The organism is Maribacter sp. HS, assembly GCF_048059195.1.
Classification (GTDB): domain Bacteria; phylum Bacteroidota; class Bacteroidia; order Flavobacteriales; family Flavobacteriaceae; genus Maribacter; species Maribacter dokdonensis.
Window position 1 is genome coordinate 1 of the sequence record NZ_JAYLVV010000009.1, and the last position, 57,671, is coordinate 57,671.

At 36.3% G+C, this 57,671-nt stretch carries 34 protein-coding genes and 2 tRNA genes (1 of these 36 running past the window's edge); 22 read left to right on the plus strand and 14 right to left on the minus strand.

From position 1 onward, the window contains the following. Positions 1–174 precede the first annotated feature (174 nt). Positions 175–420: a T9SS type A sorting domain-containing protein gene (locus VBZ51_RS16425; RefSeq protein ID WP_416577612.1), complete on the plus strand. Its 246-nt coding sequence runs from the start codon at positions 175–177 to the stop codon at positions 418–420. Between the two features lie 77 nt (positions 421–497). Here the strand turns inward: VBZ51_RS16425 and VBZ51_RS16430 are convergent, their stop codons facing one another. From VBZ51_RS16430 to thrA, 8 genes are all read right to left on the minus strand, one after another. Further along, a complete protein-coding gene (locus VBZ51_RS16430) occupies positions 498–1,208 on the minus strand; it encodes a YebC/PmpR family DNA-binding transcriptional regulator (protein WP_058105368.1) in 711 nt (236 codons plus the stop codon). Between the two features lie 82 nt (positions 1,209–1,290). Next, entirely contained in the window at positions 1,291–1,581 is a 291-nt protein-coding gene (locus VBZ51_RS16435; RefSeq protein WP_058105510.1) for a 4a-hydroxytetrahydrobiopterin dehydratase, read from the minus strand. A gap of 17 nt (positions 1,582–1,598) precedes the next feature. Next, positions 1,599–2,426, minus strand: coding sequence for a sugar nucleotide-binding protein (locus VBZ51_RS16440; RefSeq protein WP_348429255.1), 828 nt, complete (start codon positions 2,424–2,426; stop codon positions 1,599–1,601). Further along, positions 2,423–3,337 (minus strand): glutaminase, encoded by a 915-nt coding sequence (locus VBZ51_RS16445; protein WP_416577613.1) that lies wholly within the window; start codon positions 3,335–3,337, stop codon positions 2,423–2,425. The genes VBZ51_RS16440 and VBZ51_RS16445 overlap by 4 nt, the downstream gene beginning before the upstream one ends. Next, a complete protein-coding gene (gcvT, locus tag VBZ51_RS16450) occupies positions 3,334–4,422 on the minus strand; it encodes a glycine cleavage system aminomethyltransferase GcvT (protein WP_416577614.1) in 1,089 nt (362 codons plus the stop codon). The genes VBZ51_RS16445 and gcvT overlap by 4 nt, the downstream gene beginning before the upstream one ends. A 96-nt stretch (positions 4,423–4,518) precedes the next feature. Further along, a complete protein-coding gene (gene thrC, locus VBZ51_RS16455) occupies positions 4,519–5,814 on the minus strand; it encodes a threonine synthase (RefSeq protein WP_416577615.1) in 1,296 nt (431 codons plus the stop codon). Positions 5,815–5,854: 40 nt separating this feature from the next. Further along, on the minus strand, positions 5,855–6,781 hold the full coding sequence (locus VBZ51_RS16460) for a homoserine kinase (protein WP_058105373.1): 927 nt from the start codon (positions 6,779–6,781) through the stop codon (positions 5,855–5,857). Positions 6,782–6,804: 23 nt separating this feature from the next. Next, entirely contained in the window at positions 6,805–9,246 is a 2,442-nt protein-coding gene (thrA, locus tag VBZ51_RS16465; protein WP_416577616.1) for a bifunctional aspartate kinase/homoserine dehydrogenase I, read from the minus strand. 268 nt (positions 9,247–9,514) lie between these two features. On the opposite strand from thrA, the gene VBZ51_RS16470 reads away from it, so the two are divergent. Further along, positions 9,515–11,065 (plus strand): NAD(P)H-hydrate dehydratase, encoded by a 1,551-nt coding sequence (locus VBZ51_RS16470; RefSeq protein ID WP_416577617.1) that lies wholly within the window; start codon positions 9,515–9,517, stop codon positions 11,063–11,065. Between the two features lie 3 nt (positions 11,066–11,068). Here VBZ51_RS16470 and VBZ51_RS16475 read toward each other — a convergent pair whose 3' ends face one another. Together VBZ51_RS16475 and VBZ51_RS16480 are read right to left on the minus strand one after the other, a co-directional pair. Then, complete coding sequence (locus VBZ51_RS16475) at positions 11,069–11,467, minus strand: hypothetical protein (RefSeq protein ID WP_058105376.1); 399 nt, start codon at positions 11,465–11,467, stop codon at positions 11,069–11,071. A gap of 205 nt (positions 11,468–11,672) precedes the next feature. Further along, positions 11,673–14,225: an ATP-dependent Clp protease ATP-binding subunit gene (locus tag VBZ51_RS16480; RefSeq protein ID WP_071339939.1), complete on the minus strand. Its 2,553-nt coding sequence runs from the start codon at positions 14,223–14,225 to the stop codon at positions 11,673–11,675. Between the two features lie 259 nt (positions 14,226–14,484). Here VBZ51_RS16480 and gyrA point away from each other — a divergent pair, with 259 nt between their 5' ends. Further along, the gene (gene gyrA / locus VBZ51_RS16485; RefSeq protein WP_074669647.1) at positions 14,485–17,043 is read left to right on the plus strand and encodes a DNA gyrase subunit A; all 2,559 of its coding nucleotides are present in this window, start codon (positions 14,485–14,487) and stop codon (positions 17,041–17,043) included. Positions 17,044–17,080: 37 nt separating this feature from the next. Then, entirely contained in the window at positions 17,081–18,343 is a 1,263-nt protein-coding gene (locus VBZ51_RS16490) for a tetratricopeptide repeat protein (protein ID WP_058105379.1), read from the plus strand. 47 nt (positions 18,344–18,390) lie between these two features. On the opposite strand, the gene VBZ51_RS16495 is transcribed toward VBZ51_RS16490, so the two are convergent. After that, a complete protein-coding gene (locus VBZ51_RS16495; RefSeq protein WP_416577618.1) occupies positions 18,391–19,143 on the minus strand; it encodes an NlpC/P60 family protein in 753 nt (250 codons plus the stop codon). A 16-nt stretch (positions 19,144–19,159) separates the two neighbouring features. Further along, positions 19,160–20,335, minus strand: coding sequence for an acetyl-CoA C-acyltransferase (locus tag VBZ51_RS16500; protein WP_416577619.1), 1,176 nt, complete (start codon positions 20,333–20,335; stop codon positions 19,160–19,162). A gap of 120 nt (positions 20,336–20,455) precedes the next feature. Here VBZ51_RS16500 and VBZ51_RS16505 point away from each other — a divergent pair, with 120 nt between their 5' ends. The 4 genes from VBZ51_RS16505 (at position 20,456) to VBZ51_RS16520 (ending at position 27,281) form a co-directional block, all read left to right on the plus strand. Next, positions 20,456–22,492, plus strand: a complete 2,037-nt coding sequence (locus tag VBZ51_RS16505; RefSeq protein WP_416577620.1) for an HD family phosphohydrolase — start codon at positions 20,456–20,458, stop codon at positions 22,490–22,492. A 111-nt stretch (positions 22,493–22,603) separates the two neighbouring features. Next, positions 22,604–22,692, plus strand: a tRNA-Ser gene (locus VBZ51_RS16510). Positions 22,693–22,731: 39 nt separating this feature from the next. Beyond that, positions 22,732–22,806: transfer RNA gene (locus VBZ51_RS16515), tRNA-Pro, on the plus strand. A gap of 281 nt (positions 22,807–23,087) precedes the next feature. Continuing rightward, positions 23,088–27,281 carry a hybrid sensor histidine kinase/response regulator transcription factor gene (locus VBZ51_RS16520; protein ID WP_416577621.1) on the plus strand — a complete coding sequence of 1,398 codons (4,194 nt, stop codon included), beginning with the start codon at positions 23,088–23,090 and terminating at the stop codon, positions 27,279–27,281. A 295-nt stretch (positions 27,282–27,576) separates the two neighbouring features. Here the strand turns inward: VBZ51_RS16520 and VBZ51_RS16525 are convergent, their stop codons facing one another. Further along, the gene (locus VBZ51_RS16525; RefSeq protein ID WP_416577622.1) at positions 27,577–29,364 is read right to left on the minus strand and encodes a RagB/SusD family nutrient uptake outer membrane protein; all 1,788 of its coding nucleotides are present in this window, start codon (positions 29,362–29,364) and stop codon (positions 27,577–27,579) included. Positions 29,365–29,407: 43 nt separating this feature from the next. Continuing rightward, positions 29,408–32,650: a SusC/RagA family TonB-linked outer membrane protein gene (locus VBZ51_RS16530; protein ID WP_416577623.1), complete on the minus strand. Its 3,243-nt coding sequence runs from the start codon at positions 32,648–32,650 to the stop codon at positions 29,408–29,410. A 715-nt stretch (positions 32,651–33,365) separates the two neighbouring features. On the opposite strand from VBZ51_RS16530, the gene VBZ51_RS16535 reads away from it, so the two are divergent. From VBZ51_RS16535 to VBZ51_RS16600, 14 genes are all read left to right on the plus strand, one after another. Further along, positions 33,366–34,565, plus strand: a complete 1,200-nt coding sequence (locus tag VBZ51_RS16535) for a glycoside hydrolase family 88 protein (RefSeq protein WP_058105386.1) — start codon at positions 33,366–33,368, stop codon at positions 34,563–34,565. A gap of 107 nt (positions 34,566–34,672) precedes the next feature. Then, a complete protein-coding gene (locus tag VBZ51_RS16540) occupies positions 34,673–35,998 on the plus strand; it encodes a sugar porter family MFS transporter (protein WP_416577624.1) in 1,326 nt (441 codons plus the stop codon). Between the two features lie 11 nt (positions 35,999–36,009). Further along, entirely contained in the window at positions 36,010–36,843 is an 834-nt protein-coding gene (locus VBZ51_RS16545) for an alpha/beta hydrolase (protein WP_416577625.1), read from the plus strand. A gap of 65 nt (positions 36,844–36,908) precedes the next feature. Continuing rightward, complete coding sequence (locus VBZ51_RS16550; protein WP_416577626.1) at positions 36,909–38,849, plus strand: glycoside hydrolase family 97 catalytic domain-containing protein; 1,941 nt, start codon at positions 36,909–36,911, stop codon at positions 38,847–38,849. 7 nt (positions 38,850–38,856) lie between these two features. Continuing rightward, entirely contained in the window at positions 38,857–41,685 is a 2,829-nt protein-coding gene (locus tag VBZ51_RS16555) for a heparinase II/III domain-containing protein (RefSeq protein ID WP_416577627.1), read from the plus strand. Further along, positions 41,675–42,577, plus strand: coding sequence for an alpha/beta hydrolase (locus VBZ51_RS16560; RefSeq protein WP_416577628.1), 903 nt, complete (start codon positions 41,675–41,677; stop codon positions 42,575–42,577). The genes VBZ51_RS16555 and VBZ51_RS16560 overlap by 11 nt, the downstream gene beginning before the upstream one ends. A gap of 10 nt (positions 42,578–42,587) precedes the next feature. Continuing rightward, positions 42,588–44,957 (plus strand): PDZ domain-containing protein, encoded by a 2,370-nt coding sequence (locus VBZ51_RS16565; protein ID WP_416577629.1) that lies wholly within the window; start codon positions 42,588–42,590, stop codon positions 44,955–44,957. Between the two features lie 27 nt (positions 44,958–44,984). Further along, positions 44,985–46,337 (plus strand): alpha-L-fucosidase, encoded by a 1,353-nt coding sequence (locus tag VBZ51_RS16570; RefSeq protein WP_416577630.1) that lies wholly within the window; start codon positions 44,985–44,987, stop codon positions 46,335–46,337. Between the two features lie 219 nt (positions 46,338–46,556). Beyond that, the gene (locus VBZ51_RS16575; RefSeq protein WP_416577631.1) at positions 46,557–48,509 is read left to right on the plus strand and encodes a hypothetical protein; all 1,953 of its coding nucleotides are present in this window, start codon (positions 46,557–46,559) and stop codon (positions 48,507–48,509) included. Further along, the gene (locus VBZ51_RS16580; RefSeq protein WP_416577632.1) at positions 48,509–49,606 is read left to right on the plus strand and encodes a glycoside hydrolase family protein; all 1,098 of its coding nucleotides are present in this window, start codon (positions 48,509–48,511) and stop codon (positions 49,604–49,606) included. Before VBZ51_RS16575 ends, VBZ51_RS16580 begins: the two co-directional genes overlap by 1 nt. A gap of 7 nt (positions 49,607–49,613) precedes the next feature. Then, entirely contained in the window at positions 49,614–51,011 is a 1,398-nt protein-coding gene (locus VBZ51_RS16585) for a hypothetical protein (protein WP_416577633.1), read from the plus strand. Between the two features lie 6 nt (positions 51,012–51,017). Next, positions 51,018–53,786, plus strand: a complete 2,769-nt coding sequence (locus VBZ51_RS16590) for a hypothetical protein (protein ID WP_416577634.1) — start codon at positions 51,018–51,020, stop codon at positions 53,784–53,786. A 39-nt stretch (positions 53,787–53,825) separates the two neighbouring features. Next, positions 53,826–56,348 (plus strand): glycosyl hydrolase family 95 catalytic domain-containing protein, encoded by a 2,523-nt coding sequence (locus tag VBZ51_RS16595; RefSeq protein WP_416577635.1) that lies wholly within the window; start codon positions 53,826–53,828, stop codon positions 56,346–56,348. Positions 56,349–56,675: 327 nt separating this feature from the next. Next, positions 56,676–57,671 carry the 5' portion of a sulfatase-like hydrolase/transferase gene (locus VBZ51_RS16600; protein ID WP_416577636.1) on the plus strand. It continues 492 nt past the right edge of the window, so 996 of the gene's 1,488 nt are visible here — the first part of the coding sequence; the start codon lies at positions 56,676–56,678; its stop codon lies off the right edge, out of view.

The window sequence follows — 57,671 nt, forward strand, 5'->3', positions numbered from 1 at the left end:
CGGGTGCAGGTGTACAGTGACGGCGGCACGGATCTCGTGAGTATCCATTTGCGCGGCCGTGGTGGCGTTTCCGGTTATGTGGACGACAGTTCCACCGCCACGAAGGCGACGCTGGTACAATACCTTCCGGTATCGTCCATATCCTCCAAAACGAGTGAGAGCCCTGGCAACGGTATGGTCGTTTATCCGAACCCTGCCGTTGATGAAACATCGGTAAGTTTCGATCTCCCGACCACTGTAGGTATCATTCAAATATTCGATGTAACGGGTAGGTTGGTTCAGACCATCAAAGGTGGACCGATCGACGATAGGGGTTTACCTATAAGTGTAAGGGATATGCCGGAGGGGGTGTATTTTGTAAAAACAACGGATACCGCAGGTGTTGAGTTCCAACAGAAAATGTTGATCCAACGGCAATAGGTTTTATCGACTAACCTAAAAACAAAAAAAGGAGACCTGACAAGGTCTCCTTTTTTATTTATTAAAAATGATAAATATTATTCTTCCATTGAATGATATACATTTTGTACATCATCATCTTCTTCTAGTTTTTCTAAGAGCTTTTCTACGTCTGCAGCTTCTTCCTCGTTTAACTTTTTAGTGACTTGGGGAATTCTTTCAAATCCAGATGATAAAATTTCTATATCACGGTTTTCCAATTCTTTTTGTAAAGCTCCAAAGCTCTCGAAAGGTCCGTAGATTAGAATTCCATCGTCATCAACAAAGACTTCTTCTGCTCCAAAATCGATCAATTCCAGTTCCAATTCTTCTGGGTCAATACCTTCTGCAGGTATTCTAAAATTACAAGTATGGTCAAACATAAATTCAACAGAGCCAGAAGTACCTAAATTACCATTACATTTATTAAAATAACTTCTAACATTGGCAACCGTTCTTGTATTATTATCTGTTGCTGTTTCTACTAAAACAGCTATGCCGTGAGGTGCATACCCTTCAAAAAGAACTTCCTTATAATCACCAAGACTTTTGTCACTAGCTCTTTTTATAGCGCGTTCAACATTGTCTTTAGGCATGTTGACAGATTTCGCGTTTTGTATAACGGCTCTTAGTCTGGAATTGGAGTCTGGATCTGGTCCACCTTCCTTTACGGCCATTACAATGTCTTTACCTATACGAGTAAAGGCTTTTGACATTGCCGACCATCTTTTCATTTTACGTGCTTTTCTAAATTCAAAAGCTCTTCCCATGGTAAATTATTTTAAACAAATGTACAAAAACGGGTAATGTTCAGAAATCATTGAAATGAATTTCTTTAGTGCACCGTTTTAATTAAAATTCACTTTCTATAATATCTTCTATAGTTCTAGCTAAAACAAAGTCTTTTTCCGTAACACCATTGGCATCATGGGTGTTTAAGCGAATATTCAATGTGTTATAAACATTGCTCCAATCTGGGTGATGGCCTTGAGCCTCACATTCAAAAGCAATACGTGTCATCACTGAAAACGCTTCTTTAAAATTTTTAAATTCAAAGGTGGTTTCTATGGCTCCATCCACATACTCCCATCCGTCAAGTTGACCTAAATAGTCCGCTATTTGTTGATCTGTAAATTTTTCCATTTCTTTCATAATTGTTTCTAATTTAAAACATGATGGTCAATAATATCTTGAAAAGTAAATTGTAAATTTTTGGGTAACTTATTTGTTTTTGGAAGTACGGCTAAATATCTATCCTCATTGGTAGTATAGACTCTTTTAATTATAGGGTTAAAATTGCCTACGCGTTCTAGTATTTCTTTTATAAAATCTTCATGATGGGTAAGGTCATTACTGCCTAAGTGATAAATACCCGTTTTATTTCTATTAATAAGGTAGTGAATTTGTTGAGTAAGCTTGTCATCATTTGTCACATTTAATATCAAATTGGGAAAAACTTCTACCGATTCATTTTCTATAATAGATTTTTTCATTGCCTTGATTCTTGGCGATGCGTTACCAAAAACCATAGGGACCCGTAGAATTGCCATTTTTTCTTTTGGCAATCTAAGAAGCATATTTTCGATCTTTATTTTTAGTCTGCCATACACACTCTCAGATAATGTTTTGTCCATTTCATAAGAAGGGTATTTACTGTAGGCGTCAAAAACGTTCGCAGATGAAATAAAATATAGCTTACATTTTTCTTCAGCGACATATTTGACCATATGGTCATGGGCAATAACTAAGGCCGCAAAATTTCCTCTCAAGGCGGAAATTATAATTTGAGGCTTTATCTCTTCTAAAACTTCAACAATATCATCTTCTTCCACATTGTAATGCACAAATTGTTTGTTAGATGAATATGAATTTGCCGCATGACAATAAGTGCCATAAGTGTCAAAGTAATTACAAAGTTCTTTGTATATAGCATTACCTATGAAGCCACTTGCGCCAATAATCAGTATTTTCTTTGTATCTATTTTCAAAAAATGGAAAGTTCTGTTTCTGTGGTCAATTTTTCCAGCGCAAGCATACCTAATTTTGAATTCCCTTTAGGGTTGAGTCCCGGAGACCAAGTTGCTACGCAAAATTTGTTTGGTAGTAAAGCTACGATGCCGCCACCAACACCACTTTTACCTGGTAGCCCAACTTCAAATGCAAATTCACCGGCTTCATCATAAAAACCACATGTAAGCATGATAGCATTAATTCTTTTTACCTGAGATAAGGTTAAAAATGTTTTGTTTCTTTTGCATTTGCCATGATTCATGAATACATAAAAAACATGAGTTAGTTGTTCGCAATTCATGGCAAGTGAGCATTGATGAAAATAGAAGTCTAAAACAGCATCAACATCATTATTTAAATTTTTATATGACTTCAAAAGATTGGCAGCCGCAAAATTCCGGAATCCTGTTTTCTTTTCGGAAAGTGCCACGGTTTCATCATAATCTATGGTGTCGTCATTTGCAATTTGGCGTACGAAGGATAAAAAATCATCTTTAGGGTTCTTCAATTGAGAAACTAAAATATCTGCAATAACGATTGCCCCAGGATTTATTAATGGATTTCTGGGGATACCATTTTCCAATTCCAATAGGGACAAATGGTTGAACGGATCGCCAGAAGGTTCAACATCTACCCGTTTCCAAACATCTTCCCCAATAAGGCCTAAAGCCATTGAGAGTGTTAAAACTTTAGAAATACTCTGTATGGAAAAAAGTTCATTTGAATCTCCTGCAGAAAAATTATTTTGATGATTGTCAATTAGATGTATGCCAAAATTGTTAACATCAACTTTTGCCAATTCCGGTATGTAATCTGCAATTTTTCCTCTTTCCTTTTCTTTGGATGCGGTTTCATTAATTGCATTTAGAACACTTTGGTAATATATCATTTACTTTTGTAAAATGGTAATTTAACTATCGTGGCAGGTATTGCATTTTTTCTGATCTGTATGTTAATTTTACTGCCAACTTCGGAGAAAATAGGCGGTACATAGCCTAATCCAATTCCAGTTCCCATTGAAGGTGACATAGTGCCAGAGGTGACTTCACCTATGGTTTTACCGCTACCGTCAACAATGTCATAGCCTTGTCTAGGTATGCCACGTTCATCTAATTCAAATGCGACTAATTTACGTTCAGGACCCTGTTGTTTCTCTTTTTGCAAAGCTTCAGAATTAACAAAGTCTTTCGTGAATTTGGTTATCCAGCCCAAACCAGCCTCAAAAGGAGAGGTAGTGTCGTTAATATCATTTCCATATAGACAATATCCCATTTCTAATCTTAAGGTATCTCTTGCGGCCAAGCCAATTGGTTTTATTCCAAAATTGGCTCCAGCTTCAAAAACCTTGTCCCAAATTTGTTTTACTTCTTCATTTTTACAGTAAATTTCAAATCCGCCAGAACCTGTATAGCCCGTTGCAGATATGATTACATTTTCTATTCCAGCAAAATCGGATACTTCAAAATGATAAAATTTAATATCGGATAAATTCACGGATGTTAGGGACTGCATTGCCTCTACGGCTTTTGGACCCTGTATGGCCAAAAGCGAATAACCTTCAGATATGTCTCTCATATCTGCCTTAAATTCTTTATTATAAGAAGAAATATGATTCCAATCTTTTTCAATATTGGATGCATTTACGACTAAAAGATATTGTTCTTCTTTTATGCGATATACAATAAGGTCGTCAACAATACCGCCATTTTCATTTGGTAAGCAGCTATATTGAGCTCGCCCTATGGTTAACTTAGATGCATCATTAGAAGTTACTTTTTGTATTAAATCTAAGGCGGTAGGACCAGAGATTAAAAATTCGCCCATATGTGATACATCGAAAACCCCAACACCGTTACGAACAGTTTCATGTTCAGCATTTACACCTTCGTAGGAAACAGGCATGTTGTAACCGGCAAATGGAACCATTTTGGCACCAAGAGATTCATGTGTTGAAGTAAGCGCAGTATTTTTCATCTTCTATATATATTGACGATGCAAATTTATCGAAAATAAATAGAAGCCAATGTGGCTAACCAGGGAATTGAGAAAATATTATAACCTTGAAGTTATCTAAGAACTTAAAAGAAAATTTTTAAGTTCATCATAACTAGCAATTTTAATGGATGCCTTGGTTTTATTCATTACTTTTTTAATTTGTGCTGGAATCTCCAGCTTTTCATCAAGGGTTTCCTCAACAATATCTAAAAACTTGACCGGGTGAGCGGTTTCTAAGAAAATGCCATAAGTATTAGGATGTAGCTCTTGATATTTCTTTAGTCCTAAATAACCTACGGCACCATGTGGGTCGGCAACATAACCATTTATTTCATTAATCTCTTTTAAGGCTTTCTTTGTTTCATTATCTGTAAAAGAGTAGGCAGAAAGATTGTCCTTTAGCAAATCAAAATTATTCTGAAACAAGTGTCTAATTCTAATAAAGTTACTTGGGTCTCCAACGTCCATAGCATTAGAGATAGTAGCTGTAGACGGCTTTGGTGAATATTCTTTGGTTTGCATAAATTGGGGCACGGTATCATTTACATTTGTAGCTGCGATAAAGTGTTTTACCGGCATGCCTAAACGTTGTGCCATTAGCCCTGCACAGATATTCCCGAAATTGCCGGAAGGGACTGAGAATATGATTTCCTTATCTTGTGATTTAGCTTGTTTGTAAGCAAAAAGAAAATAGAATAACTGCGGTAACCAACGTGCAACATTAATGGAGTTAGCAGAAGTTAATTTCATGTTATCAAGCAATTCCTTATCCAAAAATGCATTTTTTACCATAGCCTGGCAGTCATCGAACATACCGTCTACCTCTAGTGCCGTAATATTTTGTCCTAAAGTAGTCAGTTGTCTTTCTTGAATGTCACTTACTTTGCCGCTTGGGTACAGTATAACAACTTTTACACCATCTACGCCTAGAAAACCATTAGCAACTGCGCCACCGGTATCGCCCGATGTAGCTACAAGTACGGTTACTTCATTTTTTGATGCTCTAGAAAAATATCCTAGGCACTGTGCCATAAAACGAGCGCCAACATCTTTAAAAGCCATGGTTGGACCATGAAAAAGTTCTAATGTACCAATGTTGGAAGTAATGTCAATAACCGGAAAATCGAAGTCTAGCACCTCTTTTAGTATATCTTTCAATACATTATCTGGTATAACCTCTGTTACAAATTGACGAATAGCCGTAAAAGCGATTTCCTCATTGGTAAGATTTTCAATATGCTCAAAAAACGAAGTTGGTAGAGGGGTTATTTCTTCTGGAAAATATAAGCCTTTATCTGGTGCAATACCATTGACAACGGCGGTGTCAAAAGAAACTTTGGGTGCAGTATTGTTTAAACTATAGAATTTCAAGATGAGTATGTTTAATGGTTAGTAGTAAACTACTTTTTATTTATAAAATTTTTACGCCTTCAGTGTTTATTTTAGAGACATGAATTTCGTAGTCTATTCCAATTTTATCATAGACTTTTTTCATGGACTCACCTACTTTTAAAGCGGTATCTTTTCCTTTGCTGAATGCAAAAATAGAAGGTCCTGATCCAGATATACCAGATCCTAATGCTCCGGCTTCCAAAGACACCTTTTTAACTTCGTCAAACCCCGGAATTAAAATAGAACGTATTGGTTCAACAATATGATCTTCTAGGGAACGACCGATTAAATCATAATCTTTTTTGAAAAGTCCGGCTACTAATCCACCTACATTTCCCCATTGCTTAATTCCTGTTTCCATAGAGATAGTTGTTTTCAAAATCTTTCTGGAATCAGAAGTTTTTATTTCTATCTGCGGATGAATTATGGTCAAATATAATTCAGTTGGAGCCGGTATATCAATGATATCTAGCGGACTATAGCTGCGTACTAAAGTGAAACCGCCAAACAGTGCGGGAGCCACATTGTCTGCGTGGGCTACATCACTTGCCAAACGTTCACCTTCCATGGCAAATTTTACCAATTCAGTTTTGCTAAAGGGGTTGCCCAATAAGTGGTTCATGGCCCAAACAGCACCTGCAGAACTAGCAGCGCTACTACCTATACCACTGCCAGGTTTTATTTTTTTATCTATTTCGATTTCAAATCCGCCGTCATAATCAGAGGCTAATAGAAATGCGTTACCAGCAACTCCTGCCACATTGTTCAATGTCTCTTTTGGTAAATCTTGTCCGGTAAGTTTTGTTATTTTAATACCTTTTTGAGGCACTTTTCTAACCACCATTTCATCACCGACCGAGTCTAGGGCGACACCAAGCACATCAAATCCGCATGAAACGTTGGCAACTGTTGCAGGGCAAAATACTTTAATTTCGTTTGTAGCCATAATGAAAGTTATAGTTATGAAATTTAGAAATTACCTATTCGTATAATATCGGCGAATATTCCTGAGGCCGTTACAGCAGCGCCCGCACCCGCACCTTTAATTATCATTGGCTGGTTAGGGTATCTTTCAGTGTAGAAAAGAACAATGTTATCACTACCTTCTAAATTATAGAAATCATGACCTTTAGGTATTTCCTGTAATCCTACACTTGCTTTTCCATCATCGAACTGGGCCACATACTTAAGCTTGCTATCGGATTTTTTTGCACTTGAAAACAAAGACTGAAAATGTGGCTCATACTTAATCAAAGAGGCAAAAAAGTCTTCATTGTTGTCAGTATTTAAACTTTCTTCGGGTAAAAACGGATTGTTTTTTATATCGCTAATTTCTAGCTGATTACCACTTTCGCGCGCTAAAATCAAAATTTTGCGCATGACATCAACACCACTTAAATCAATTTTCGGATCAGGCTCTGTATAGCCCTCTTCTTGAGCTTGTTTCACCACATCATGAAAAGTAGTTTGATCATTGAAATTATTGAAAACAAAGTTTAAACTACCAGAAAGAACAGCTTGTATTTTCAATATTTTATCACCCGAAGCAATCAAATGTTTAAGAGTATCGATTATTGGTAAACCGGCACCAACATTGGTTTCAAATAAAAACGGAGCGTTGTATGTTCTGGCTAAGGATTTTAAATGTGAATAGTTCTCAAATTCAGATGAACATGCAATTTTATTACATGTAACTACAGATATGCTATTGCCCAGATATTCACTGTAGGTTTTTGATACTTCTTCACTGGCTGTGTTATCTACGAAAATACTATTTCGGTAGTTTAGACTATTTACTAAGGCTAAGAATTTGACTTTATCCGCTTTTTCTCCATTCGCAAGTTTGGTAGCCCAATCATTTAGGTCAATTCCTTTTTCATCAAAAAGCATTGTTCTAGAGTTGGACATTCCAATAACCCTAATGTTCAATTTTAAATTCTCTTTTAGGAATTTACGTTGCTCTCTAATTTGCTCTAAAAATTTAGCTCCAACATTACCAACACCCATTACAAATAGATTCAATTGTTTAATGTTTTCTTCAAAAAACTCCTCGTGCAAAGCGTTTAATGCCTTTTTGACATCTTTTTCGTCAATAATGCAAGAAATATTTCTTTCGGAGGCACCTTGGGCAATTACTCTAATATTTACATTGTTTTTACCTAAAGTACTGAACATTTTACCGCTTAGACCTTGGTGACTTTTCATATTATCACCCACTAAGGCCACAATGGCTAAATCACTTTCAGGAATAACCATTTTAATGCGTCCCCTTTCAATTTCGTATTCAAAAGCTTCGTTAACGATACTAATTGCCTTTTCTACATCATTGGCAGATATACCTACACAAATAGAATGTTCAGAAGATGCTTGTGTAATTAAAACAACACTTATATCAGCTTGAGAAAGTACTTCAAAAAAACGTTTAGATATTCCTGGTATACCTACCATACCTGGACCTTCTAAAGATAATAGGGCAATGTTGCCAATATGGCTAATACCGCGTACCGTTTTACCTTTTTCGTTTTTAGATTTGGTTATTAAAGTTCCTTTTTCCTCTGGGCTAAAAGTGTTTTTTATAACTATGGATATTCCTTTAGATAGAACGGGCTGTATTGTTGGAGGATAAAGTACTTTTGCTCCAAAATGCGATAGTTCCATTGCTTCTTCATAGGAAATATGCGGAATGGCCTTCGCTTGTTTTACCATTTTTGGGTTAGCCGTGTACATACCGCTCACATCTGTCCATATTTCCAAAATATCGGCATCTACCGCAGCAGCATAAATAGCAGCGGTATAATCTGAACCACCACGGCCTAACGTAGTAGATATGCCTTCTTCCGATATGGCTATAAATCCTGGGCAAACTGAAACCTGTTTTTTTGAAGAATTAAAAAATTCCTCGCAATTAGCGTTGGTTTTGGTGAAATTCACCACATTTTTACCGTTTAGTTTATGTGTGATTATTAATTCTCTACTATCCTTAAAAACGGCATCAAGCTTTTCATTAATTAGATATTCACTAATGATATATGAAGAAAGAAGTTCACCGTAACTTACTATTTTGTCAGATAATTTAGGTGTTATTTCTCCAATAAAGTAAGCGCCCTCAAGTAGTGTTTCAAGCACATTGAATTCGCTTTTTACTTTGCTAAGCACCTTACTTTGAGTAGTAACGGGAATTAACTCTTTAACCGTAGCTAAATGTCTTTCTTCTAATGTATGTAGTATTTCTTTGTATTTCTGATCTTGTGCAGATGCCAAAGAACCGGCTTGCAATAATAAATCTGTTACACCTCCAAAAGCTGAAACAACCAAAATTATATGGTCGTTATATTTAGAGATTATATTTTTAATTTTAACTATATTTTCAGGCTTGGCTACAGATGAACCACCGAATTTTAGAACTTTCATGATGTGTAATGTTGACTTTGTAATTTAAGATATGGTGTAATTAAACACGGGTACGGAGATATATAGTTTTTAACCCCAAAGGGTGAAACGTGCCGTAGCTGTACCATAAGTAATAGTAGCTGAAGTGAAATCTAATGTTATGTCTGTTATATAGCAGTCCATAAATACTAATGGTTGAAAGTCAAAAGTAGTACATTTGATAACTTAAACAAATCATTCCACAATTTTTTACGGAATAGTTATTTTTTAGATATAAATACAATAAAGAATGAAATTATATAGCGCAAAACAAATTTATAAAGCAGATCAGATTTCTATAAAAAAGGAGGAAATTGGTAGTAATGAATTAATGGAACGTGCTGCTTTGCAACTTTTTAATTGGATGCATTTGCGTATGCAAGGAGCTCCAGTGAAAATTCATTTATTCTGTGGAATAGGTAATAACGGGGGCGATGGTATTGCGCTGGCCAGACATCTTGTGGATCATGGTTATAATTTAGAAGTATATGTTATCAATTATAGTGAAAAGAGGTCAAAAGACTTTTTAATTAACCTAGATCGATTAAAAGATCGAAAAATTTGGCCGCATTTTATGAATTCTGATGATGAACTACCGGCAATAGGTAGGGAAGATATCATTGTGGACGGCATTTTTGGAATAGGTTTAAATAGAACACCTGATGATTGGGTGATAAAAGTTATTCAGCACTTAAATAATTCTCAGGCATTTATTCTTTCAATTGATATTCCTTCAGGATTGTTCACCGATCAAGGACCTGAAAATTTTGATGCTATTATAAAATCAAATTATGTATTGAGTTTTCAAACTCCTAAACTAGTTTTCTTTTTACCGGAAACTGGTGGTTTCATTGAGCAATGGGAGGTATTGGATATAGGTTTGGATCCTGAGTATTTAATGCAGACCGAAACGGAATATGAGTTAATAGGGAAGAATGAAGTATTGACATTGTATAAGCCTAGGGAAAAATTTGGACATAAGGGTACCTATGGCCATTCATTAATTGTTGGAGGAAGTTATGGGAAAATAGGTTCCGTTTGTCTTTCGTCTAAGGCTGCTATTTGTGCCGGTAGCGGGTTGGTCACATCCTATGTTCCCAGAATTGGTTATACTATATTACAGACCGCATTACCCGAAATAATGGTGTTGACAGATCTTGAAGAAAAAGAACTTACTGAAATTAAGTTTGATATTGAGCCAAGCGTTGTAGGGATAGGAATGGGAATGGGTACAAGCGATGTGTCTATTAAGGCATTTGCAAGTTTCTTAGAGCAAAATAAATCTCCCTTGGTAATTGATGCAGATGCACTTAATATACTTTCTAAAAAGAAAGAACTGTTAAAAGAGCTTCCTGAAAAAACTATTTTAACGCCTCATCCAAAAGAGTTGGAGCGATTGATCGGCAGTTGGAAAGATGACTTTGAAAAGTTGAAAAAAGTAAAGGAGTTTTCAAAAAAATATAATTGTATTGTAGTTGTAAAGGGTGCACACACTATTGTGGTTTATAATGACAAGGGATATGTAAATACCACTGGTAATCCTGGTATGGCTACAGCAGGAACAGGTGATGTGTTAACAGGTGTGATTACAGGGTTGTTGGCGCAAGGTTACCCGGCACTGGATGCTTCAATCTTTGGGGTCTATTTACATGGCAGATCTGGAGATATAGCCGTAGAGTCTACTGGTTTTCAGTCCTTAACCGCTTCAGATGTTATAGATAATTTGGCAAATGCATATTTGGATTTGTTTAAATTGCCAGAACAACCCGTTACGGAAGAAGAAAATCAGTCCAATCAATAATTCTTAAGAATTCACCCTTCTTTTAACCCATTTTAATGCGTTATCAAATTCTATGAAGAATTTCATAGGCTTTTTGTAAAACAGTTTTTCGATCTTAAAGTTGTGCATGTCGATTTCTTTTACTGAAACGATTGCAAAAGCTTTAAGATTGTCTAGTTGTTTTAAGTAGTTGTAAATGGTTGGGTCAATGGCAAATGAGTGCCTACGTAGACTAATGAACCCAAAATTCTTATCTCTAAAATGAATTTCAGCTATACCAATAATTTGGTAAGCTCTTTCTAATGTTAATGTAGCGCCCTCGTCAAAGATGGATACCATGTAATTCTCATAAACCTGAATTTTGCCTGTTTCTAATTCGTACTCTCGCACAATTACTTTTTTCTTGGTAGATCCAACTTTCATTCTTTCAGTATTAATATAGTGTGTCTTGAGCGAAAGTAAAGTGAACTACAATCTTTGTGCAAAATTTTAGTTTAAACGCGAAAATATCGTTCGTACTGCGTATAGCTATGAAAGGCTGTATTTCTATTCTTACGACTTAGAAAATATTGTACGAAAAAAGAGCCCTTGTTAGGGCTCTTTTTTTATACTGTAAAAGTGAGAAAATCTACGTTTTAGGAGACTCTTCCTCGGCTTTTTCAATCTTAATGGTCAATTCTTCGCTCTTTTTGTCAAGATCAATATAAATACTGTCACCTTCCTTAAGCTTAGAATTTACTATTTCTTCCGCTAAGGCATCTTCAATGTATTTTTGAATTGCTCTTTTTAACGGTCTTGCACCATACTGCTTATCAAAACCTTTCTCAGCAATATAGTCTTTTGCTTCGTCGGTAAGATTCAAGTGATAACCAATATCCTTGATTCTCTTGAACAATTTAGCTAGTTCTATGTCAATGATCTTATGAATGTCCTCTCTTTCCAGGGCATTGAATACAATAACATCATCAATTCTATTTAAAAACTCTGGGGCAAACGCTTTCTTTAAGGCATTTTCAATAACACCTTTCTGGTGAGCATCTTCCTGAGATTTTTTTGCAGCTGTACCAAAACCTACACCTTGTCCAAAATCTTTTAATTGTCTAGCTCCAATATTGGAGGTCATAATAATGATCGTATTTCTAAAGTCGATCTTACGACCCAAACTATCTGTTAAGAAACCATCATCCAATACCTGTAAAAGCATATTGAAAACATCTGGGTGTGCCTTTTCAACTTCATCCAATAGTATTACCGAATACGGTTTTCTTCTAACTTTTTCTGTTAGTTGACCACCTTCTTCATAACCTACATATCCTGGAGGGGCACCAACCAATCTAGAGATGGCAAACTTCTCCATATACTCACTCATATCAATACGTATAAGTGCGTCTTCAGAATCAAAAAGTTCTTTTGCCAATACTTTGGCAAGTTGGGTTTTACCAACACCGGTCTGACCTAAGAATATAAATGAGCCAATTGGCTTGTTGGGATCTTTAAGTCCCGCTCTATTACGCTGAATAGCTTTGGAAACCTTTGCAACGGCGTCGTTTTGACCAATAACATTAGATTTGATCAATTCCGGTAGACCAGCTAATTTATTACTTTCTGTTTGCGCTATTCTATTAACAGGTATACCGCTCATCATTGAAACAACATCGGCAACATTTTCTTCGCTAACGGTCTCTTTGTTCAGTTTACTGTCATCTTCCCATCGCTCTTGGGCTATGGCAAGTTCTTTTTCCAGACTCTTTTCGTCATCACGTAATTTAGCAGCTTCTTCGTATTTCTGCTTTTTTACCACACTGTTTTTAAGTTCACGAACATCTTCCAATTTCTTTTCTAATTCAAGAATTTGCTTTGGAACATCCATATTAACAATGTGTACTCTAGAGCCAGCCTCATCTAAAGCATCGATAGCCTTGTCCGGTAAAAAACGATCGGTCATGTACCTATTTGTAAGTTTTACGCAAGCTTCAATAGCTTCGTCAGTATAGGTTACATTATGGTGGTCTTCGTATTTACCTTTAATATTATGTAGAATCTCCACTGTTTCTTCAACAGAAGTAGGTTCTACGATAACCTTTTGAAAACGTCTTTCTAGGGCACCATCTTTTTCAATATATTGTCTGTATTCATCTAAAGTAGTTGCGCCAATACATTGAATTTCGCCTCTTGCCAATGCGGGTTTAAACATATTTGAAGCATCTAAACTTCCAGTTGCGCCACCGGCACCAACAATAGTATGAATTTCATCTATGAATAAAATGACATCATCATTCTTTTCAAGTTCGTTCATGACCGCTTTCATGCGTTCTTCAAACTGTCCTCTGTATTTAGTCCCGGCAACCAAAGAAGCAAGGTCAAGCGTTACCACTCTTTTATTGTACAGAATTCTTGAAACTTTTTTATTGATTATTCGAAGGGCAAGACCCTCTGCAATGGCACTTTTACCAACACCTGGTTCACCAATTAACAGTGGATTGTTCTTTTTTCTTCGGCTAAGAATTTGTGAAACCCTTTCAATTTCTTTTTCTCTACCAACAACAGGGTCCAGTTTATTTTCCTCTGCCATTTGTGTAAGGTCCCTACCAAAATTATCCAGAACCGGAGTTTTAGATTTTTTGGCACCTTTTTGATTAGAAGCGGAGCCAAAGGTGCTTTCTTTTCCTTCATTGGACTCTTCAGAATCACTTGGAAAAGATTCGGCCGTTGGGCCATCTACCATATCGTCATCACTTGTAATCATAAATTTAAACTGTTCTTTAACACCGTCGTAATCGACCTTAAGTTTATGTAAAAGTTTTGTTGTAGGATCGTTTTCATTTCTAAGGATACAAAGTAGAAGGTGCGCAGTATTTATAGAAGAACTTTGAAAAAGTTTAGCTTCTAAAAAAGTTGTTTTTAAAGCACGTTCAGCTTGTCTTGTCAAATGCAAGTTCTTTTTATCTTTTTGTACGCCACTAGCGTTAGGGTTAGAAGGACTTAGAATTTCTACCTTTCTACGTAAGTGTTCTAAATCGACTTCTAAAGCATCTAAAATGCTAATGGCCTTCCCGTTTCCATCTCTAAGAAGCCCAAGCATGAGGTGCTCGGTACCGATAAAATCGTGACCAAGTCGCAATGCTTCCTCCTTGCTATAAGCAATAACATCCTTTACTCTTGGGGAAAAATTATCATCCATATACTATATTATCTTCTATAAAATTACTAAATCTCATCCAATCATTGGCAAATACCGTACCTATAATCGTTAAAGTTATTGTAAAAGCCATTAAAACCCGCTTTAATAAGTACGAAATTAGCGGATAAAGTAAAAATTAACATAACTCTGCCAAGTGTTAATAAAAATTAATATTATTAAATCCACATATTCTTGAAACGCCTAGGATTTAAGTATATTGGCATGCTTTTTTACTAATTAAAAAACAGAAGATTTTAAAATGGCTGACGGTGAAAAATTGATTCCCATTAATATTGAAGAGGAAATGAAATCTGCCTACATTGATTACTCAATGTCGGTCATTGTGTCACGTGCCCTGCCAGATGTTAGGGACGGATTAAAACCCGTACACAGAAGAGTTCTTTTCGGAATGCATGAATTAGGAGTTAGAAGTAATAGCTCACATAAGAAATCTGCACGTATTGTAGGGGAAGTTTTAGGTAAGTACCACCCACATGGTGATACTTCTGTATATGATACCATGGTGCGTATGGCTCAAGAATGGAGTTTACGCTACATGCTTGTAGATGGTCAAGGTAACTTTGGATCAATAGATGGTGATAGTCCTGCAGCAATGCGTTATACGGAAGCCCGTATGCGTAAAATTGCAGATGACATGTTGGCTGATATTGATAAAGAAACGGTTGATCATCAATTGAATTTTGATGATTCTTTAAAAGAACCTACGGTTTTGCCAACAAGGGTGCCAAACCTTTTAGTGAACGGTGCGTCTGGTATTGCGGTAGGTATGGCTACCAATATGCCTCCTCATAATTTATCTGAAGTGGTAGATGGTACGGTGGCCTATATTGATAATAATGAAATTGAGATAGACGAGCTTATCACCCATATTAAAGCACCAGATTTTCCAACCGGTGGTATTATATATGGTTATGATGGCGTTAAAGAGGCTTTTCATACAGGTAGAGGTCGTGTAAAAATACGTGCAAAGGCTAGCTTTGAAGAGGTTCAGGGAAGGGAGTGTATTGTGGTTACGGAGATTCCTTATCAGGTGAACAAGGCAGATATGATCAAGAAAACTGCCGATCTTGTTAATGATAAAAAGATAGAGGGTATCTCTAACATTAGAGATGAATCTGACCGTAACGGTATGCGTATCGTTTACATTTTAAAGAGAGATGCTATTCCTAATATAGTATTGAACATGTTGTACAAGTATACGGCATTGCAATCCTCATTTAGTGTAAATAATATTGCATTGGTAAATGGTAGACCGCAGTTGTTGAATGTCAAGGAAATGATACATCATTTTGTTGAGCATAGACATGAAGTAGTGGTTAGACGTACTCAGTTCGAGTTGAAAAAAGCTGAAGATCGTGCCCATATACTAGAAGGTTTAATAATTGCTTCTGATAATATAGATGAGGTAATTGCAATAATTAGAGCTTCCAATAATGCTGATGAGGCAAGGAACAACTTAATTGAACGCTTTAAATTAAGTGAGATTCAAGCCAAGGCCATTGTTGAAATGCGTTTACGTCAGTTGACAGGTCTGGAGCAAGATAAGCTTAGAACCGAGTATGATGAAATTATGCTTCTTATTGCCGATTTAAAAGATATTCTTGATAAAAAGGAGCGAAGAATGCAAATCATCAAAGATGAGCTTCTTGAGGTTAAGGAAAAGTATGGCGATGAAAGAAGGTCTGTAATCAATGTAGCAGGTGGAGATCTTAGTATGGAAGATATGATTCCAGATGAGCAAGTGGTAATTACCATTTCTCACGCAGGTTATATCAAGAGAACTCCTTTGACCGAGTACAAAACGCAAAATAGAGGTGGTGTAGGTCAAAAAGCATCCTCAACCAGAAATGAAGATTTCTTAGAGCATTTGTTCGTTGGTACCAACCACCAATATATGTTGTTCTTTACGCAAAAAGGGAAATGTTTCTGGATGCGTGTGTTTGAAATACCGGAAGGTAGTAGAACGTCTAAAGGTAGGGCAATTCAGAACCTTATCAATATAGAACAGGATGATAGTGTAAAAGCGTTCATTTGTACGCAAGATTTAAAGGATGAAGATTACATAAATGCACATTATGTGATTATGGCTACTAAAAAAGGTGTGGTTAAGAAAACATCTTTAGAGCAATATTCAAGACCACGTCAAAATGGTATCAATGCCATCACCGTTCGAGATGGTGATGAGTTGCTAGAAGCTAAGTTGACTACGGGAACAAGTCAAATATTCCTTGGACTTAAATCTGGTAAGGCAATTAGGTTTGAAGAAAGTAAAACTAGACCAATGGGTAGAAATGCTTCTGGTGTTAGAGGTGTAACTTTGGCAAATGATGAAGACGAAGTAATCGGTATGGTGTCGGTTCATAATTTTGAGGAAGAAATTTTAGTTGTTTCTGAAAAAGGTTATGGAAAAAGATCTAGTATAGAAGATTATAGAGTTACCAATAGAGGAGGTAAAGGGGTTAAGACTATTAGTGTTACTGATAAAACGGGCGGACTTGTAGCTATTAAAAACGTTACCGATTCTGATGATTTAATGATTATCAACAAATCAGGAATAGCAATTCGTATGAGCGTAGAGGATTTACGCGTTATGGGAAGAGCTACGCAAGGTGTTAGGTTGATCAATATTAAAGGTAACGACTCTATTGCTGCAGTTGCTAAGGTTATGAAGGATGAAGATGATCTTGAAGAATCTGAAATCCTTGATATAGAAGTAAATACGGAGGGTGCAACTGAAGTAGATGATACTGAAGAAAAAGATGGCACAGAGATTGATAATCCTGATACCGAAGAATAAACTTAAATAATAAACACTAATAATTAATATATTAAAAATGAAAAATAGGTTATTACTTGTAGCTGCGCTGACATTTACTATGGTCGGTTTTGCTCAAAAGAATGAAATAAAGTCTGCGGAAAAGGCATTAAAATCTGGCGATGCTACAGCAGCCAAAACTGCTATTGAAGCTGCTTCAGGTACTATTGCCGCAGCTGATGAGAAAACTCAGGCGCAATATTACTTTACAAGAGGTAAAATTTATAGCGATTTAGCCAAAAAAGGAGATAATGATGCATTTGAAAAATCTGCGAATTCTTTCAAAAAGGTTATTGAGATAGAAGAAGCTTCTGGTAAACAAAAATATTCTTCAGAAACTAACCAGTATATGGCAGCATTGACTGCAGATTTGGTTAACTCTGCGGTTAGCGATAACAGTAACAATAAGTTTAAAGAAGCGGCTGAGAAGTTGTATATGAGCTATACATTGAGTCCTAAGGATACATCTTACTTGTACTATGCTGCAGGTAGTGCTGTAAACGGTGGTCATTATGAAATGGCGTTAGATTATTATAACAAACTACAAGAAGTAGGTTATGATGGTAGCGGTGTTGTGTATAAGGCTACGAATGCGGCTTCAGGTGAAGTTGAGGAGATGGATAAAGTTCAACGTGACCTTATGGTGAAATCTGGTACTTATACCAATCCTGTAGATGAAAAAACGCCATCTAAAAAAGCTGAAATTGTTAAGAATACAGCATTGATCTACACTCAATTAGGGCAAGATGAAAAAGCTTTAGAAGCATATCAGGCAGCTAGAAAAAATGATCCAGAAGATGTAAATCTTATTTTAAATGAAGCAAACCTTTATTTCAATCAAGGAAATAAAGATAAGTTTAAAGAATTAATGGCTCAGGCAATAGCACTTGCACCAGATAATCCAGATTTACATTACAACGTTGGTGTAATTAGCATGGAGCAAGACAATTATGAAGATGCTCGTGTATCTTACAAAAAAGCGATAGAGCTTGATCCTAAATATACCAATGCATATTTAAATCTTTCTACAACCTATGTAAATGAAGGTAACAACCTTATTGATGAAATGAACTCTTTAGGTAATAGTAGAGCGGATATTGCCAAGTATGATGAATTGAAAGAGAAAAAGGATAGCTTGTTCAAGCAAGGTGCAGATGTTTTGGAAGATGCATTGAAGAACAACCCTGGTAATGAAAATATCATGACACAGCTTAAGAATATTTATGGAGCTATGGGTGATACTGAAAACTTTACTAGAATAAAGAAGTTGTTAGGAGAGTAATTCTAACTTACAGTAAAATGAAAAAGGCCCTAAATAGGGCCTTTTTTTTATACAACTTTTTTAATGACTCTTAATTGATGCGTGTATGTTCTAAGGTCATTATTGAAAATACCGGTATGGTCTAAGCGATCTACTCTTACTTTACCATTTACATGAATTACATAATTATCCTCCATTATGATGCCTACATGGTCAATATCCCCATTAGCGTTATCAAAGAATGCTAAGTCTCCAGCCTCACTTTCTTCTACAAAACTTAATGCGGAACCTTGTTTAGATTGGCTTTCTGCCGTTCTTAGAAGATGGTAGCCGTTTATTCTATATACCATTTGGGCAAAGCCGGCACTGTCAATACCAAAAGGCGTTTTTCCACCTTTAAGTTCGGGTGAGTTTAGGTATAATAATGCGGTTTTTATCAGCTTTTCCTTTGGTTGTTCTGTATTTGTAAATGTTCCATTGAATGTAATGGGTAAAGAAGCAATTTCTGGTATGCATGACCCTATTAGAATTGGTGTTAAAACTTTATTATGGTCTTCAACAAAAGAAATTAAATCTGAGACATATTTCAATTCCTTTCTAGTTTGAATATCATTGAATTCATCTTCAGGTATAAACATAAGTTGGCTATTCATGATCCAACCTTCACATTTGTCAAGGACAGTTTTTATCCTAGACCAGTTTTTTCTGCATTCTAAAACCTTGTAATGTTCCCCGAACAAAAGTTGTGTTACCAGTTCAGATGCCTCATCGGGCATGCTTCGTACAGGTAGAATACTTAAAAAACAAATTCCGTATTGCATGAATATTATTTAAAGCTTAAGCTCTTTCGACAATGATTGCCGATGCGCCTCCACCGCCATTACAAATGGCTGCAGCACCTAGTTTTGCGTTATTTTGCTCCAATACATTTAGCAATGTAATCAATATACGTGCGCCAGAACATCCTAATGGGTGCCCTAGAGAAACGGCACCGCCATTTACATTGACGTTTTTATCGTTCAAGCCTAATATTTTCATATTTGCGAGTCCAACTACGGAGAATGCTTCATTAAATTCAAAGAAATCTATTTCTTCCAATTTTAAATTAGACTTCGCTAGCGCTTTCGGTAATGCTTTTGCCGGTGCTGTAGTAAACCATTCTGGTTCATGCGCTGCATCTGCATAGCTTTTTATTGTTGCTAAAGGTGTAAGATTTAGCTCAATGGCTTTTTCTTTGCTCATTAAGACTAATGCAGCGGCACCGTCATTAATGGTAGAGGCATTAGCAGCGGTAACTGTGCCTTCTTTAGAAAATGCCGGTCTTAAATTGGGTATTTTGTCAATAAATACGTTTGAGTATTCTTCGTCCTTAGTAACCATTTTTGGTTCGCCACGTCTTTGCGGAACAGCTACGGGAATAACCTCATTATCGAATTTACCGTTTTCCCAAGCTTCTGAAGATCTTTTGTATGATTGAATGGCGTAGGCATCTTGATCTTCTCTGCTAAATTCATATTTAGTGGCGCAAGCATCTGCACACACGCCCATTGCATTTTGATCATATGCATCAACCAAGCCATCTTTTTGCATTCCGTCTATTAAAGTAGAAGGACCAAATTTTGTTCCGGTTCTCATATGTACGTAATGCGGTATAAGACTCATATTTTCCATTCCTCCCGCAACTACAATATCGGCATCACCCAAAGCAATTGCTTGAGCCCCTTGCATTACGGCCTTCATGCCCGAAGCACAAACTTTATTTATGGTTGTACAAGGAACGTTATTTGGTATGCCGGCAAATATTGCAGCTTGTCTGGCCGGTGCTTGTCCGGTACCGGCTTGAACTACATTGCCCATTAATACTTCGTCTACTACATCTGGACTAAGATCAATTTTTTTTAAAGCACCTTCAATAGCTATGGCTCCTAATTTTGGAGCTGGTATTGTAGATAATCCGCCCATAAAACTACCTATAGGGGTTCTTACGGCTGAAACAATAACTACCTCTTTCATGTTTTTAAATTTAGATGAAACGAAATTACTAAATTCTAAAGCAACCCAAGTGATATCATCTCAATTACTAGTTATCAGTTTATTATTTTCTATTTTTGAAGAACCTAATACAATTTTCTTTTGGATAATCTTTACAAACAGCAATCGCTCATTTTCAAATATATACTCTATGTAGTAGCGGTTGCATTTATAGTATTCTTCTTGCCCAAAGGAGGTAAATTTAAATATGAGTTTCAAAAAGGAAAACCGTGGCAGTTTGAAAACCTGTATGCCCCTTTTGATTTTTCTATTCAAAAGACCGATGCTGAAATAGCTAAGGAAAAGCAAATTATAGAAAATAATCAATTACCTTACTATAGTTATGATGAGGGTATAGTAGAAAAAGTTAGAGAGTCGTTTGATGATGAATTTGAGTCTCAATGGGGAAATACAGAGCTGACTGGAAACCAAAAAAGCCGATTAAAATATTTTGCCCAAGTCATTTTAGATTCTGTTTATGCAAAGGGAATATTACAGAATAATGGCAAACAGGTACAACGTAATTTCATTTATTTGGTAAAGGGAAATGAGGCAAGTAAAGTACGCGTTTCAGATTTTTTAAAGGTAAGTGAAATCAATAACCTGGTTAGCGCTATACTTGATGATAATAATTTCAGCGCATTTGAAAAGGAAATACAAGCCTTATTTTTTGATATTATTGAGCCTAACGTAAGTTTTGATAATAATCTCACCCAAAAAGCTAGGGCAGAGGCGTTGTCAAAACTTTCTTATACGCGTGGTACCGTTGATCAAGGCCGTTTGATCATAGCTAAAGGAGAAGTGGTAGAGGCAGAAAATTTAAAGATTTTGGAATCTTTAAAGTCAGAGTATGAGTCTGAATTGTGGACTGCCAATAATTATTACTTTATTTTAATAGGTTATACCGTTCTAGTGGCATTGGTATTGATCATGCTATTTTTATTCCTAAAAAAGTATAGAAGAACCGTTTATGAAAACAATGTAAAAGTCACTTTTATATTTTTCAATATTTTATTAATGGTATTTGTAACCACAATGGTTATAAAGTATAATGATCAATTGGTTTTTGTTGTCCCGTTATGTATTCTACCGTTGATCCTAAAAACTTTTTTTGACGCAAGATTAGGGTTATTTGTACATGTCTTGACCATACTTATTCTTGGTTTTGTGGTACCTAATAGTTTTGAATATATATTTCTTCAGATTATTACGGGAATAGTTACTATTCTAACGGTGTCGGAATTATACAAAAGGGCTAACCTTTTTGTTAGCGTAGGGCAGATTACATTAATATATATTATAGGTTATTTGGCTTTTCATACCATTCATGAGGGAGACTTAAGTGATATTGAATGGTATACCTTGGGTCTTTTTCTTCTAAATGGAATGATTACGCTGTTTGTTCAGCCTTTGATCTATATCTACGAGAAAGTTTTTGGATTGGTGTCCGATGTGTCCTTATTAGAGCTTTCCGATACCAATTCTAAACTATTAAAAGAATTAAGCAATAAGGCTCCGGGAACATTTCACCACTCTTTACAGGTAGCCAATTTAGCTGAGGCTGCGGCCAATGAAATTGGTGCTAATGCCATGCTGGTAAGGGTAGGGGCATTGTATCACGATATTGGTAAGATGAACGACCCTACTTATTTTACTGAAAACCAAGTAACCAATGTAAACCCGCACGATGAACTTAGTCCAAAAGACAGTGCTAGAATTATCGTGGACCATGTAATAAAAGGCATTGAAATCGCCAGAAAGAATAATATTCCCGATCGAGTTATAGATTTTATACGTTCTCACCATGGTACTACTTTCGTATTTTACTTCTACAAGAAGCAAAAAGAAATTGATGAAAATGTAAACGAAGAGGATTTTAGATATCCAGGGCCTTTACCTTTTTCAAGGGAGACTGCAATTCTTATGATGGCAGATTCAGTAGAAGCAGCATCAAAAAGTTTAAAGAATCCAACATTTTTAATTATAGATGAGTTTGTCGACAAAATTATTTCTGGTCAAATGAAGGCAAATCAGTTTTTGAATGCTGACATTACGTTCAAAGAAATAGAGACAATCAAGAAAATCTTCAAACAGAAGCTTATAAATATTTATCATTTGCGTGTGGAATATCCTGAGTAACAGCAAGATATTTTTTTATTAAAAAAAAACGTAAAAATTGTTGTGTATAATCAGTTATACTTACTACATTTGCATCCGCTATTTAGAGCAACAGTTCATTGAAGAATTACTGGAGAGGTGCCTGAGTGGCCGAAAGGAGCGGTTTGCTAAATCGTCGTAGGTGGAAACACTTACCCAGGGTTCGAATCCCTGTCTCTCCGCAACAGTATGTTGAGAGACATATTTTTTGATAACCAATTCGGGGTGTAGCGTAGCCCGGTTATCGCGCCGCGTTTGGGACGCGGAGGTCGCAGGTTCGAATCCTGCCACCCCGACAAGAAGCCACTGAGAAATCAGTGGCTTTTTTTTGTTTTTATACGTTCAAAAGGCGGTATTGCCTTTTAAATATAATTACATCTAGAACCTTCAATTGTAATCTATCACAATTAAAAAAATACTATTTTCTCCATAATTTGTTAAACGCCAATAAACTCTTATTTTAATTGATAATTCGGCAATAATTAGCTAAAATTTTGCTATTTTGATTATTAAATATTCTTTACTGCTATAGGATAAGCTATAAAGTTTTAAAGGATCATATTTTAATCGGATTATAATGAAAAGGAAGATACTTTTATTAATTTTTTGTGGCTTACTTAGCTATGTTACCAATGCTCAATTCAACAACTTTAAGTTTGAAAACTTAGATACCGTTGATGGTTTATCGAGCAGTACGTGCTTAACTATTTTTCAAGACTCAGAAGGTTTTATGTGGTTTGGTACTATTGACGGTCTTAATAAGTATAATGGGTATGAGTTTGAAGTGTACAAGTCAATATTAAATGATCAACATTCAATTAGTAATAATAGAATTAATGCCATTGTAGAAGGAGCAGACGGTAATTTATGGATAGGTACTAACAACGGTTTAAATTACTTTAATAAAAAAACCAATAGTTTTCTTAGGGTAGATCTGTACAAGCAACTTTCCTTATCTAACAATCCACGTAAATTTATAAATGCTTTACTTTTTGATGAAGAAAAGAATGCCTTGTGGGTAGCTACCAATAATGGTGTCATAAAAATATTACTGGAAGAGTTTAATGCAGATGTATCTGAATTAAAATTTTACTATTATCTAAATGATGATTCTAACTTAAATTCATTGGATAATAATATTGTTAATGTAATTCTTAAAGATCAAAACAATGAAATTTGGTTAGGAACCAATGGCGAATATTTAAATAGATATAATGCTGAGCAAGATAATTTTGATCGTGTATTAATAGAGAACACTTCTAACTACGAATTAAACCATATACCTAAGAATATATTTGTTGATGCTGACAATGATTTTTGGATAGGAAATAACCTCTCTAACATTATTCATTGGAATAGGTCCAAGAACACCTTTTCCCATATATCATTTACTGATGAAACGGATATTGCTATTCGTGATATGCATTTAGATAAAGATGGTAATATCTGGGCATCAACAGATGGTTATGGCCTGTTCATTTTAAATAAGACCGAAGAAAAAGTAATTCAGAATTTAGTCAATAACTTTTCCGATTCATTTTCACTACCAAACAATAAACCGTCTAAAATTTATGAAGATTTTAATGGTATTTATTGGATAGGTAGCTATGATAAAGGGATAAGTAAATTAGATCCTTCGCAATACGCTTTTGGTCATTATTACTATCAACCGGGAAACCCAAACGGACTAAACGAAAAAATTGTTCAATCTGTTCTCCAAGATTCTAAGGAGCGCCTATGGATAAGCGCCTATAATGGTGGTTTAAATCTATTAAATCAAGAAAACAATACCTTTCAGCATTTTCCACATGACCCCAATAATCGTAACAGTATAAGTTCTAATAGAATTTTGTACACTTTTGAGTCTAAGAATGGGCAAATCTGGGTATGTACTTTAGATGGGGGGGTAAATAGATTTGATCCAGAAAGTTATAATGTTCAACGTTACTTGCACAATGAATCTAACCCCAATACCATAGGTCAAAATTCCGTTTGGTCAGGGGTAGAAGATAATGATAATAGAATATGGCTTGGGTTAAGAACAGAAGGTTTAAGTCTCTTTGATCCTGTAACCAATAAGTTCCATAACTTTAAAAATGTAGCCGGTAAGGAAAATGGCCTTGCCAGTAACTTTATATTTTATTTATTCGTTGATTCTAGAAATAGGTTATTTGTTGGCACTTCATTAGGGTTAAACTATATTGATTTAAACCAGTTCAAAGAAAGAATACCTGAAACATTGACCTTTAATGAGATTAAAATACCGGGTATTGAAGACAACCTTATCAATCATATTTCTGAGGATCATTTAGGAAATATTTGGTTGGGTGCAGATACGGGTATTTATAAATTAGATTCAGATTTTAATGTTCTTAAATCATATACCTCAAAAGAAGGTTTGCCCAATAATTTGGTGGTTGGTGTACAAGAAGATGATAATCACAATTTTTGGATTACAACAAAAAGCGGACTCTCATTTTTAAATACGGAAACAGATCAATTAAAGAACTTTAATATTCATGATGGGTTGCAAGGACCAGAATATCAAAGTAAATCTATTGAGAAAACCAGTGACGGTAGAATTATAATAGGAGGCATAAACGGATTTAATATTTTTCACCCAGATGATATTACATTAAAACCCTCATCACCATTAAAACCTAAGATTACCCAGTTTACATTGAACAATATGCCAGTAGTTGTTGGTGATACGGTCAATGAAAGAATTTTATTAGAAGATAGGGTAGAAGAGTTGGAAAATTTAAAATTGAACTATGATGAAAATTATGTTGCGTTCGATTTTTTGGCACTTCATTTTGAAAACCCAGAAAGGGTACAATATGCCTATAAGTTGCAAGGTCTTGATAACGATTTTGAAACCATTGGCACAAAAAGAGAGGTGAGCTATGCCAACCTAAGTCCGGGAAAATATGGCTTTGAGGTAAAAGCATCTCTAGATGGCAATTGGGAGCAAGCTAAGGCAACCATCGTAAATTTTGAAGTTCTTTCGCCACCTTGGAAAACCTGGTGGGCTTATCTACTTTATTCATTGTTTGGTGTGTTACTGTTTTATTTGATAATGAGATACTACACACAAAAAGTACAAGAAGCACAAGAACATGAACTGGATCAGTTGAAACTTCAATTCTTTGTCAATGTTTCCCATGAATTTAGAACACCGTTGACCTTAATAATGAATCCGGTCGATAAAATATTATCCAATTATTCCTATAATCCGGAAGAGGTGAAGTCTTCAGCTATTTCAATACAGCGTAGTGCACGTAGATTATTGCATTTAGTGAATCAATTATTGGATTATAGAAAAATGGATGTCGGAATGGCACCCCTTCAGCTCGAAAAAGGAAACATTGTTAAATTTAGTGAAGACATATTTTCACTATTTGTAGGTCTTGCCAATAAAAAGGAAATTGAATATAGATTTATCTCAGAGTCTGACAGTATCGACTTATTGTTCGATTTGGATAAGGTTGAAAAAATTATAACCAACCTTATTTCAAATGCCATAAAATTTACCAATGCAGGTGGCGAAATCACCTTTTCAATAAAAAAGGTATCCCAGAAAAAAAGCTCGTCCAAACTATTATTTCTTAAAAAGGAAATGACAGGGGATTTTGTTGAAATTACCGTTACAGATTCGGGAATAGGCTTAGATAAAGAGCAAATTAAAAACATCTTTTCAAGATTTTACCATATAGATGTAACTAAGTCCGGCACGGGAATAGGGCTGAATTTTACGCAGGCTCTGGTGGAAAAACATGGTGGAGAAATTTTTGTGGAAAGTGAATATGGTGTAGGTAGTAAATTTGTGGTGAGATTACCTTTGGATAATAAGTCTACCCCGGTTGAAGTTGAGAATGTAAAGAACGAATTCTTGATCAATTCCATGAAATCTGTAGAATATGAAATGTATATCGCGGATGATGAAAATCTAATTCTGCCAAATCCTAATACTGAAAGTGAAATTGAAAAACCAACTATTTTATTGGTTGAGGATAACAAGGAGCTTCGTCAACACTTAAAGAACGATTTGCAAGACAAATACAAGGTTTTGCAGGCAAAGAATGGGGAAGAGGGCTTAGAAATGGTTAAAAAACGTTACCCAGATTTGGTCATTAGTGATGTTATGATGCCAAAGATGGATGGTTTTGAAATGTGCAGGTTGATGAAGACCGAGTTCGAAACTTGTCATATACCTGTCATACTGCTTACGGCTAGAAGTTTGGAAGTAGACAGGGTTAGTGGTTATGATAATGGTGCAGATGCTTACTTATCCAAACCATTTGTTACCAGTGTGCTAAAATCAAGAATTAGAAACCTAATTGAAGCGAAAAAGAGACTTAGAAAACGCTTTTCTGAAATTGGCGGTATTTTCCCATCAAGTGAGGTTACTACCAATAATATGGATGAGGTGTTCTTAGATAAGGCAACAAAGGTAGTATTGGATAATGTTGATGATGAGGATTTTAAGCAAGATGATATATTAAAGGAACTCGGTATTGGTAGGTCTCAATTTTATAGAAAGATAAATACCTTAACAGGTAATAATCCTAGTCATTTTATAAGGACAATAAGATTAAGGTATGCTGCAGAACTGTTGGAGAAAAATTGCTATTCTATAAAAGAAGTTACCCATATGTGTGGCTTCAATTCAACGGCTTATTTTAGTAAAACCTTTAGAGAATTATTCAATGTAACCCCAACGGAATATATGGAGGGTAATAAAGGTGAGCCTGTAAAAGAGGACAATTAATGTATGATTATCTAAATTGAAATAGGTCATAAAACAGAATGCAATTGTACATATAATATAATTGCATTCTTTTTTAGCATGCCTATTGGCCAGATAACTAATTTGTTTATGTGCTATTGATTCAAAAATACTGACAGCGTATAACGGCAATCAATAAATGAATTGTATGCTTTTCCATTTCAATAAACCGATTCATGTTTACTTTTTATACTTTATTCAAAGGAAAGTTTCTGCATAAAAAAAGGCAGCAATACATTACGTATTACTGCCTTTAAACTAACTCAACACAATTATCTTAGTAACCAGGATTCTGGTTTAGGTTTTCATTTAAACTTGTTTGCGATGTAGGTATAGGAAATAAGTAGTTATCTCTTGTAAAATTGCGTGTAGCAGAAGGTTGAACGATCAACGCTCTTCTTTCGCCCACGCCTGTTTCGGTAACTCCTTCTCCAAAGCCATATCCGCCTGGCGTGTATAGGTCTGGGTTGTTTTCATAAACAGTACCTTCTATAACTGCACCATAAATAGTTTCACCTAGTTCTTCCTCGGCAATACCCCATCTTTTAAGATCATTAAATCTCGTTGCACCTTCGGCATAAAGCTCTATAGTGCGCTCTCTTCTAATTTCGGTTTCAATATCCATATTATTGGTAGCCAAAAAGGAATTTGTTAATGGTGGTAAACCAGCTCTAGCTTTGACCAAGTTGATAGATTCATCCATTTGGGCATCGGTTAGGCTTCCATTCAATTCATACAAAGCTTCTGCGTACATTAAATAAACTTCTGCTAAACGAATAAACGGCATGTCATAAGCTTCAGTTTTTGTAGCTCTGTAGGCTTCATCCGTACCCCATTTCCAACTCATGAATTTAGAGTTGAAATAGCCAAAATTGTTGGTGCCGTTCAACAGAACATCTCCGTTTTGAGGAATTTCTCCAAGGGTTTTATGGTATGTGAAATAAGCTCTCATTCTGTAGTCCCTATCTTGAAATTCATCTGATGTATTTTCATAACCTTGAAATAATGGAGATTGGTCAATTGGCAATCCATCTGAACTTAAGAAAAGGTCCATCATTTTTCTACTAGGCTTAACTCTACCTTCATAAACATGGCTTAAAAGGTCACCGGCCTGTCTAAAGGTGAAATCATATTTGTTATAAAATATGAACTCCTTATTCGTAGCCTTGTCTAAACCTGCTGGGTTAGAACCACCATCTTCTAAGTTGAATAGGAAGTTAGAACTTAAGTTGTCTAACTCATCATTGTAATCCCATAGTTCAAAGCCACCTTGGTCCATTACGGTTTTGGTAAGTGTAACTACTTCTTGTAAATAAACATCTATGTTAGAAGCATTAAAACCTTCACTACCGGCACCTGTACTTGTACCATCGCCATCGGTAGAGGTACCTACGTATTTCATCCAAGTAGCTTCGTGTAATAAAACATCTGCTTTAAAAGCCATTGCAGCCCATTTACTGATCTTACCTTTATCTTCAGAAGCTATTTCTTGCTCCGTAGGTAAACCTGCGATAGCATCATCTAAATCCGCTAAAATTTGAGCAACAACTTGGTATCTGCTACTGCGAGGAGCGTTTAATTCTTCATCACCAACATCTAAAGGTCTGGTAACCAAAGGAACACCTCCAAAACGCTGTACTAAATTAAAATACTGGTACGCTCTGTGAAACTTAGAGGCAGCCACATAAGGAACAATACTTTCTTCACCTTCGTAAGCCTCCGCTCTTTGTAATAAAAGATTGATATCTCTAATAGTAGAGTATGGGGTAGAGTAGTATCCGTCAGATTCAGGAGCTCTAGTATCACCTCTACTATATATTTGCATATCGCTATCTTCGGTATATCCTACCAAATCAGAACCGTGATCAGCATAAATTCCTTGATCATACCTCCACGTCATTAGGTCTGTATAGAATCGGTTAGAGCCGGTTAAAAAATGATCAGCTTCAGTATAGTAAACCTGGTCTGTAATAGATGCAGGTGGATCAAGGTCAATGAATTCGTCCTCACAAGATGTAAAGAAGACCATTAAACATGGTATTATTATATATTTTAATTTTTTCATCTGTATATGATTTTATGATGTATAATCTACTTTTATAATTGTATTAGAGCGATACTTTTAAACCTAATGCCCAAGTACGCATAAAAGGGTATGCACTATTGTTAGAGCTCGCTTGAAACTCTGGATCGTAACCATCTTTAACGCTAGTTAACTCGAACAAATCGTTTCCTGAAAAATAGATACGTAAGTTATTGATAGGTGTATTTCCAATGCTTAAATCTCTAAAGGTATACCCTATGATAAGCGACTTTAATCTCATATATCTATTATTCTGTAAGATATGATCTTTAGAACGGTAGTTCCAAGCAGATAATCCACGTTGAGTGGTCAACCTAGGAAATTCAGCATCTCTATTATCTTCGGTCCAAGTTCTACCTAACCATGTGTTAGATTGATTTTGCCATTCAGCTTGAAAAGGTTGCGCAAAATATCCTGTTCTATAAATGTTATGCTCAAGAGCTCCTTGAAAGAAGGCACTAAGATCAAAGTTCTTATACTTTAAGTCAAAATTGAATCCGTACACATAATGTGGAGCGGCATCTCCACTATAGGTTAAATCTTCGTTATCTAATGTACCATCTCCGTTAGAATCTACAACACGCATATCTCCTGGTCTTAAAGCGTCATTAGATGTTTGTAGCGGTAAAATTCCACCTTCATTTAAGCTAGCATAATAAGCATCAACTTCTGCTTGAGAATCAAAATAACCATCTGTTTCCCATAAGAAGAAAGAGTTGATCGGTCTATTTAAAATATTTCTTCCACGATCAGCATCGTTTAAATTCTCAAAAATTGTTTGAGCGCCATCGTATTGGGTAATCTCATTTCTGGTATCACTCATATTAGCACTAACTGTGAATTCTAAATCGCCAATATTCCCTTGGTATCCTAACATGGCTTCCCAACCATCGGTTTCCAATGTTCCAATATTGGTAAATGGTGTTGCCGTACCTAATACAGATGTTTCAATACCTCTAACCAACATCCCTACGTTTTCTTTTTGGTACAAATCAAAAGAACCAAAAACCTTACTGTTGAACAGTCTAAAGTCAACTCCAATTTCCTTGGTTACAATTCTCTCCCAAGTAGTACTGCTACTAAATAAGCTACTAGCAACAGAAGTTGCCTGTTGACCGGCATTTGTTTCTCCAAATACGGTATTGCCAAAACCTACGGTAGATAAGTAACTAAAATCACCAATACCGGAAGTACTACCCAATTCACCGTAACCACCTCTAAGCTTTAAAAAGGAAATTAAGTTGCTTTCTTTTAAGAAGTCTTCTGAACTAATTACCCAACCACCGGAAACACTACCGTAGTTAGACCATTTAGAGCCTTCGGCAAATCTAGAAGATCCATCTCGTCTACCTTGAACCTCTAATAAGTACTTGCTTTTGTAATCATAGTTAATACGGCCAATGTAACCAAAGAAACCCCAAGATGTACCGCCACCAGAAGTGGTCACCAATTGATCTGTAGCTCCTAAATTAATATCATAAACGCCATAATCAACAAAACCGTTTCTTTTAATGAAGTATTCGTTTACATCGTTTTTTTCAGCTTCAATAGCTAAAAGTCCAGATATATTGTGATCACCAAATTGGTTTGCGTAGTTTAAGGTACCCTTGTAGTTCTTATAAGTAATGTTACCATCATTTCTGTCAGGACCGGTACCTTCTTGAATAGAGGTAGTGTTATTTATATTGTTAGAGAATTTTCCGCCCCAACTGTAAAGAGGTACGGATACAAAGTAAGATTGATATTCACTATTTTGTCTACTAATGGCATAAGACCCGGTAAAATCTAAATGGTCCGTAAATTTGTATTTTGCCAGTGCAGATATTTTAAATTGCTCTACGGTTTTGTTCTCACGACCACCATCTATTACTTGAGCTACACCATTTCTGTCACCTGTAATAAGGTCACCACCAAAGTTGGCATAATATTGACCATCTGGATTGTAGGTTGGAAAAAGAGGGGCATCATAAGTGGCAGCTTCTCTCCCAAGTCCACCTGAAGGTCCAGAGAATTTGTTGTTGAAATATGTAATATTGGTGTTTACACTAAGTCTATCGCTAATATCAGCGCTATAGTTCATGGAGAAGTTATATCTATCAGAACTATCATCTGCAACTTTTAAACCACCTACGTTGTTATCATAACCAGCGGAAATACGAAAGTTGCTCGTCTCGGTACCACCAGAGATACTAATGTTATGTTGGCTAGAATAAGAGTTACCGAACATTTCATCAAATCTAGGGGCGTTACCTAACCAAATATTTCCATTAATGGGTAGGTCATAATATCCTTCATCACCAGAAGCGATTCTATCAACAGTTTCAAGGTCGTTCCAGAAGAAATATCTTGGAGGCTTACCAGATGCAATATCTTCACGGGCCGCTGCAGCATATAACTGTCCGTACTGTGACATGGTTGGTGTTGGTGGGCGTATACCTATGGTTCCTACTCTGGACACCGTGCTGATATCTACAGAAATCTTTCCCTTACCTTTTTTAGTAGTAACCAATATAACACCACCAGCAGCACGAGAACCATATACGGAAGCAGATCCACCTTTTAGTACACTAATACTTTCAATGTCATTAGGGTTCATATCATTAAATGATGATGAGTTTATAGAAGGAATACCGTCAATGACAATTAAAGGTTCTATTCCATTAATAGATGAAGCACCTCTAATTAAGAAGTTGACACCTTCGTCACCAGGTCTAGATGAAGTACGGGTAACAACAAGACCAGGAGTTCTACCTTGAAGGGCAAGAGCGGGGCTACCAACAGCCAAATCTTCAAAAGCCTCTGCCTTTACCTGTTCTACAGAACCGGTTAGGGTTTCTTTTTTGGCAGTACCATAACCAACAACAACTACTTCATCTAAAGCAGTAGTGTCCGGTTCTAGAGATACGTTGATTACAGTTTTGGAACCTACGGTAATCTCTTGCTTTAAGAATCCTAAATAGGAAACAACAAGAATGGCATCTGATGAAGGTACGTTGATAGAATAATTTCCATCAAAATCGGTAACGGTACCTGTTGTTGTGCCTTTAACGACAACGGCAACACCAGGTAGACCCATGCCGTCATCACTACTTACTATAGTACCCGTTATTGTAAGTTGTTGTTCTGAGTTCAACAGGTCAACACCACTATTCATAGTATTACTAGCTGTAATCGCGAACGCGTGGTTTGTGCACAAAACTACAAACCCAACCAATAAAGGTATCATGGTCTGTAATTTCCATTTAGAAAGTTTGATTAGTTTAATCATAAGATTGTTAATTTAATTAGTTAATTAATGTCGTTTCATCAGTTTCCCGATACAGTAATTATCATATTGATATTTGTTAAGCCAATGTTAATTATAATTGGAGCAAAGGGTTATAAATTATTACTCAATGGTTATAAATTATATTCCTTTTTACTGAAACAGGGGTTAAATCCGTTTTTTGGGCAGGCACAAATTGTCTGAAACACATTTTTTTAACAGTTTTTTTGTTGGTTGTTGATTAACAGTACAAGCTAAAATTTTTGCATAATAATCTATACCTATTATATAAGTACATATATTAAATTATCAACACTATTATATAATTATTTGATTTACAGTATTTTGTGTGGAATTTTAACGCATCTGATTATACGGTTTTAGGCTTGTATCAAATTTCACTTCACTGTACGGTAATATGTGCGAATTCACTTTTATGAAGTACAAAGTTGATTTATGGAAATTTCAGAAGGTTTTTATGGAAAAACATAAGGGCTATATGTAAAATGCCAAATATTCTATGATTTATGGGGCATTTTGAACGCTATTTTATAGTGATTGAATGATAGTTTATCTACTTCAAAAGACATTCTTAATAAACTTGTTTAACAGTAATTCATCAGCATTTTTATCAGTGGAATTTTCCATTTCCGAATCATTTCTACTGAATTAAACATTTACAAACTAAGGCAGTTTTTGCCTCATTATTAAGAAAAATATGAATCGATTATTCCTATTACTTTTTGTCTTAACGTTGACTAATTGTTCTAACCAAGAGAAGAATAGCGTTGTTGATACTAAAAAAATATTGTCTCAAAATGTAGAAAAAACAAAAGAAACATTAAAGGTGTTGACTCCAGATCAAGGGTTTGCCAGAAATATACCCAAGGAACAGACCAATTGGGAATTGGTTGGGGTTAAAGATTGGTGTAGCGGATTTTGGCCAGGAGTAATTTGGTATGCTTACGAGGCTTCAGGTGATGAAGAGCTTCGTGAACAAGCAGAGAAATTTACCGCTCCACTTAAAAGTATAGCATATAGCCCGGCAGAAAATCATGATATTGGTTTTATGTTGTATACCAGTTACGGTAATGGTTATAGATTGACCAATAATGAGGAGTATAAGAATGTACTGCTAGCCGCGGCAGACACTTTAGCTACCCTTTATAACCCTAATGTAGGTTCTATATTATCATGGCCTTCGCAAACACAGTTTAGGCACAATACCATCATAGATAATATGATGAATTTAGAACTATTGTTCTGGGCAGCAAAAAATGGGGGAAAACAAGAACTTTATAATGTAGCGGAAAGCCATGCTTTGGTAACAATGAAAAACCTGGTGAGAAAGGATAGTGCTATTTATCATGTAGGATCTTTTGATGAAACTACGGGCGATTTCTTAAAAGGGCAGACCCACCAGGGTTATGCGGATGAATCTATGTGGGCAAGAGGTCAGGCATGGGGTATTTATGGTTTTAGTGTTGCTTATAGAGAAACACACAGAAAAGAATTTTTAGACACGGCAATAAAGGTATCTGAGCACTATTTAAATAGATTGCCCCAAGATGGTATTCCATATTGGGATTTTGATGATGTAAATATACCAGATGCTCCAAAAGATGCTTCCGCAGCCGCAATTGCAGCATGTGGTTTGTTAGAATTGTCAAAGTATGTACCTAGTGAAGAACTTTCTAAAAAATATATAACAGCGGCAAGAAAAACAATTAACCTGTTATCAGAAGCGCCTTATTATAGCGGTGAAACCAATCAAGCCCTATTATTGCATTCAACAGGTCATTTACCTCATGATTCTGAAATAGATATTCCTATTATTTATGCTGATTATTATTTTATGGAGGCATTGCTAAGGTTGCAGAAAATGGATGAAAATTCATCGCAATTGGCAAAATCATAAGAACTGATCTCTAGGATTATCTAGGGTGATACCTCAATATGAATAAATACTATTGAGGTAATACTTGTATTAAAGTCTTTCTTTTTTGAATTAAGAAATATACGAACATGAATAAAAAAATACTTTTATGGTCCATTACCGCTGCCTTGGCCGGGTTTTTATTTGGCTTTGATGTAGTGGTCATTTCCGGTGCGGATAAAAAATTACAGGAACTATGGCAATCGTCAGATTCTTTTCATGGTTGGGTGGTTATGGGTATGGCACTTTGGGGTACTGTAATTGGAGCTATTTTTGGTGGTAAACCAACAAATAAGTATGGTAGAAAAAAAACCTTGATTGTTATTGGCGTCCTTTTTGCCTTTTCCGCAATTGGGTCTGCATTGGCCAACGACCCTTATATATTTGCACTTTTTAGGTTCATAGGCGGTATTGGTGTAGGAGCTTCTACCATTGCGGCACCTGCGTATATATCTGAAATTGCACCGGCAAATGAAAGGGGGAAATTGGTAGCTATGTACCAATTTAATATTGTATTTGGAATATTAATAGCCTTTTTATCAAATTACCTATTAAGTGGTAGTGGTGAAAATGATTGGCGATGGATGCTTGGTGTAGAAGCTATACCGGCCATATTGTACATCTTGTTCGCAATGAAATTGCCTAAAAGTCCTAGATGGTTATTATCAAAATCAAGGTTAGGGGAAGCAAAGGAAGTTTTGGCAATCATAAACCCTAATATTGATGTGAACGAACAGCTAAAAGCGATTAATGGAGCGGACGAACAGCCAGATACTTCAGAAACCATTTTTATCAAAAAATATCGTTTTCCGCTTACTTTAGCCTTTTTAATTGCATTTTTTAATCAATTTTCGGGAATAAATGCCTTTTTATATTATGCGCCAAGAATTTTTGAAGAAGCGGGTTTAGGAGAAAGTACAGCTTTATTAAGTAGTGTAGGTATAGGGGTAACCAATCTTGTTTTTACGCTTTTAGGAGTGTTCTTAATAGATAAATTGGGGAGAAAAACTCTTATGTATTTTGGTTCTGTAGGTTATATAGTTTCTTTGAGCTTAGTGGCTATGGCATTTTTCTTTAACTGGACAGGTATGGCCGTACCCATATTCTTATTCATTTTTATAGCAGCACATGCCGTAGGGCAGGGTGCGGTAATTTGGGTATTCATTTCTGAAATATTTCCAGATCATTTAAGGGCATCCGGTCAATCTTTTGGTAGTGCCACGCATTGGGTTTTGGCTGCATTGATACCCTCATTAATACCCTATTTATTTAGTCATCCATCAATTGGGGCTAGGGCGGTGTTTTTATTTTTTACAGCAATGATGGTTTTACAGTTATTGTTTGTTGCTTTTATGATGCCGGAAACTAAGGGAAAAACTTTAGAGGAACTTCAGAAAATACTATTGAAGAAATAAATTGTAGAAGAATGGGAAACAAGAAATATTTTTTATTGGCATTGCTGTTTCATATGGCCTTAATGGTTACGGCTTCAAGTGTTGATACATTGATCGTACACAGCAAAGCAATGAACAAGGACATTAAAAATGTAGTCATCACTCCCAATGGATATGGAAAAAAGAATACTCCCTATAAAGTGGTTTATTTATTACATGGTGCTGGCGGTGACTATAAAGCTTGGTTAAAAGTAGCACCAAAGTTAACGGCGTATGCTGATCAATATAATATCATTATTGTTTGCCCAGATGGAGATGTAAAAAGTTGGTATTTGGACAGCCCTATAGACTCTACTTTCAAATATGAGACCTATGTGTCAAAAGAACTGGTCGCTGAAATTGATGATAAATACAACACTGTTAAAAATGCAAATGCAAGAGCTATAACGGGCTACAGTATGGGTGGTCATGGTGCCTTATACCTAGCTTTTAAACACTATGACGTTTGGGGAGTTGCCGCTAGTATGAGTGGTGGTGTAGATATTAGACCTTACGCCTTAAAATGGGGAATACCAGATCGTTTGGGCAGTTTTGCCGAAAATCCTGAGCATTGGGAGAACAATAGTGTAATCAATTTGGTGCATTTGATCAGTGATAAGAAGTTGGTTTTTCAAGTAGATTGCGGTACTGAAGATTTCTTCTATGAAGATAATAAGAGGTTACACGAAAAATTAATGGAAAGAAAAATTCCGCATGAATATATAGAACGCCCAGGAAAACATAATCCGGACTATTGGAGAAATTCAATTAAGTATCAATTGTTGTTTTTCAACGAGTTTTTTAATAATCATACAACTGACCAATAATGCATTTATACTCAATTATAATAAATAGAACTTCAATATGCTTACTGCTAGTTTTTGCATTGATTTTGTCATGCTCAAAGGTTCCGGAATATACCGTAACATCACCAAATGGTAAAAATGTATTTACGGTTTTCCCCGGTTATCATAGTGACCATTCTAACGGATTGGGATTTGATATTATGTATGAAGGTAAGCCAGTCTTGCTTCCTTCCGTATTGGAAATTTCTACCAACCATTTTGATTTGAAAGGAGATTGGTCCGTATTGAGAGTCGATGAAAATAATGTTGAAAATAGCTGGACAACAAGGTTTGGAGAATTGAGCGAAGTACCAGATAATTATCGAGAAATAAAAATCCATCTAAAGAAAGGTAAAACACTTGTCAATTTCATTGCTAGGGCGTATGATGAGGGTGTGGCCTTTGCTTATGAAATTCCTGTACAAGCTGACATCAAGAGCCTGGAATTAGATGAAAATATTTATTATAATTTTGAGAAAGACCATATGATGTGGTCTACTCCAAAGCGAGAAAAAGGAGTTTTAACAGCACAAGGCGAGTATAAAAAAATTCCATTATCAAAGATAGAAACGGGTATAGAAAGACCTTTGTTAATTGAAATTGATGAAAACCTAAAAATAGCTCTTGCCGAAGCAAATTTGGTAGATTATGCCCGTTTAAGTTTTTCTAAAGGTGCTTCCAATAACAGTGTGCTATCAACTTTAGATGGTAAAATGGAAGAAGAAATTCAGGATACCATCACGGGGGCTTTAATTTCGGAACGTAAGAATGATGTGTTCAAAGTAAAGAAGCAACTACCATTTCAATCGCCATGGCGTGTGGTAATGATGGCAAAAAATGAAGGTGAATTATTAGAAAACAATTATATACTTCAAAACTTAAGTGAGCCTAATCAACTAAAAGATGATTCTTGGGTAACCCCGGGAAAGGCATTGAGAGAAGCCACGCTAACAACAGAAGGAGGTATGACGGCGATTGATTTTGTTGCGGAACACAACATGCAATACGTTTTGTTCGATGCTGGTTGGTACGGTAATGAAATGTATGAAGAATCAGACGCTACGACCATAACCTTGGATCCTAAAAGATCCAAAGGTCCGTTCGATATTGAAGCCATCACCAAGTATGCCGATGAGAAAGGAATTGGTATAATCTTATATGTCAATAGAAGGGCTTTAGAAAAGCAATTGGATGATATACTGCCCCTGTATAAAAAATGGGGTATTTCAGGAATTAAATTTGGCTTTGTCCGTGTTGGCGATCAAGAAGCTACTGCTTGGTTGCATAATGCTATCAAAAAGGCATCTGAATATGGATTTATTGTAGATGTACATGATGAATACAGACCTACAGGTTTCTCAAGAACATATCCTAATTTATTGACACAGGAAGGTATTGAGGGTGATGAGGAAAGTCCTACCAATGAGCAGACACTTAACACCATGTTTACAAGAATGTTGGCAGGCGCAGCGGATAATACGGTTTGCTATTATAATAGCAGAGTAAATAAAATGGGTTCGCATGCATCTCAGTTGGCAAAAACTGTTTGTCTATTTAGTCCGCTGCAATTGCTTTATTGGTATGACAAGCCTGCTTCTTCTTTAGAGAAAAATGATGGGTTATGGGGAGATACCAAGCACATAGGCAATGAACCCGAACTGGAATTTTTTGATAATGTACCCACAACGTGGGATGAAACAAAAGTGTTGCATGCCAAGGTAGGGGAGATTGGAGTATTGGCAAGAAGAAAAGGCTTGGAATGGTTTGTAGGCGGAATCAATGGAACGGCTCCTCAGCAATTGGAAATCGATTTCAGTTTTTTAAAAGAAGGGGATACCTATAAGGCAAAATTATATACTGATGATGAAACGGTTGAAACCCGTACAAAAGTAAAAATTGAAGATTTGCAGCTTTCAAGTACAGAAACTTTAGATTTAGAGATAAAACCTAATAACGGATTTACCATGCATATAATTCCGGTTAAGTAAAACGAAAATGAAATTAGGCATACAGAACATATTCCAAAGTATATGGTTGATAATAGCATTTGTTATAGTTGGGGGTATAATGGTATATGGTCAAAAAAGTGTTCATCCTAGAATTTATACAACCGATCAAAACAAAGCCGTTTTTCTTCAAACCATTGAGAATGTTCCATGGAAAAAGGAATTGGTAACACGTAAAAAAGAACGGTTACAAAAGTATATAGCCCTTTGGAAAAATGATAAGGAATGGTTGGTGTCCCGTTTACAAATGAACTGGAAAACCAAGCATGATAAAGTGTATTTAGAAGGCGGTGATTTTTCTCATTCAGAAGGTAAGGCACCTGTACCCACTGTTCGTTTTTCTGGCACAAGAGATTGGGCAACAGAATATAGATCTCCTTCGTTAGAAAATATAACTCCGTATTCGGACAACCCTAAGGGACTGTATTTAGAGCATAAAAAGACAGGTAAAAAAGAATGGGTAGCACCTAAAGAATCTGGTCATATCATTGAAGGTATTAACCGAAAGATCATGTCTTTAGTAGAAGATGCAGCCTTTTTATATTGGGTAACGGGCGATAGGGTATATGCGGATTTTGCTACCCCTGTTTTTGCAACTTACATTGAGGGTATGTACCACAGAGATGCCCCGGTAGACTTGGCAAATACCAATCAACAATTTCTTTCTGGGCTGGCAACTTTTGAGGTTATCCATGAAAAAGTACTGATACATCTCATTACCACGTACGACTTTTTATATGATCATTTAAAGGCACAGAAAATAAACCTTTCAAATGCAGAAGCTGTGTTTCAAAAATGGGGTGATCAAATTATTAAGAATGGTGTACCCAATAATAACTGGAATCTTTTTCAAGCACGTTTTCTTACTTATGTGGCCTTGGTTTTAGAACCAAATAGTAATTATAAAAATGGTAAGGGTAGGGAGTATTACTTAGATCATACTTTTAATACGTCAACCGAAAGACAAATTTCCATAAAGGAATCATTGTTGGTTTACGATCAAGAAAACGGTATATGGCCAGAGTCTGCATCTTATTCAGTGCATGTAATTACTACCTTATTAAATATTATAACCCTTTTGGACCATTTTACCAATGCCAATGAGTTATCTAATTTTCCTATAGTTGAAAAAGCAGCTTTGGCATCTTTTCAGTATTTGTTTCCTTCTGGGCATACCATTGGATTTGGAGATTCTTCACATAAAAAATTACCTGCTGAAAATTTTGAGTTATTGATTACCAACTATCAGAAATACGGTGCGAACGAAAAACGGAACATAATTGCCAATTTACTGAACGATATGATTGCCGAGGGCGATTATAAAAGGGAAGCTAAAGACTTGTTTCAATTATTTTTCTATGTCAATAATGTGGTGCCAAATGAGGAGGAAAATGAATTTGATCTTCCATTGGTTTCGCCTACATTTTACGCACCAAACGTAAGCTGGTTCAATCAAAGACTGGGTAGTGAAGCAAATGCTATGATGGTTGCCACAACAGGATCTTATGGTAACCATGCGCATAGTAACGGTATATCTATAGAGTTGTTTGCCAAGGGATCAGTACTTGCACCAGATATGGGAAAAGGGTCAAGTTATTGGCACAAAGATCATACAGAATACTATTCCAGAATGCCGGCACATAATACGGTGGTAGTCAATGGTATTTCGGATTATGAACCTATGAGAAGCCATCATCCATTTCATTTGGAAAATAGTTTCCCCAAAACTGGTGAAACCCCAATTTTTGATCAAGTTACTTTTTCTAATGTTTCATTTGTTGAGCCTAAAACCAAGGCTCGGCAATTACGATTTACTTCGTTGATAAAAGGTCCTTCAGGAGCCGGTTATGTCGTTGATGTTTTTAGGTCTAGAAAACCAGGTAGTGATGAGCAAAGGCATGATTATTTTTATCACAACCTTGGGGATGCATTAAAGATCAGTTCAAATGAAGAGGTTTTGAAATTGGAAGATACCGAAGATTTAGGGAGTCATCAAGGTGATTTAAAGGCATATGATTATCTCACCGAAAAAAAGAAGTTGACAACCGCCAAAGCGGTTAGTGCTAATTTTAGTTTAACAGCAGAAGATGGTACCTCAGATTTAATGGAAGTCTGGGTAAAGGGCAGTGCTAATCAAACACTTTATTCAGCTATGGCGCCCAAGTCTAAAGCGATAACAAGTGGTACTTCTCCGAAAGAATTATTGAACAAACCAATACCAACATTGATCGTTCAACGAAATGCCGAAGCATGGGAGAATCCGTTTGCCATGGTATTTAACCCTTTAGGAACAGATGAAGATAATCCTATTTTAGAAGTTGAATTTGCTCAAAAAATAGAAAATAGCACTGCTCAACAGATTCAGGTAAAATTTAAAGATGATGCAACGCAAGATAACATTGTACTAAATGAAAATGAAAGTACTATTTATGATCAAGGTGATCTGTATCAAAAAGGATTGTTGTCCATAACGAGAACCGAAGAAAACAAAGCGCAACCATCGTTTATTTTTCTTTCGGGTATGTACAGGTATGAACATAACAATTGGGGAATTCAGGCATCTGGTGCCCCAGTGACTCTTTCCTTTCACATTAATGAAAATGAAATAATACTACAGAACGATCAGCCTGTTGTTTTGAATATACCTAAACCTAAAAACGGTAGTGAGGCAATATTATATATCTATGAAGATAATGAGTTAATTGACACACGTAAAGGACTGAAAAGCTGGACCAATGATGAGCAATTAGAATTTAGATTATCAAAAGGTTATGCAAAAGCTGTCATAAAATTTAAAAGTAGTAATAATGAAAAATAAAAAGCCACATCATATTCTGACTCGCAGCCTCATTGTATTGATCATTTTAATTGGTGGTCCTTTAACGGCACAGAACAATTGGAGTACAACCATACCTGGTAAGGACTTAAAAGAGTTAGTGTATAAGGTAGTCGATGGCGATACGTTAAAAATGCAATTATACTCTCCGGATAATTGGAGTACCGCAAAAGCATATCCGACAATTGTATTCTATTTTGGAGGAGGTTGGAATGGTGGTAGCTTAGACCAGTTTAGGGCACAAGCTGGGTATTTTGCTTCAAGGGGCATGGTAACGGTATTGGCAGACTACAGGGTAAAAAGTAGACATGGTACCACACCATATGAATCCGTAAAAGATGCAAAATCTGCAGTTAGGTATTTAAAGGAGAATGCGGTTAATTTACAAGTAGATACTACAAGAATGGTTACGGCAGGTGGTTCTGCTGGCGGACATTTAGCCGCGGCAGTAGCTTTATTGCCAGGTGTTAATGAAATCACGGACAATTTAAAAATAGACACCAAGGTAAGCGCAGTAATATTGTACAATGCCGTGGTGGACAATGGTCCGGGTGAGGGCGGTTTTCAGCATGAGAGAATGGGTGAAAACTATCTCGAAATTTCGCCTATACATCATATAGAAAAAGGTGCGCCACCTACATTATTGTTTTTAGGTGCTCAAGACCATTTAATACCGGTTTCTGTGGCAGAAGAGTATAAGTCAAAAATGGATGCGGTAGGTAGTAGATGTGATATTTTTATTTATGAAGGGCAAGGTCATGGATTCTTTAATCCTAAAGTAAAAACAGCTGAGTATTATAAAAAGACAACTTACGAAGCAGACAAGTTTTTAAATTCTTTAGGTCATATTAAAGGAAAACCAACAATAGAATAACATAAAATTTATGAGAAATTATTGTCTTTTGGTTTTGATTTTAACTTTTGTGTATTCATGTACCACAGAGCAAAAAACCGTTGATTTATATGTTGATGTCAATGTAAATGGTTATGGTGACGGCAGTATGGACAATCCTTTCACAACATTTTCAAATGCTTTGACCAAAGCCAAAGAAATTAAATCAACTTCTCTGAATACGCATGTAAACGTTAATCTTTTAGAAGGTGAATATTACTTGGATAAACCTATAATGATAGATAGCTCTTTAAGCGAACTTTCCATAATTGGAGCTCATCCGGCTAAGGTAATACTTAAGGGGTCCAGAAAACTAGTGGCAAAATGGCAGAAGTTCAATGAAAATATCTACGTAACACAAGTGCCCCAAAATTTAAATTTTGATCAATTGATCATTGATGACGGACCACAAATATTAGCGAGATACCCAAATTATGATGAGAATGGGGGGTACTGGCAAGGGCATGCTGCAGATGCTATTGGTAAAGAGAAAGTAGCTACGTGGAAAAATCCCATTGGTGCGTATTTTCATGTATTACATAATGGCAGATGGGGAGGTTTTCATTATAAAATCATAGGATTGAACGAAGATGGTACACCAAAATTGGAGGGCGGGCATCAAAATAACAGACCATCTAGGCCACATGAAGAATACCGTATGGTGGAGAATGTATTTGAAGAGTTAGATGCACCAGGCGAATGGTTTTTAGATAAGGCGAATGCTAAGTTATATTATTATCCTACTACTAAGATCAATTTGGAAAATGCCAAGGTTGAGGTCTCTACCCTAAAAAGTTTGATTCAGGTTATTGGTACGACCAAAAATCCGGTTAAAAATGTTACTATATCAAACATTGGTTTTCAGCATACGGAACGCACTTTTATGGAAAAGTATGAGCCATTATTGCGAAGCGATTGGACTATTTATCGCGGAGGAGTAGTGTTCTTTGAAGGTACTGAAAATTGTACCATAACAAATAGTATTCTTAAAGATTTAGGCGGTAATGCCATTCTGGCCAGTAAGTATAATGCTAACTTGAGAATAACCGAAAATCATATCTATAATTGTGGAGGCAGTGCCATTAGTTTTATAGGTGATCCTACTGCCGTTAGGTCACCGGCTTTTCAATATGGTGAAATTGTTCCATATTCTGAGATGGATACTTTACCCGGTCCAAAAAATGAACTATACCCAAGAAATAGCTTGGTAGAGAATAATTTAATTCATCGTATCGGTAGAACCGAAAAGCAAACAGCGGGTGTACAAATTGCCATGGCTATGGATATCACCATACGTTCCAATAGTATTTATGACGTACCACGGGCAGGTATAAACATTGGTGATGGCACCTGGGGCGGTCATTTAATTGAAAAAAACGATGTATTCAATACCGTACAGGAGACCAGTGACCATGGGTCTTTTAATTCGTGGGGGCGCGATCGTTTTTGGCACCCTAATAGAAAAGTGATGGATAGCATGACCTTAGAGCACCCCAAAATGTATACTTGGGATGCCATAAAAACAACGACCATTCGCCAAAATAGATTTAGATGTGATCACGGTTGGGACATTGATCTGGACGATGGATCTTCTAATTATCATATTTACAATAATCTCTGTTTAAATAATGGTATTAAGCTCAGAGAGGGTTTTGAGCGAGTTGTAGAGAACAATATTCTGGTGAACAACTCACTGCATCCGCATGTATGGTTTGCCAATAGTTTAGATGTATTTAAACACAACATTGTTGCCAAAGCATATCAAGATGTAGGTTTAAAGGGCTGGGGAGATGATTTGGACTATAATTTATTTTCTAATGAAGAGAGTATGATGAAATCTCAAATTTATAGTAGGGATATTCATAGTACTTATGGTGATCCACAATTTAAAGATCCCTCAACATTGGATTTTACCGTAACTGCAGATTCTTTAGCTTCGACAATAGGGTTTAAAAATTTTCCAATGAATGAGTTTGGAGTACAAATTCCCGCATTAAAGAAACAGGCGAAGACTCCTACAGTTCCTGTACTTAATACCAATAACACGTTGGTGGAAGATAAGAGTCCTACTGTAGAATGGCTTCGTAACAGCTTAAAAAGTATAGATTCTGAACAAGAGCAATCTGCCTACGGATTAAATTCTGCGGCAGGAGTGATCGTTTTAGGCGTTTGGAACAAGAGTCCCGCGGTACAGAATAACGGACTCAAAAAAGGAGACGTGATCATTGCGGTAGAGGGGCAACCTATTTCAACCGTAAAAGATTTTTTTACCATGAACCAAAACCATCAAAATAAAGGAAGTTTAGAGGTAGTGGTCATGCGTAATCAATCAGAGAAAAAACTAACAATTCAAACAAAATAATAATCAAATTAAGTAAACAACAACGACATGAAGAAATTAACTAAAATACTAACGGCATTTGTACTGGTAGCTAGTATGAATACTGGTTGTGCACAAACCAAAAAAGTGGTGCAATTATCTGATGATGAACGAATGGAATGGTGGCGTGATGCCAAATTCGGTATGTTCATACATTGGGGTGCATACTCAATAATTGGAGGGGAAAGAGGAGAGAAAATTGCAGGCGGTGGCGCAGAATGGGCCATGGATAAATTAGATTATACCATAGAAGAGTATGAGAAGTTTCCGGCAATGTTCAACCCAGAATTGTTTAATGCCGATGACTGGGTGAAAATGGCGAAAGATGCCGGTATGAAATACATTGTTATCACTTCTAAACATCATGATGGTTTTGGTTTGTGGGATTCAAAAGTATCGGATTATGATATTATGGATGCCTCACCATTTAAACGTGATATTATTAGGGAACTAGCGGAAGCTTCAAGAAAGCAAGGCATTAGATTTGGTGTATATCATTCCATAGTAGATTGGCATCATCCTCAAGCACAAGGCAATTTATTTCCAAACTATAATGCAGGTCAAAAAGACCAGACCGTGGTTAATCCAGAGTTTCCTCAATACTATAAAAATTACCTAAAGCCACAGGTAAAGGAATTGCTTACCAATTACGGCGATATTGATATTGTTTGGTTTGATGGTGATTGGATCGCCGATTATACCACGGAAATGGGTAAGGATATGTACGGGTTTATTCGTGAAATGCAACCCAATACCATTATAAACAATAGAGTGGACAAAGGACGAAAAGGTATGGAAGGCATGGATCGTGAAGGTAATTTTGCAGGCGATTTTGGTACACCTGAACAAGAGATACCAGCAACCGGTATTGCTGAAGATTGGGAAGCTTGTATGACCATGAACGGTACATGGGGCTACAAACCAGACGATACCAAATGGAAAAGTAGTGAAGATCTTATTCAAAAATTGGTAGATATCGTATCAAAAGGGGGCAACTTCTTATTGAATATAGGGCCTGATGGTTACGGTAGGTTTCCATCACAAAGTATTAGAAGGTTAAAAGCATTGGGTGAGTGGACAGATGCCAATGGCGAGGCAGTTTATGGGGCAAAAGCCAGTCCATTTAATATGCCGGAGTGGGGTAGGTATACCTCAAAAGATGGCGTTATTTACGCACACATTTTCAATTGGCCAGAAGATGGAAAGTTGAAGTTGAACAAGGCGATTAAGTTGAAAAAGGCATCGTTTTTATCCAATCCTCAAACTAATATCAATTTTACTACAACAGATGAAGGCCTTATATTGGAATTGCCCGAAACTTCAAAAGAAGATTTTGTAACAGTTTTAAAATTAAGTAGTTAAATATAGGATAGAAGGTTGTTTGATAGGTGGTGAGTTTTATTTTTAATCTTACAATCAATCAGATATTACTAATTCATATAGAAAACATCATAGTTTATAGTTAATGGACTATGATTTAAAAACATTTTCAATTTAAAAGATAACATTGCTATCAGCTTAATAAAGTGATGCAATGTTATTTTTTTGCCTTCACATTTCAGTATTATTTGAAATTAGACTATGATAAAATTATTCCATAAAACAAGACAAACCATTTTTCCGACTTTGCTGTTGATAATGATATTCTCTTGCGTTAGTCAAAATAACAAGGAGCCTTTAAAATTGGATATGAATGTCTATCTAAGCCTTGCAGATAAAGACACTATTTATCCTACTGACAAGCAATTGGCAATGCTTAAAGAAATAATGCCAAGAGAAGCATTTCAGCCAGCACGTAAAATATCGAATAGGGAGTATTGGAAAGGTATTGCAGAAACGAGCTCAGGTAAAGAATACTTGTCGAAGGCATTGGAGCTTTTAGATAAAAAACCCGAAGTACCCATTACGGACAGTATTTATAGACTTGCCAACAAAGAAGGTAACCGGGGTATTTACAAACCAAGGTATTACAGAACTATGGATCGTTTAGAACGCTTTATTCTTGCAGAATGTCTGGAGAACGAAGGACGTTTTTTACCACAGATCAAGACATATAGCAAAGCTATAATGAGTATGAAATCATGGTTGCACCCTAATCATGATGATGATAAAAACGGAGTTTTAGAAGGTAGGCGAATATCCATTGACTTGGGTGCACGAAAATTTGGGGGTGTACTGGCATTGGCTGAAAATTTGTTGGAAGATAAATTGCCAAAGTCATTACAAGATGAAATTCATAAACAGTTGCAAAGACGTATTACGGATTCTTATTTAAAAAGTACAAAGTTTTTAGATGAGAATAATAAGTGGATAAAGAGTACCAGTAATTGGAATTCCGTTTGTACCAGTGGCACGGTGTTGACCACGATCACCAGTTCAGAAAGTTATGAGAAGCGTTTGGCAACTGTAGGTGCTGCGATTAATAGCATGGCGTATTATTTAAGCGGTTTTGGTGATGATGGGTATTGTTCAGAAGGTTTGGGATATTGGGGTTATGGCTTTGGGCATTATTTGTATTTGGCTCAAATATTACATGATTATACCAATGGAAGTATAGATTTATTTACTTTTAATAATGCTGAAAAAATGGAGAATGTTGGCAATTTTCCCGAAGGATTTGAAATTCAGAAAAATGTTTGTTCTCCGTTTTCAGATGGGGTTTCATCCATCTCAAGAAAGGGTAGTAATTTCGCCGATGTTTTATCTGCAAAGCATTATGGTGCCATTCCACCGACCGAAATAAGAATGGAGGAAGCAGCAGAGCAATTGATCGCTTGGCAATACCCGGAAATGTTTCAAGTTGTTGAAAAATCGAAACCATCGGAATTACCTGATCATACATACTTCAATGATTTTGGAATGGTCATTTCAAGGGGAAAACAGGAAATTCCATTTTCAGTAGCCTTAAAAGCAGGTCATAATGCCGAAAATCACAATCATAGTGATGTGGGTACGTATAGCCTGGTATTGAACGATGAAATTATAGCAGGAGACATAGGTGCGCCATCATATAGGGCAGGATCTTTTTCTCCGGATAATAAAGCCAGAAGTTCTTGGGGGCATCCCGTACCCATGGTCAACAACACCTTACAGTCTAACGGAATTGAATTTAAGGGAATTATTACGGAAACAGATTTCAGTGATCAAATAGATAAGGTGGTTATGGATATTTTACCTGCCTATGAATTACCAATGCTAAAAACCTTGGAAAGGACGGTAACAAATAATAAGTCTGGTAAAGGCACCATTATTATTGAAGATCATTTTGTAGCAACGGAGCCTGTTAGTTTTGGATCGGCTATAATGACTTTAAATGAATATGAAATTGTAGATGGTAAAACCGTTATTTTAAAGACAGCCAACCAGCAAGTAAAAGCCGAGATTAAGGGCAAAGGTTTTGAATTTCACATTAAAGATGAAAAAGTACCAGTGGAACATTTAAGGGAAGGTGGTCCTGCTTATAAAATTGGAATAGAGTTTACTGAACCTAGTGTAGAGGGAATTCTGACCATTAAATTTACACCAATATCATAATGCGAAATAGACTTTTAGTGATTTGCTGTTTACTCGTTTCTATAGTTCATAGCCAAAACAATATTTTAGATAAATTGGGTGTTGCACCAGTTGAAGGCGGACTCATTATGGAAGATTATTGGGTTTGGGGAAGTTCTGTGATAAAGGGAGAAGATGGAAAATATCATATGTATGCTTCAAGATGGCCAAAATATTTAAAGTTTCATCCTGGGTGGATGATTGCTTCTGAAATTGTACATGCTGTTTCAGATTCAGCTGAAGGTCCTTATGAATTTAAAGATGTAGCGCTTGGAGCTAGGGGTGCACAGTATTGGGATGGTAGGTCTTGTCATAATCCAAAGATTGTGAAATATAAAGAGCATTATTTGCTCTATTATATGGGCTCTACCCATCCGTTTGAAGAGTTGACAGAAGAAAATTCAGATGCGCTAACGTTAGATAGCAAATGGTGTATTGCCGGTAGATGGGGTAAAAGGGTAGGTTTAGCCACTTCTAAGAGTCCAAATGGACCATGGAAACGGTTAGACACTCCAATTTTAGATGTAAAACCAGATTCTTTTTACAGCTATATTACTTCAAATCCTTCGCCATTGATTAAAAAAGATGGTTCTGTGGTATTGTTATTTAAAGGTCGAAGCTATAGAGAAGATAAAATTACGCACACAGACCAGTTTATAGGTGTGGCTACGGCAAATTCTTTTGACGGTAAATATAGCGTTGTTGGTAATGAACCACTTTTCTCGGTAGATAAATTTGGGGAAGTGGAAGACCCACATGTATGGAGCGATGATAATGGTTTTCATATGATAGCGAAAGATATGACAGGTGCAATTACAGATGGGTATCATGGTGGGGTGTTAGCACATTCTAAAGATGGAATTCATTGGGAATTGGATAATAATCCCTTGGCATATACCAGAAAAGTAATATGGAATAACGGACAAACTATTGAGCAAGGTCAGTTGGAAAGACCGTTTGTTTTAGTTGAAGATGGCGAGCCAACCCATATTTTCTTTGCCACAATGGATGGTCCAGGAGGATTTGGAAATGGTACAAAAACATGGAATATGGTAATACCACTAACAGATAATAAATAATACACAAATGAAATTTATAAATAAGGTTCTTTTTCTATTATCGGTTTTTGCGATAACAACATCGTTTATGATCTATGTTGTAGATAACCAACAGGAGGTCATAGAAGTACAAACACTTTCTGAATTCAAAAAGTACTTGAATAAGGACAATGTAAAGGTAAAACTGGCAGCAGGCAATTATCAGATAGATGATGCTAAGAAAATTAGGTTTATGGAGTTTACAGGTAATAACAGCTACTTTGACCTTACCGGGGCAAGATTTATGGTCGATACAAAATTGTTTAGTCGTAATGATCTAGAATCTAGTAATGATGGTAATGACATGTATTGTGCCATTGAGGTTTCTGGTAAAAATGTCACGCTTGAAGGTTTGTATATTGAAACCTATGGAGATACACCAGGTAAGCAGAGCAAGAATAAAATATTCAATGTAGTTGGTGATGATGTTACCCTTAAAGATATAGAAATCCGTACGACAGGATCTAGTCCATGGGGCTATGGAAGTTTATATGGTTTAGGTGGGGGTGATGTTCGAAAAATGAACGGTATTCGTGTAGGTTATCCCGCAAAAAATGCAAAATTAATAGGTTGTAAAGTCCATATGAGAGCCATGGGGCATGCCATTTTTTTACAAGGTGCAGAGAATACGTTGATAGAAGATTGCCATGTAGACGGTTTACTTAGAACAACAAATGCCATTCTTAAGGAAACTTCAGGTTATCTTTTTGATAGGGATTTTTACGCATTAAAGCCAAAACATGAACATAAACCCGGTTATGTTGAAGGAACCATTATTGGTAGAGATGGCAAAATTCTGCCAAATGAGATTATTTCTTTAAGCGAAGACGGAATCCGAATGTATCCGGAATACAACGGTCATAAAACCTTGAATACAACAGTGAAAAATTGTACGGTTACGCAAATGCGAAGAGGTATTTGCACGGGTTTAAGCACATCTGGCGATAAAATTATTGATTGTGTGGTACGCAATTGCGTAGCTACCGGATATAACATAGGTAATGCAGATACCGTAATTAATTGCAGTGCAGATGCAAAATATGCAGAAGCATTTTGCGTACCCTATACAGATGCCAAAGGGGCTTATGTAGAAATGAATATTTTAGATAGTAGAAATGGCTTGGCCAATAATCTGTTGGCTAAAATTAATGGTACGGGGCATGAAGTAATAATTAAAACGGCAGACCCAGCTTACATACCAGAAAATTTAGAGATAAAATTATCGGTTTGGGAGGGCTATGGCAACTTCAATAAAAATGCGGTTATGCATGCCACTGATATCAAATTAGAGAATGAAACTGCAGCGAAAGTGCTTTTATTTCCTGGTACCAAAAATCCCGAAATAAAAAGTGAAGGTGAAGTGGTTAAGGTTTCAAAATCCAAATAAAATCCAATGATGTTTACAATTATAAAAAGACTGAAAATTAAAAGTAGAGCAGTAATATGTACCTATGTTCTAATAGGATGTATCTCATTATCTTTTGCCCAGAGTACTGAAAAGATACCACTACCGACCAATTTAGAACAAGGCTATCCAAGGTTGTATATTACTCAAGACGAGAAAAAAGACCTTCAAAAAACCATTAAAAAAGAAACTTGGGCAAAAGAGGTGTTACAGGGCATTCATGATCGAATTGATACTCATGTAAAGCGCCATCAATCAGATCCGGAGTGGATGGTTTCAAGACTGCAAATGCATTGGAAAACCAAGGCGGCCAACATTTATGTAAACGGGGTAAATTATTCACATGCCGATGGTGAAGCACCAGTGCCTACGGTTCGTTTTGTAGGTGCAAGAGATTATACCACACCCTATGGTAAACCTGATTTAGAAGATATTTTACCTTATATGGATGATCCAAGGGGATTGTATTTGCCCAATAGAAGTAAAGAGGGCAAACCATTTGAGTGGGTACAGCCTGCTAAGACCGGTAGAATTATCTACTCGATAAACGAAGAAATAATAGGTCTTGCACGTGATGCCGCCTTCATCAATTGGTTAGAAAATAAAGAGGAGTATGCTAAATTCTCGTTCGATGTTTTTCATAAATATATGGAGGGCATGTCATATAGAAGTGAGCCTATAGATTTGTTGAACGGTCACATACAGACCCTTGTAGGTTTTACTAATTTTCAGGTAATACATGAAAATGTTCTAATTGAAATAGCTGAACTCTATGATTTTTTACATCCGTATATAGAAGCAAAATATCCGCAGCATATTGCCATGTACGATAAAACCATAAAACGTTGGACAGACCAGATCATTAAGAACGGTGTACCGCAGAATAATTGGAATTTACACCAAGCAAAAATCATACTGAAAGCTGCAATGGTTTTGCAAGATGACCGGTTCTATGAAGACAAAAAAGGCAGGGAATATTACATAGATTATATATTGAACGTAACATCTGCACGTCAATGGTCGTTGACCAAATTTATGGATTATGGTTATGACAAGGAAAATGGAGTTTGGGCAGAATGTCCAGGGTATTCTATGGGTGTCACCAAAGATTTAACGCACTTTGTAGAAGACTTCAATAATACTTTTGATCATAATATTTTACCATACATGCCCATAATGGAAGATGCGGTAAAAATGCTGCCACAGTATCTATTTCCTAATGGGCAAACGGTTGCCTTTGGTGATAGTTATTATGGTCCGCTGAGTTCAGAACCAATGAACGATATGATCCGTATTGCCCAGAAAAATAATAATACAGAGCTAGAAGAGGAATTTACGGCATTGTATCGCCTATTTGCGGATAATAAAGCAGGGCAAAAGAAAAAGCCAAGAGCCAATATAAGTTCGTTCTTTGCCAGTAAACCGTTAGAAATCAATCCGAAATATAAAAAAGGAAATTTGGACGATTATGTTACCCAAACCTTTTATGCTCCTAATGTAAGTTGGCACGTACAACGCATGGGTAAGGGCAAAAACGGAATGATGGTTTCTTTAAATGCATCACTGGGAAATCACATGCATGCAAATGGAATTAACATGGAATTGTACGGAAAAGGATTGGTACAAGGTTCTGATCCAGGTAAAGGTGCTGGCTATTTACAACCGGTGTATTTGGAGTTTTATTCTCAATTTCCGGCACACAATACGGTCATGGTAGATGGTGTATCATCCTATACCGAAATGCTCAGCTATCATGCATTTGATTTGATGGGGCAATACCCAATTTCAGGACAGAAAGAGGGGTATTACAAAGATATTACCTATTCTGATGTCTATTTCTTGGAGCCCGAAACGCGAAGCGACCAATCACGTTTGGTAAGTATCGTAAAAACAGGTGAGGAAACAGGATATTACGTTGATATTTTTCGCTCGAAGAAGCAACGCAAGGGTGATAAATTTCATGATTATTACTACCATAATTTGGGTCAGACCATGAAGGTGATGGATGAGGACGGAAACCCCTTAACACTTTTACCCAGTGAGGAAATGGGTTTTGCGGGCGGACATTTGTACGCGTTAGATTACATGTGGGATAAAAAATCCGTAAAGTTAGAAGACGACTATCAAGCCGAATGGAAAATAGATATGCCAGATAGTGAAGATGATATTTTCATGAACCTTTGGATGAAAGGAACAGAAGGTCGTGAAGTATTCTCCATTAAATCACCACCTAATAAAGGGTTTAAGGGTAACCACGGTTTACCATATGATGTTGATAAAGCCCCTTATTTAACGTTGACGGCAAGACAACATGGCGAGGCTTGGGAGCATCCATTTGTGTCGGTATATGAACCTTTTACGTCTTCTAAAGGAAAAAGTATAGAGAAGATTTCAAGTTTTGAAGACCAAAATAACAGTAAAGGTTTTGTTGGATTAAATATTACACATACGTCTGGAAGAAAAGATTTGGTGTTCTCTACGGTCAATAATCAAACAGCAACTTATGGTGAAGTAAGTACAAATGCTACGTATGCATTGATTGGTACTGAGAAAAATGAGAATGTAGTACTATTTATGGGCAATGGTACACAATTGAAAACAAAAGATTTCGTGATTACTTCAGTTGATAAAGGTAATGTGGTTTTAGAACAAAAAGATGGTAAACTGTATTTACATAATGAAGTTCCTGTAAGTATTACCCAAAATGGCAAAAGTCAACAGTTCAAAGTTGGTGGTTTTAGGGCAGTTGGTATTTAATAGTATAAAAATTGTAGTGTAGATATTTAAAGAAGTCAAATGAAAAACCAACCAGCATCCTTGAAATTAATGTCTTTATGTTTTTTAATGGCATTTTGGACGGTAGCTTTAATGCAGGCTCAAAAAGCTGAATCTGACCTTAAATTATGGTATACGGCACCAGCGGCAGATTGGAATGAAGCTTTGCCAATTGGTAACGGTCGTTTGGCGGCCATGGTTTTTGGGAATCCCATTACCGAGAATATTCAATTGAACGAAAGTACCTTATGGGCTGGCGGTCCGCACCGTAATGATAATCCAAGGGCAAAAGAATCTTTGTCCAATATACGACAACTCATTTTTGAAGAAGACTATGATCAAGCTCACGGTATCGCTAATCGCGATTTTATTTCAAATACCTCTCATGGCATGCCCTATGAAACGGTGGGAAATTTAAGGTTGAATTTTAAAGACCAAGAAAATTACACCAATTACTACAGGGAATTGGATATTGAAAATGCAGTGAATACCACCATGTATTCGGTAAATGGTGTGGAATTTAAAAGAGAGGTTTTTACCTCTTTTACGGATGAGGTCATTGTAATGAGGTTAACAGCCAATAAAGAAGCTCAAATTAGTTTTACGGCAACTATGGATCGCCCAGAACCGGCTAAAGTTAGGTTGTTTACTGAAAACAGTGATGTTTTGGTCATGACAGGTTATGGTAGTGATAATAAGAACAAGCGTTTGCCAGAAGAGGCTGAGTCAGTTAAAGGTGAAGTAGAATTTGATACCAGAATAAAAATTGTTCCGGAAGGTGGAGAAATTGTTTCTACGGCAAGTGAATTAAAGGTAACAAATGCAAATAGTGTGATGCTGTACATTTCAATAGCTACAAATTTTGTGGACTACAATGATGTAAGTGCAGATGCTCATAAAAAGGCAGCAGACTATTTGGCTAAAGCATCCTCTAAAAGATATGACCAATTGTTAAGCCGTCATTCAGATTTTTACCAAAAGTATTTTAATAGGGTCTCATTACATTTAGGTAGTACAGATGCAGCAAAAAATCCTACTGATGTTAGAATAAAAGAATTTAGTACCGGTATAGATCCATCGCTAGTTGCCTTGTATTTTCAATTTGGCAGGTATTTATTGATATCCTCATCGCAACCAGGTGGTCAGCCGGCCAACTTACAGGGCTTATGGAACAACCTATTGGTACCACCTTGGAAAAGTGCCTATACCGTAAATATCAATACAGAAATGAATTACTGGCCTGCTGAGGTTACCAATTTATCTGAAATGCATGAGCCATTAATTGAAATGGTAAAAGATCTTGCAGTAACGGGAAAAGAAACCGCAAAGGTTATGTACGGTGCAGATGGGTGGGTAACCCATCACAATACAGATTTATGGAGAATTACCGGTCCTGTAGATGGGGCAACTTGGGGAATGTGGCCAACTGGCGGAACATGGTTAAGTCAGCATTTATTCGATACCTATGAATTTAGTGGTGATATGAATTATTTAAAAACGGTTTATCCAGCTATGAAAGGTGCCGCTGAGTTTTGTTTGAGTATGTTAACTCCAGAACCTGAAAATGGTTGGTTGGTAATTTCACCTTCGATATCCCCTGAACATGGCCCCAAAAACCGTTCTAAAAATGTATTTATCGCGGCAGGTACTACTATGGATAATCAATTGGTGTTCGATATGTTAACAAAAACAATAAGAGCGGCAAAATTACTAGAGGTAGATGATAAAATGGTATATAAAATGCAGTCGGCTTTAGCTAAACTACCTCCTATGAAAATAGGTCAACATCATCAGCTTCAAGAATGGATGCAAGATTTAGATGACCCCACCGATGATCACCGTCACGTATCTCATTTGTACGGTTTATATCCTTCAAATCAAATATCGCCCTATAGAAATTTGGAGTTATTTCAAGGTGCCAAAAATACTTTGATACAAAGGGGAGATCCTTCTACCGGGTGGTCAATGAACTGGAAAATTAATTTGTGGGCTAGAATGCTAGATGGCAACCATGCCTATAAATTAATGGGCGATCAAATAAAATTAGTTGGCAGACCAGACTCGCCTAAAGGCGGAGGTACTTATGCCAATATGCTAGATGCTCACCCGCCATTTCAAATTGATGGTAATTTTGGGTTCACCTCTGGTGTAGCGGAGATGTTGGTTCAAAGTCATGATGGGGCAATTCACTTATTACCTGCATTACCAGATATATGGGCAAAGGGCAAGGTAATGGGTCTTCGGGCTAGGGGAGGTTTTGAAATCAAGGAGTTGGAATGGAAAGATGGTAGAGTTGTAAAAGCTATAATCCGATCTAATTTAGGCGGAAACCTTCGTGTGCGAGGGTATGATAGATTGAAGGATCAAAACGGTAATGAATTTAAAGTTGCGACCACGGAAAACGTGAACCCGTTTTATCAAGTGCCACAAATTAAAAAGCCCGTCATATCAATAACAGATCCAGAAGAGCTTATTTTAAAACCTACATTCTTATATGATATAGCTACAAAAGTTGGGCATGAAGTTATGCTACTTGCCAAGTAGTTTTATGAGTTAAAATCAGGTTTGCTTTTCAAGTGTAATCTAGGGTGGCATTTTAAAGGTAGTTGATAAAACAGTGCATAGGTAAAATGACTAAAACTGTAATCATTGTTTATCGGTGATATAAAAGTGTGGTTTATTAAATTTTACTGTAAGAGGCTTTATAAATATAAACAAAGACCAATAATTTATATTGAATGAACTATAAATTATATCGCATAGCCATATTAAAAATTACTTTCGATATAAGATCCATAATTCAGCAGTTCTATTGTTATTGGTAAGTTGAACTAGGGAACAGATCTTGATGAAATTAAATGAAATCAAAGAATGAATAAAGACAGAGTTTTGAGCAAAGTAATCGTAGTTTTTTTAATAGCTATTGTTGGTCTTGGTTGTAAGGGTAAAGAGAAGAATAAACCGGTTGAGGTAAAAAAGAAACCTAACTTTTTATTTGTTTTGGTGGATGATCAATCTCCTTTCGATTTTAAATTTTACGATTCTACTTCAACTTTAGATGCCCCAACGATAACCAAATTGGCAAAAGATGGTTTAATAGTAGATGATGCCAGGCACATGGGGGCAATGGTGGGTGCGGTTTGTACCCCATCTAGACATATGATCATGAGTGGAAGAACGGTTTGGAGCCTACCTTCTATGCAAGGATACATCAACCCTAACGAACCTGAAAATTTAGAGGAAAACACCATTGGTGCGGTTTTCAATAGGGCAGGCTATAGCACTATGCGTACTTGTAAAAAGGGAAATTCATATCCAAAGGCGAACAAACAGTTTACCCTGGTGAAAGATGCTACAAAACGCGGAGGAACAGAAGAGTCTGGTAGTGCTTGGCATGCTGATCAAGTATTGACTTATTTAGACGGTAGGGAAGAAACAGCAGACGAAAATCCGTTCTTTATTTATTTTGGTCTCTCGCATCCACATGATATTCGGGACGGTACGCCAGAATTATTGGCAAAGTATGGTGCAACAAATCATACCGATAAGAAAAATCTTCCGCCTGCAAATGAAAATCAACCACCCTTACCGGAAAATTATTTAGATGCCCACCCTTTTCATCATGGGCATTTAGAATTACGTGATGAAGAAAATGTTAGTGGCGTTTGGAAAAACAGGGATGAGCAAACCGTTAGAAACGAAATAGGGAGGGAATATGCCTGTTCAGAAAATATTGATATTCAATTGAACAAGGTCTTAAATAAATTAGAGGCTATGGGAGAATTGGATAACACCTATGTTATTTATACTTCTGACCATGGTATAGCGGTTGGGCGTCACGGTTTAATGGGGAAACAGAATTTATAT

Coding starts and splice junctions, on each gene's coding strand:
- VBZ51_RS16425 (WP_416577612.1), top strand. CDS start 175: ATGGTCGTTTATCCGAACCCTGCCGTTGATGAAACATCGGTAAGTTTC.
- VBZ51_RS16430 (WP_058105368.1), bottom strand. CDS start 1,208: ATGGGAAGAGCTTTTGAATTTAGAAAAGCACGTAAAATGAAAAGATGG.
- VBZ51_RS16435 (WP_058105510.1), bottom strand. CDS start 1,581: ATGGAAAAATTTACAGATCAACAAATAGCGGACTATTTAGGTCAACTT.
- VBZ51_RS16445 (WP_416577613.1), bottom strand. CDS start 3,337: ATGATATATTACCAAAGTGTTCTAAATGCAATTAATGAAACCGCATCC.
- gcvT (WP_416577614.1), bottom strand. CDS start 4,422: ATGAAAAATACTGCGCTTACTTCAACACATGAATCTCTTGGTGCCAAA.
- VBZ51_RS16460 (WP_058105373.1), bottom strand. CDS start 6,781: ATGGCTACAAACGAAATTAAAGTATTTTGCCCTGCAACAGTTGCCAAC.
- thrA (WP_416577616.1), bottom strand. CDS start 9,246: ATGAAAGTTCTAAAATTCGGTGGTTCATCTGTAGCCAAGCCTGAAAAT.
- VBZ51_RS16470 (WP_416577617.1), top strand. CDS start 9,515: ATGAAATTATATAGCGCAAAACAAATTTATAAAGCAGATCAGATTTCT.
- VBZ51_RS16475 (WP_058105376.1), bottom strand. CDS start 11,467: ATGAAAGTTGGATCTACCAAGAAAAAAGTAATTGTGCGAGAGTACGAA.
- VBZ51_RS16480 (WP_071339939.1), bottom strand. CDS start 14,225: ATGGATGATAATTTTTCCCCAAGAGTAAAGGATGTTATTGCTTATAGC.
- gyrA (WP_074669647.1), top strand. CDS start 14,485: ATGGCTGACGGTGAAAAATTGATTCCCATTAATATTGAAGAGGAAATG.
- VBZ51_RS16490 (WP_058105379.1), top strand. CDS start 17,081: ATGAAAAATAGGTTATTACTTGTAGCTGCGCTGACATTTACTATGGTC.
- VBZ51_RS16495 (WP_416577618.1), bottom strand. CDS start 19,143: ATGCAATACGGAATTTGTTTTTTAAGTATTCTACCTGTACGAAGCATG.
- VBZ51_RS16500 (WP_416577619.1), bottom strand. CDS start 20,335: ATGAAAGAGGTAGTTATTGTTTCAGCCGTAAGAACCCCTATAGGTAGT.
- VBZ51_RS16520 (WP_416577621.1), top strand. CDS start 23,088: ATGAAAAGGAAGATACTTTTATTAATTTTTTGTGGCTTACTTAGCTAT.
- VBZ51_RS16525 (WP_416577622.1), bottom strand. CDS start 29,364: ATGAAAAAATTAAAATATATAATAATACCATGTTTAATGGTCTTCTTT.
- VBZ51_RS16530 (WP_416577623.1), bottom strand. CDS start 32,650: ATGATTAAACTAATCAAACTTTCTAAATGGAAATTACAGACCATGATA.
- VBZ51_RS16535 (WP_058105386.1), top strand. CDS start 33,366: ATGAATCGATTATTCCTATTACTTTTTGTCTTAACGTTGACTAATTGT.
- VBZ51_RS16540 (WP_416577624.1), top strand. CDS start 34,673: ATGAATAAAAAAATACTTTTATGGTCCATTACCGCTGCCTTGGCCGGG.
- VBZ51_RS16545 (WP_416577625.1), top strand. CDS start 36,010: ATGGGAAACAAGAAATATTTTTTATTGGCATTGCTGTTTCATATGGCC.
- VBZ51_RS16555 (WP_416577627.1), top strand. CDS start 38,857: ATGAAATTAGGCATACAGAACATATTCCAAAGTATATGGTTGATAATA.
- VBZ51_RS16560 (WP_416577628.1), top strand. CDS start 41,675: ATGAAAAATAAAAAGCCACATCATATTCTGACTCGCAGCCTCATTGTA.
- VBZ51_RS16565 (WP_416577629.1), top strand. CDS start 42,588: ATGAGAAATTATTGTCTTTTGGTTTTGATTTTAACTTTTGTGTATTCA.
- VBZ51_RS16570 (WP_416577630.1), top strand. CDS start 44,985: ATGAAGAAATTAACTAAAATACTAACGGCATTTGTACTGGTAGCTAGT.
- VBZ51_RS16575 (WP_416577631.1), top strand. CDS start 46,557: ATGATAAAATTATTCCATAAAACAAGACAAACCATTTTTCCGACTTTG.
- VBZ51_RS16580 (WP_416577632.1), top strand. CDS start 48,509: ATGCGAAATAGACTTTTAGTGATTTGCTGTTTACTCGTTTCTATAGTT.
- VBZ51_RS16585 (WP_416577633.1), top strand. CDS start 49,614: ATGAAATTTATAAATAAGGTTCTTTTTCTATTATCGGTTTTTGCGATA.
- VBZ51_RS16590 (WP_416577634.1), top strand. CDS start 51,018: ATGATGTTTACAATTATAAAAAGACTGAAAATTAAAAGTAGAGCAGTA.
- VBZ51_RS16595 (WP_416577635.1), top strand. CDS start 53,826: ATGAAAAACCAACCAGCATCCTTGAAATTAATGTCTTTATGTTTTTTA.